This is a genomic window from Erwinia sp. HDF1-3R, assembly GCF_039621855.1.
Classification (GTDB): Bacteria; Pseudomonadota; Gammaproteobacteria; order Enterobacterales; family Enterobacteriaceae; genus Erwinia.
In genome coordinates this window covers 402,506-459,608 of record NZ_CP155071.1, presented here as the reverse complement: position 1 = coordinate 459,608, position 57,103 = coordinate 402,506, and the positions used below count along the sequence as shown (strand labels likewise).

Sequence of the window (57,103 nt, the reverse complement as noted above, 5' to 3'; positions counted from 1 at the left end):
GGCCGATAACGGGGGCGAGGATCACCGTCACCACGCCAGAAAGCATCATAACCAGACTTGCCACTACCCCCTCTTCCTGCCCAATCTCATAGGCCCGCGCCGTACCGGCACCGTGCGAGGCGGCACCGAAACCGGCCCCCTTCGCCATTCCCTGTTTTACCGCCAGTCGAATAAACAGCAGATCGCCCGTTGCCATACCAAACACGCCGGTAATCACCACAAACAGCGCCACCAAATCGGGCTGGCCACCAATCTGCTTAGCTGCCGCCAGCGCAAAGGGTGTGGTAATGGAACGCACGGCCAGGCTGCGCTGAATCGCCTCCGGCAGAGTCAGCAGCCGGGCCAGCCAGACTGAACTGCAAACGGCAACCAACGTTGCGGTAATGACACCCGCGCTGAGCGAGAGCCAGTGACGACGAATAATCGCCCTGTTTTCGTACACCGGCACGGCAAATGCCAGCGTTGCCGGTCCCAGCAACCAGAGTAGCCAGTGGCTCTCACCAATATAGTTCTGCCATGAGGTATGGGTGAGCAACAGCAGGGCGACCAAAACCATCGGCGTCATTACCAGCGGCATTAGTAACAGCCTGTGCCAGCGGCGATACAGGCGCTTATTGAGCAGGTATATGAGTACGGTTGCCACCAGACACAGCATGCTGATAAAAAAATCACTCATCGCCCTTCTCCCGCCTGCGCTGGGCAAGCCAGATCTCGAAACGGTACACGCGATCCACGACCAGCGCGGTAGCGCTCAATACCAGCAGCGTACTGATGCCTATCACCAGCATGATGCGCCAGCCCTCTACGCGCAGCAGCTGTGAATAGTTCACCACTGCCACCACGGCGGGTATAAAAAACAGCAGCATCTCGGCCAGCAGCCAGCGCGAGCCGGCCCTCACCCAGTTTAACGGCAGCACGCGCAGCATAATCAACGCCAGCAGCAGCAGCATACCGACGATATTCGCCGGTAAGGGGAGATGCAGACGGTCCACCAGCTGTTCGGCCAGTAGAAAAAAAACGACATAAAGCGCGACCTGAAGCGGAACCTGCACCCACTGCCATCTGCCGGATATCGACGGGCGCGAGACCAACGCCATAATAATTTCTCCTTTACGGTGTAGAGAAATAGTATAAAGCGGTATCAAACTGTGAAAAAAATGACTTAATATTATTCAAACTATGCCTTACAGGAATGTTTATGGACGTTCGGGCCCTGCGTTATTTTGTGGAAGTGGTGCGCCAGCAAAGCTTTACCCGTGCGGCTGAGCAGCTTTTTGTTACCCAGCCCACCATCAGTAAAATGCTGCGTCAGCTCGAGGATGAGCTGGGCTGTACGCTGCTGATCCGCGAGGGCCGCAAGCTGCATTTAACCGATACCGGTCAGGCGGTTTATCAGCGCGGTGTCACTATCCTTCAGGAGTTTAAGCAGCTGGAGGCAGAAATTAGCGACATCAACGATCTGAAAACCGGCGAACTGCGGCTGGGCATTCCTCCGATGGTCGGCATGCAGATTGCGGGTTCAATTTCTGCGTTTCGCCAGCGCTACCCCGGCGTGGAGCTGAAGATTTCTGAATTTGGCGGCCTGACCGTACAGCAGGCCGTTCTGTCGGGCACGCTGGATATTGCCCTGACCGCGCTGCCGGTCGCCGACGATTTACCGCTCAACGCCCTGCCGCTGATGAGCCATCCACTTTGCGTCCTTGTACCGCGGACCCAGGCCTGGCTGCGGCGGACGCATATGCCCATTGCCGAACTGGCCGGACATCCGATCCTGATTTATAACGAGGAGTTTTCGCTTAACCGTCAGCTAATGCGCGCCTTTCAGGCCAGCGGTTTTACACCGCAGATTGCGGTGCGCAGCGGTCAGTGGGATTTTCTGGCAGCAATGGTGCAGGCAGGAATGGGCGTGGCGATTTTACCGGAGCCTATCTGCCAGCGGCTGGATAAAACCCACCTGCTGTGGCTGCCTCTGGAGTCGGAGCTGGTCTGGAAGCTGGGGCTGATCTGGCGGGAAGGGAGCTATCTGTCAAAAAGCGCTCAGGCATGGATAGCTTGCTGCCGGGAGTTTTGGCCGGGTGAAGCGCCCACGCTATCGGTTTAAGCCGGTTCATTTGCAGTGAAGGCCACCCAAACGACGTTTAGTGGCGGATCTGCGCCAGGACTTCTTCTGAAAGGCCGGTCATTTTAACGATAGTAGGGCGATCGATACCATTCTGCAGCATGGTGCGGGCGATTTTAAGGGTGGCTTCACGTTCACCTTTCTCAATACCGCGTTGCTCACCGAGCTGAATACCCTTTTCGATGCCCTTCTCAATGCCCTTTTGTTCAAGCTGTTGTGCGATGGTCATCAGTTTCTCCTCATGTTGCGGCACCCGCTGTGCCAGTTCGCGTACAAAGGCCTCTGCATCTGAAGTCTCACCCGCCTGTAACAGATAGTTTATCAGCGAAACCAGCTGCTGTCCTGTCATGTGCTCCTTCAGCAAAACGGTAGCCAGCCTGTCAAGCAGGCAGGTCAGATCACGCTGGTGAATATGCTTTTGTAGCAGAGTCAGGGCCGCCATACTACGGTGATTCATGATGTCGTCATCAGCGATAATTGTCACATCGACCAGTGGGAAATTCCCGCTGTAGAGAATCTGCGCCAGCGCAGGATTGTCAAAGTCGTCCAGCCATCTGGTGGAGTAAGGATAGGGGCTCCGCCTGCCGGTATAGAACAGCACCGGAATAACCAGCGGCAGCTTCTTATTGCCGGCATCAAGATGGCGCTGCATGGCTGCCACAGCATAGCGGAGTAGCCGAAAGGCCATATGCTTATCAGGCGTGGACTGGTGTTCAATCAGAACGTGGATCCAGGCATCCCCGGTGCTGGCTTTCAGGCTGTAAAGGACGTCACTGAAATAGGGGCGCAGGCTCTCCTCAACAAAGCTTCCTGACTCCAGCTTAAGGGTACTGAAGTCGCAGAGCGCCTTTAGCTCCGTCGGCAAATGCAGCTGCATAAAATCCCGCACGGTGTCGGGATGAGTAAGAAATTGCTTGAACACCAGATCGTGTGGCGTCTGGGTGACTCTCTTCCCGCCCTTCGAATTCCTTTCCGACACGTCATTACCCTCTTTTTTTATATGGTCATCCCGACCGCCAGGATTATAGAGCGTTTAAGGCGAAGGGGCGAGGCGAAATGAGGATATCACTACCGGCAGCGTACTAAAATGAAACAGGCCACGGTTAAGCTCACGGCTAAACAAACGCGGATAAATGGATGCAGGATGAATGGATATGGATATGGATATGGATATGGATATGGGTGAATGGATGGATGAATGGATGAATGGATGAACGGTACGGAGAATGGATAACTGGACGAACGAATATAGAATACCCCCGCGAATCCTGATAGTTCGCGGGGGCGATGACTACTCTTCTTTCTCGATAAGGAGCGTTTCCAGCAGGTCAAGATCGTGCAGCAGTTTCTGCATGGTCTCGTTGCTGATTTTTTGCGTCGCACGCAGATGATAAAGCTCCCCGCGCTCCGCACGAAGCGCAGTCAGGCGGAAGCGGCGTTCAAGATTTTCGGCAAACAACGCACGCTCTAAATCCTCTTTACCATCCACCCGGCGGCGCATATTGCCAATCACCCGCGAACTCACCTCTTTCAGCAGTTCAACGTCAATGTTCTCTTCGGTGTCGGCAATCAGACGCTCCTCCATTTTATGCAGGCTTTCAATCGCCGTACCCGCCATAACCGCGCGCGCCATTTGCACTTCATGTCGATGCGCCGTTTTGTCCATGCCGGGAATGCCACGCAGCAGCAGGGGCAGCAGCACTACACCCACCAGCAGGGACAGCAGGATCACGCCGGTCGCGAGGAATATCAACTCATAACGAGCGGGATAGGCATCCCCATTGGTCAGATAGAGCGGAATGGAGAGTACACCGGCCAGCGTAATGGCACCGCGTACGCCCGCAAATGAGGCAATTAACAGCTCACGCAGCGAATAGCTGCTGAATTCCATCGGGCTCTTTTTAAGCACGCGCTTACTGATTAACTGCATCATCCACAGCCAGCTAAAACGCACTATCATCAGTGCGCCATAAATCATCACTACTGAGGCAAACAGCATCCACAACTCGACGTTAGGATCAGCCTTCGCCTGGCTTACCGAGGTATCAAGGATACCCGGCAGTTGCAGACCCAGCATCAGGAAGACCATGCCGTTAAAGACAAATTCCAGCATCTGCCAGACGCTGTTAGCACGCAGACGCATAGCAAGCGGGGCCTGACGGATAATGCCAGAGCGGGTGATTGTCATACCCGCCGCGACGGCGGCCAGGATACCGGATACGCCAATATGTTCCGCAATCAGGTAAGAGGCAAAGGGAAGCAGCAGCAGCAGCACGGTCTGGGTTGCCGGGTCGTCCCCGCTCCAGCGGCTGAACAGGCGCAGCGACTTACCATACAGCCAGCAGATTGCGATCCCGGCCAGCAGACCACCAATCGCGACCTTGCAGAACTCAAGGGTGGCGCCCGACACGGTAAACACCATCGTTCCCATCGCGACCGCAACGGCAAACTTCAGTGACACCAGGCCAGACGCGTCGTTCATCAGCGCCTCACCCTGCAGGATTGACATAATTTTTTTCGGGATGCGCCCTTCTCCGACAATGCCGGATAATGCCACGGCATCGGTGGGCGAAAGTACTGCCGCCAGGGCAAAGGCACCCAGCAGGGGAATACCCGGCACCAGCCAGTAAATCAGATAGCCAATACCCACCACGGTGATCAGCACCAGCACCAGCGCCAGACCGATAATTTCGCGTCCGTGATGCAGGAACTCGCTGGTTGGCGTCTTCCAACCGTCGGCAAAGAGCAGCGGCGGGATAAACAGCACCAAAAAAAGTTCGGGGTCGAAGTCTACATGCAGCCCGAACGTAGGCCAGGCAAGCAGCGCCCCCATCGCTATCTGTACCAGCGGCAGCGGAATTTGAAAGGGAATGATGCGGGCAGCGACGCCAGACAGCGACACCACCAGCGTTAATATGAGGATAGTAAAAAAGATTTCCATGCTTTCCTTAAACGGCTTCCTGGGTTTTACACGTGATCCAATCGATTAAATCAGCTTGTTCGCTGCAATAGTAAAACAAAAAAATAGATGGTTTAAAAACAGGATGTGCGCTATCGACGCAGAATAGCCTGAAAAGTTAACGGGCCGTATTAACGGCCCCGCGAGGCATCAGATGGCCCAGCCGCCCGCATAGAAGGCCACCAGCGCGATGGCAATAATCACCGTACCTGGGTTCAACCTGCGCCACTCACCGGCAAAAATCCGACCGACAACCAGCGAACCAAAGCCGAGCATAATACCGGTAACGATGTTACAGGTCAGAACGATAAATACCGCAGCCAGCAGCCCGGACATCGCATCAACAAAGTCTTCAAAATCAATTTTTGAAACGTTGCTAAGCATCAGCAGGCCAACATACATCAGTGCCGGCGCCGTGGCATAACCAGGCACCAGATACGCCAGGGGAGAAAGGAACAGGATCAGCAGAAACAGGATGCCCACCACGATTGCCGTCAGGCCCGTTTTGCCACCCGCCGCCGTACCCGCCGCCGATTCAATATAGACAGCCGCTGGAGAAGCGCCCACCAGACCCGCAAAAATACTGCTGACGGAATCCGTGGTCAGCGCTTTGCCGCCGCTGATAATCTGATTATCTTTATCCAGCAGGTTAGCCTGTCCGGCTACGGCACGGATGGTGCCGGTGGCGTCAAATACGGCCGTCATGACCAGCGCCAGTACGCTTGGCAGCACCGCAGGTTTGAGCGCCCCCAGAATATCCAGGCTGAAAACCAGCGAATTTCCCTGTGCATCGTGCAGGCTGGGTAGTGCAAACAGCCCCTGGTATTTCACTGCCGGATCGAAAATTAGCCCGATAACGGAAATACCAATGATGGTCAGCAGAATACCGCCCGGCACGCGCAGCTTCTCCAGCCCAAAAATGACTGCAAGCCCCAGTAACGACATAATCACCGGAAAAGAGGCGAAATCACCCAGCGCCACCGGTAAGCCCGGTGCGGGGTTCTTCACGACCAGGCCTACGCCGTCGGCCGCGATCAGCAGAAGGAAAAGCCCAATGCCGACGCCTGTCCCATGTGCCACACCCATCGGCAGGTTACGCAGGATCCAGGCCCGAATACCGGTCGCTGAAATGATGGTAAAGAGGATCCCCATCAGGAATACTGCCCCCAGCGCCACCGGCACGCTGATATGCTGACCCAGCACCAGGCTAAAAGCGGTAAAGGCCGTCAGTGAAATTGCGCAGCCAATAGCCATGGGCAGATTGGCCCACATTCCCATAATCAGCGAACCAAAACCGGCGACCAGACAGGTTGAAACAAATACCGCCGCGGGTGGGAAACCGGCCTTGCCCAGCATAGACGGAACCACAATCACCGAATAGACCATTGCCAGGAAGGTGGTCAGGCCCGCCAGAATCTCCTGACGAACGGAGCTTCCTCGCGCTGAGATCTTAAACCAGGCATCTAACGTTCCGCGCGCCGGTTGTGAAGGAGTCGACATAGTGAAAATCCCCTGAAAATTTTTATGATTTATCAATGCGTGGTGCAGGAAGCACAACCGGGTTCAACGTTTACATCCTGGCCCGCTATGTTCACAGATCGCAAAAGCCCCCTCGGAGGCGACGATCGGAAAAAAGGGAAACGTTAACTACGCCACGCAAAAAAGCCGCATTGTTTAAAGCCGCATTGTTTTAAAAGGCAAACGATTATCCAGCCTTTAATGCCGCAGATTCAACTCCGATCGCGCATATATTTACGCCGACAGGGTCGTCAGGGCGGTCACCCTGCTCAGTTAGCCACCAGGGTGACTCTACCCACCCGGCATAACGCGCTCTAATAGCACTTTCTTATGATACGGTGACGCAGGAAGCCACCTGCGCCGCTCATGCTAATTTCAGGGGAAGATTTAGCCAGGGTTGACTTCGCCGCCCTGTTGCAGGGCGCGCTGCCAGGCGCTTCGGGCCTGCACTTTGCTTAACCATGCCTGAATAGCCGGTGAGTTTTCCGCCCCGCCACGCGCCGAAAACGCCTGTAGCGGAAAGCTCATTTGCACATCGGCAATACTTATCTGCGTGCCGGCAAACCATGTATTACGGCTCAGGTGCTGCTCAATGAATTCCCGATGCGTGGTCAGCTGTTTGTCGAGATACGCCTTTTGCACCCCCTTCCCGAATGCGCCACCAATCGGGCGTAATAGCCAGGGCACCGGCGGTTTCCCCATCCGGCCAAAGATCAGCTTCATTACCAGCAGCGGCATCAGCGATCCTTCGGCGTAGTGCAGCCAGTAACGAGCCTGAAGACGCGCGTCGTCGTCAACAGGTTTTAGTCGGTTTTCGCTATCATAGCGTTCCGCAAGGTACTCAAGGATCGCGCCGGATTCCGCAATAACCCGATCGCCATCGGTAATAACCGGAGATTTGCCCAGCGGATGCACTTTTTTTAGCGCCTCGGGTGCCAACATCGACGCTTCTCGCTGATAGCGTTTGATTTCATACGCAACGTCAAGCTCCTCCAGCATCCAGAGTACGCGCTGTGAGCGGGAGTTATTCAGATGGTGAACGGTAATCATGGGCTGGCCTTATAATGATTGCGAAGCGTTGAGTATAGACCTTATGGCTCGTTCGTCGGCTCCAGCAGGATCGCACCGGTCCCCCGTTCGCCAAGACGGTCATCAGGGTTGCGCAACGGGCAGTCGGCCATAGACAGGCAGCCGCAGCCGATGCAGCCATCCAGGTCGTCGCGCAGTCGGGTCAGCGTCGCGATACGTCGATCCAGCTCTTGCCGCCAGCGTTCGGTCAGGCCTCGCCAGTCCTTAGGCGACATCCTTTTTCCCGGTGGAAATTGCAGCAGATGCTCACCAATGGTTGCCAGAGGTATACCGATGCGCTGGGCAATTTTAACAATTGCGACCCGTCGCAGTACGTCGCGGTTATAGCGCCGCTGATTTCCCGGATTGCGAAAGCTGCTGATTAATCCTTTACTTTCATAGAAATGGAGCGCTGATACGGCGACGCCACAGCGCTGTGCCACATCGCCTGGTGTCAGTTCACGCTTGTTCGCGCCGTGGAGATTTTTTTTCATTTTGCCCTTTACCTCAAGTTAACTTGAGGAATTATACTCAGCAGCCATTGAGAAGGCGACATCGTTTCTGGCGCAATTTACCCATCCGGGGCTGACAGCGCAGCTGAACCAGGGAGAAAAGACGTATGCATGACAACATCATCCACACACTGACCGACTGGATTGAGAATAATCTCGACAAAACCCTGTCAATTGATGACGTCGCCGCTAAATCGGGCTATTCAAAATGGCATCTGCAGCGGATGTTTCGCGCCGTGACCAAACAGACGCTGGGGGGATATATTCGTGAGCGCAGGTTAACGCTGGCCGCTGAAGCGCTTCGTAAGACGCAGCGGCCGGTTTTTGATATTGCGATGCAGTATGGCTATGATTCGCAGCAGACATTTTCCCGCGTCTTCCGCCGCCAGTTTTCCCTGACGCCTACCGCTTACCGCCATAGCATGCGCCGCCAGTCGCTGACCCGTCAGACCAGCTATGCCTTTGACTGCAGTGCTGGCATGGGATATCACAGCAATAGCCTGCTTTAATGCCTAAAAATTATTCAAATTTTAAAAACGAGTGATATAATGTGACCGTCGTCACACTTATATGACCTCTGGGTCAGCTTCGACTAAGGGCTTATCCTGGCAACCCTTCGTCCAAATCGCGTGATGCCACTACCTATTGTCAGGGCAGTTATTCGCGGAGTTTGAACGAGATATGGGAACCTTAACCACAAGCCTGATATTGATGAGATGGGAACTGGTGAGTGCTGTGATGATGTTTCTGGCCAGCACATTTAACGTCAGGTGCCGCAAAAGCAGCCATAACGCAATGGCCTTTATCTTTACCGGCATCGGGATTGGCATGTCCTGCTGGTTTGTAACCGGCCTGCTGGGCATGACGCTAAGCATGAGCAATCTACAAAATTTTTGGCACGTCACTAAAGATGTCTTCATCGACGTAATGAGCCACACGCCCGCCGATTACCCCATGCCTTAACCGCCCCCGTGAGCCGCAAATTCTGAGTAACAGGCGGCTCACCGTTTACCTTAACCACATCATCAGATCTTCTTAAATACAGCAGGTAGAGGCGCGGTCTCTTCCGGGCGATGCGCCCGCGGCAGCGCGGCAGATTTACGCTCCTGGAGCCACATATCACCCATCATTTTATCCAGCCCCTGTTCCAGTCCGGTGACCATCCCCGCGCCCGGCGTGAAAGTCAGCTCGCCAAAGTAGATCTGGCCCTCACTGATGTACCAGTCAACGCGAACATAATCGAAGTCACTCGCCAGCTTCTTACTTAACTCCAGAGCCTTCTCGAGCGTCTCCCGATCGCCGCTGATATCGAGACCCGTATCGCGGATCTTGTAGAAGCAGTGGCTGAGATTGTTGACGTAAAAGTTCATAGAGAGCGGCGAGTTGCCGCTGCGGTTGTAAATCACCTGCAGCACGTACTCATAATTGCCGTCTTTTTTATTGAACATATGAAACTTGTAGTCAATAGCAGCGAACTTGCCGTCGCCCACATACTTCTCCACCAGAATCCTGGGCTTGATGTAACGATAGTGGATCTCGCGAGCTTCATGCGAAAAATCACGACTCAACCACTCTTCACAGCGTTTAATCAACAGCTGTTTCTGGATGCAGTCCGGCTCATCCAGGAAGATTTCTACCATACCGGAGCCGTGGTTCGGTTTGATAACGGTATTTTTTAATGATTTAAGTCCCAGCAGCGTAATGGGATCGGCCGTTTCATACAGCAGCGGAATGAGATACTCTTCGCCGATGGTTTTTGAAATATAGTCTCTCACAAGAATTTTATCCGATAGGATCCCATAACGAACGTAGTCTCCGGTGATAAATTTACGATATAAAACCTTCTCATTAAATAACTTCGGCTGGCGAATGTTAGGTAACTTTCTAAATTTATGGAAATAATAAATTCTGTCCTGGTAGGACCATGGCATCTTTTTTAACAGATATAAGACGCCTTTTCTCAGTTCAGTTTTGAGCTTGAACATTTTTCACCTCATTTGTAGGTTTTGTAGTTAAGTGAGGAAAGCTGTATTTTAAGAATGACGGCATTCTTAAAGAAATAGTTCATTACGGTCAGGGATAAGAGTTCCGTCACAAGAACACTCCAGGCTGCGCCTGTTAACCCCCAGGAACGGATGAAAAACCAGTTGGTTGCCACGCTAATTACCACCAGTAAAATAATCTTTACCAACAGATAATTAAAACCACCCTCTTTCACCATATAGCGATAAGCTACTGTCCCCATTGCCGAAAAGCAGGTTGCTAACGACAATAACGTAACGAGATTTCCAGATTGTGTGTAGTCGTGCCCAAAGAGGACACTGATAATTCTGTCGCCAAACAGCGCAATGAAAATAAGCATCAAAAATGAGACTGCCATAACATAGCCGTAGAGCCTTGAGGCCAGCTGGATTGCAACATCTGACCGCGCCCTGAATATCTCTGTAAAGCAGGACGTAATGATCGCCACCGGGATAAAAATCCACGAGGCCGATATCGTATTCGCGGCAGTAAACAGCCCCAGCTCATGCGCTGAACCCACCCCAACCAAAAAAAACTGCGCGAGCTTCACCTGAATCGAGATAAACACGCTGGATATGGCCAGCGGCAGGCCCGCATGCAGCAGGTAGCGCAGATAGGTTTTATGTTTACGCCTGGGTGGCGGAGTAATGCTCTGTGCCTGATAAAACATGCCGCGTTTAATCAGATAGGGCACCAGCGTGACGGCAACAATCGACAGCGATAACAGTAACGGGCTGAGCTTCATCCAGGCGATGGTAAAACTGATGGCGAAACTCAGTATCATTCCTGTGGCATTGGCGACGGTATTCATTCTCGACGCCAGCCGCGCATTATTGTAAACGCTGAAAATATCCTGTGTAACAAACATGGCTGACAGAAAAGAGGCGATCGCAAATACCATAAAGTTTTCGCGCATGGTCAGCCAAACGTAAAGTAATACCGGTAAAGAAAGTATGAGCAAAAGCGCCATCCGCAGCTGCTTCGCTACTGCCATCAGGCGCATCCCCTTTGGCACGCTTTTGCTAATACTCTTAAATAAAATGGTCTCTGTGCCAAAAATGGCGACCGTCTGAACAATTGAAAAAAGTGAAGCAGAAAATGCTATTTGTCCAAAGACAGTAGGACCAAATGATTTCGCGACATAAGACGTCACAAATATCACGCCGAAGACGGAAACGATTTTTTCCGACATCATCCAGGCGGCGTTTGACATAACACTGTGTTTCATTAAAGCATCCTTTTGACACGAACTACTTACTGCAAAAAACGGTACATCCTTGTTTACAACAAAAGAAATTTGCTGAATTTCCCCTGGCTAAAAAAGACGCCTGAATATTTTTAATCATACAGCAGGATAGCTTTCGCTCTTAACGAAAAGCGTTATTTTAAAATACTACCTTACGGCAATAACTTTTTCTGTCTTTACCTGGTCTTGAAACCCTCGGTCTTCGTCTGAAAGTGCTGCCTGACAGTAAACAGATTCGCACAGAAACCCCCGTTCGCCTGCTGGAGAATTCTGAATTAGACACTGGTCTTGTTGTCGGCATGAAACGAATTTATAACAAAAACCCAAATATCGAAAGCTAACTCCGGCCTTTAGAAATAAAATCGGAGAAATCCCATGATGATATTTATCCATAATCCCTTAACTTAATGACTGTCATAAAAATCGCGCACTTAATGTCATTGCCCTTATTGGTTCATTAATCAGATCCATTAAATAGTGCAGTTACTCTCATCACATTATAGTTAAGAAAGGTAATAGCATTTATGAGAAAGTCACGATATAGCGAAGAGCAAATCACCAATGCCATTAAAGCATCTGATAGTGGTGTAAAGGTTAAAGAGATTTGTGAAGAACTGGGGATTTCTGAGGCCACCTTCTATAGCTGGAAGAAGAAATATGCCGGATTATCCTCAGAGGAAGGAAGAAAAATCAAGGAGTTGGAAGATAAAGTGCACCACTTTGAACGTGAGCTGCAGATACTCTCTTCGGATAAGGAGATGCTGCAAAGCGTTTTAAAGAACTTCTTTACCACCCACGATAAGCGGCAGGCGGTGAATTACCTTCAGGATACGTTTGAAATCGGAACCCGCCGAAGCTGCCGCCTGCTTGATATTAGCCGTAGTGTTTACCACTATCCTTACAATTGTGAAAATCACTAGGGCTTACGCAATATTCTTAAAACCCGTGACTGCTGATGCCAATTTTAAATATCTTTAATGCTAATTGAAATCTATAAATAGTTTCCGTGGAGTCGTTTTTAGTTGATGTGTTAGCTGTATCCAATTTCACCAGTTTAGCTGTGATCGCTTTTCAGGCCAGATAAATACCCTTCTTTTTCATGTAGTTAAATGCGCATTTATCTTTGTTTTCAAAGATAAATGCGCACTCTATGACATTAAGCCTTCTTACTGATTGTTCAACCATCCCCTCTTAGACGTGAAAAATCATAATAATTCCCCGGTCTTAAATGATTCATAACTTTGATCCATATCAAGAGATAACCCGCGTCATAAAACTGCCATCCCGACCCCCAACCCTTACCAAACCGCACATCATGACGCCGTAGCGTAATGCGCACCCAGGAAAACAATAAAGGTAAACTTAAGGATAACGCCTTTTCTGCTCATTTATTAATCATAGAGGCGTCCTGAGACTGCCGTTTCCTTATGTATCGCCTCTTAACATTGACGTCCTGTCGCACTCATTAAGGGTAAAATTTGACTTAATACTGGATTGATAAATTTTCAGTAGTCTCAGATTCAGGCGAAACGGCATTAAGTAGCTCACATTTACTGTCCATAAATATAGATGAATGCCATTAGCGATTATTCTTATAGCGGAACAATTCTGAGCTGTGCCAGGCACCTGAGAAAATAAACGGCGGGTATGGGGGCAGGAACACTCCTAAAAAAGTGTCTTACATCACAGATATGATACAAAACCAGACACATTACGGCCAGTCTGAAGAAGATTTTTAGGGTTAATTGCGTACTGGTGCAGGTTAATCAATGTACCAGGCGCCTCGGGATCGCTCTTATCCTGGTACCAAAAAAATATGTACTACCGGACGGTTTATGCCTCCTGATTGTCTGCTGAGCCACCCGCCAGGCCACGTTCCACGGTGGGTAATGTAGATTAGCGCCCACATCCATTAGGAATTTCCTCAACAAACCCTAAACAAACATCAACCTTAAAAACGCATTTACTCTGTGTTGATAGTGACATCTTTATAATGCCGTTTTACCCCTCCCCTCCTGGAATGCAGAACATGTCTGATACTGCGGTTGCACCTCGTCAGGATACTTCCCTGACCTTTTTCCTGTCCCTGGTTACTGGCAAGCTAACGCCAGGAAGATTGTGGTTCGATCGCGACTACCGTATTAAGTATCTGTTCCGCTCGCTGGCCTACCCGATAGCCACTCAAAGGCTTGTTAGCGCCATCTCAGAGAGTCCGGTAATGCGTGATATTCTGCCGATCCAGCACACGCTACCAAGCAAAATCCATCGCCCCTACCTTTATGGTGGCATGCCGATGGTTAAACGCGCTCAGGCGATAATTGATCACTACCGCTTCGCTCAGGACCTCAGCGCGGTACGTTTACGTCAGGCGATGCTGACCAAAGAGGGCGTTGCGCTGGTTGAATTTGCGGGAAAGAACGGTGAAGCCTTCAGTATCACCCTTGCCTGTACCGGCAGCTGTGAAAGAGAGGGAGAGGTGAACCTGTTTGTGACCTGTGATGGCGTTAAACTGGCCATGCTGACCTTTGCAGTGACGGAACAGCAGGGCATAAAGGTGCTGATTATAGGTGGTATTCAGGGAGCCCATCGCGATACGCCACATGAGTTGATCCGTGAGGCGACAAAAGCCTGCTACGGCCTGTTCCCTAAAAGATTGCTGCTGGAGACGCTGATGCTGTTTGCTGCTGCGACGGGAATTACTCAGATACAGGCGGTCAGCGACAGCGGGCATATTTTCCGCAGCCTGCGTTATCGCCTGAAGAAGAAGAGCCTCTTCCATGCGAACTATAACGAATTCTGGGAAACGCTGAACGCGCAGCCGCTGTCTGAGAATCTTTATACGCTGCCGATGCCCATCGCGCGCAAGCCGCTTGAAGACATCGCCAGTAAAAAGCGCGCTGAAGCGCGCAGGCGTTATGAACTGCTGGATACCATGGCTGAACGGTTCGCCGATCAGTGCCGCTAAGTTTTACCGGTTTACAGCCCTGTTAACCCAGGGCTACGGATTCTCTTTTGCCACATCATCGATCTTCCATCCATCGCGATCCCGATGCAGCGTTATCAGCAGCAGCTGCCTGTCGTTGACATCGCTGCCCAGCGTCACATCCCCTGAGGCCGTTTCACCGTTAATGGTGAATTTCCCAGCGCTAACGTGATCGACCCAGCCATCGCTATAATCCTGATCCTGCAGAAAATAGTCATCATCCATGCCGTCCGGGCTTTTTATCAGAACGTAGATTTTCTGTAACAGCTGCGGGGTGACGTACTCTTTCAGTAGCGGATCGCGTTCGTCAATTGGGCTTTCATCCTTACTTAACGCCGTCAGATACCAGCTGTAAAAATCTCTGCTGAGTGACTGGGGATCGGCGCTGTTTTCCTTCGCCGCAGCGTGCAGTGCAAAAAGCGCTATACCCAGCGCCAGTAACCATCTCTTCATGAAGTGCCGTCTCTGCCTGTTCATCGCTCCCTCTCACGCTTTGCTGATGTCCCTGCCCGCTGCGTCGTAAAATGCTCAGCTAATTTACTCTTTAACCTGTGAAGTCGAGCGATTTTCTGCGTTATTTTTAGTAACCGTTTATACCGGGAGGGCAACACGCCAGCGCCGCCTTATCTCTACCCGCTCACTGAGGATACCAATTTCACTCTTCCTGGTCATCCCGCAACACATTGTCATAACGTCCCCGAGCCTGACGAAACTGTGCGGCGGAGTCAATCACCCAGCGCCACAGGGGTAACATATGGACCAGCAGCCCCTTTCCCAGGGGAGTGATAGCGTACTCCACCCGCGGGCGCTTTTCCCGATAGTCGTGCCGGGAGATCAAACCATCACGTTCCAGCTGCCGCAGGGTGCGGGTGAGCATCCGCTGGGTCACACCGTCCAGACGACGGCTGATTTCTGCATGCCGCATTGGCCCCTCGGTACCCAACAGATGCACGACGCCAAGTGACCAGCGATTACCCGCATGGGTAAGAATATCCCGCTTCAGGCCATCGTCGTCATCGCTCAGCCCTTCACATACGATTTTGGAAAACTGCAGCACGGCCTCGCTGTCCCACTCCATTTCGCCCCCGGTATCACTCATGTACCTAATTGTGCGTCAAACGACTGCATGTCACCCTGGTCCGACTCAACAGGAGAACAGTATGATCGATGCAACGCAACATTCATCAACGTCTATTTTAGTATTGGGTGTCGGAGAACTTGGGCTCGCGGTGCTGCGTGCGCTGAGTCAGCAGCGCCAGAGCCATACCCACATCACCATATTACTCAGGCCTGAAGCCGCTCATGCTGCCGCCGGGAAGGGGAAAGACCGCCTGGATGCCCTGGCCAGGCTGGGGATTAGCGTGCTGGCGGGCGATTTGCAGCAATCCACATCCGACCTGGCTGCGCTGTTCCGCCCTTTTAATGCAGTGATTAACTGTAGCGGTTTTGTCGGGGGGCCTGGAACACAGTTAAGGGTAACCCAGGCAGTCCTTGATGCAGGTATTAAACGCTATTTCCCGTGGCAGTTCGGCGTGGATTACGATGTGGTCGGAAAAGGCAGCGGTCAGCAGGTGTGGGATGAGCAGCTCGACGTCCGTCACCTGCTGCGAAAGCAAACGGCCACCGACTGGGTGATTGTCTCTACCGGCATCTTCACCAGCTATCTCTTTGAACCCTCCTTTGGCGTGGTTGAGGCCAGTACCCGGACGGTATATGCCTTAGGTGACTGGGAGTATGCTGTAACGCTGACCACGCCGGAGGATATCGGCAGACTGACCGCCGCCCTCTTCTTTTACCAACCCGTGATACGTAATCAGGTCATTTTCATTGCCGGTGACACGCTGACCTATGCTGAGCTGGCTGATCTGATGGGAAAGGTCTGGAATAGCCGCGTCAACCGCGTACTGCTGGATAAGGAAAAACTCAATGCCGACATACGTGCGCGCCCCGATGACGTCGCGGCGAAGTATCGTCTGGCATTTGCCCGCAAAGACGGCGTGGCCTGGCGTAAAAGCGACACCTTTAATGCACAACGGGGCATTGCGACGGTGACGGCAGAGCAGTGGCTGGCAGATAATGACAGGGCAGTCGCTGGTTGATAACGGCGGGGCAGAGGCCAGGAAGGACGGGTTTTATTCTTCCATAAACCAGTAAGGCCCCGCGTTGACGGAGCCTTACCTGCTAAGACAACCAGAGAATTTCTGGCTGCCCTAAAACGGACTCTTGCCCGCTAACGACATATTCTCAGACGAGAATCAAAATGGGATATCGTCATCAAAATCCATCGGAGGTTCGCTGCTGGCCGGTGCGTTGTTCTGCTGAGGCTGCGGGCGGGATGGCTGTGAACCGCCGCTAAACTGGTTACCGCCGCCCTGCTGTGGCTGCTGTGGCTGGCCCCAACCGTTGTTATTGTTGCTGCCGCCCTGACCGCCGCCAGCTGGCGCGCCTGCACCGCCGTTCTGACGGCCACCGAGCATTTGCATGGTGCCACCAACGTTAACCACGACCTCGGTGGTGTATTTTTCCACGCCCGCCTGATCGGTCCATTTACGCGTCTGCAGTGCACCCTCGATATAAACCTGAGAGCCTTTACGCAGGTACTCACCGGCAACTTCTGCCAGCTTGCCGAACAGCACGACGCGGTGCCATTCCGTCTTCTCTTTGGTTTCGCCGGTCTGCTTGTCACGCCAGCTTTCGGACGTGGCGAGGGTAATGTTGGCAACGGCGCCGCCATTCGGCATGTAGCGGACTTCCGGGTCCTGACCCAGATTTCCGACCAGAATCACTTTGTTTACGCCTCTGCTGGCCATGTACGTCTCTCCGATAATTGTTCTGCTTTAAGTCTAAGCCGAAAATTCTAACATGGCGTACCTTTATATCCTACTTTCAGATGTGGGTCTCAGAGGCTTTATACGGCTTGCCGCATTGCAGCGAGCGGCCTGCGCGGGATCGTAAATTTTTAAGTCGGGGGCATGATAGCCGTTGGGATCCTGTCCCCCGGGCTGCGCCAGAACACTGTATATCCAATCAGGTTTTTTTGTGCCATACTTACAGGCTTCATTCTGGCCGTGCCGGACCGGCATGGCGAGGTCTGTGTTAATCCGGGAATTGTGAATGGATAAGATCGAAGTACGGGGTGCACGCACCCATAATTTGAAAAATATTAACCTGATCATCCCTCGCGACAAACTGATCGTTGTCACAGGCCTGTCAGGCTCCGGTAAGTCTTCGCTGGCGTTCGATACGCTGTACGCCGAAGGACAGCGCCGCTACGTTGAGTCCCTCTCTGCTTATGCCCGGCAGTTTCTCTCTTTAATGGAGAAGCCGGATGTCGATCATATTGAAGGGCTGTCGCCAGCCATTTCCATTGAGCAGAAGTCTACCTCGCATAACCCGCGCTCCACCGTCGGTACGATCACTGAAATTCATGACTACCTGCGCCTGCTGTTTGCCCGCGTGGGTGAGCCGCGCTGCCCCGATCACGACGTGACGCTGGCCGCGCAGACCGTCAGCCAGATGGTTGATAACGTGCTGGCGCTGCCGGAAGGCCGCCGGCTGATGCTGCTGGCCCCGATTGTGAAAGAGCGTAAGGGTGAGCATACCAAGACGCTGGAAAACCTTGCATCGCAGGGCTATATCCGCGCCCGCATTGATGGCGAGGTCTGCGATCTCTCCGATCCGCCCAAGCTGGAGTTGCAGAAGAAGCACACCATCGAAGTCGTCGTGGATCGTTTCAAGGTGCGCGACGATCTGCAGCAGCGCCTTGCTGAATCCTTTGAAACCGCGCTCGAGCTCTCCGGCGGTACGGTGGTGGTTGCCGATATGGACGACCCTGAAGTGGAAGAGCTGGTGTTCTCCGCCAACTTCGCCTGCCCCGTCTGTGGCTATAGCATGAGCGAGCTGGAACCGCGCCTGTTCTCATTTAACAATCCGGCCGGTGCCTGTCCGACCTGCGACGGTCTCGGTGTACAGCAGTATTTTGATCCGGATCGTGTGGTACAGAATCCTGAGCTGTCGCTGGCAGGCGGTGCGATCCGCGGCTGGGATCGCCGTAATTTCTACTACTTCCAGATGCTGCGTTCGCTGGCCGAGCACCTGAACTTCGATATTGAAGCTTCATTTGGCTCGCTAAGTGAGAAAGCCCGTCAGGTGATCCTCTACGGATCCGGCAAAGAGACTATTGAGTTTAAATATATTAACGACCGCGGTGACACCTCGGTACGCCGCCACGCCTTTGAAGGCGTGCTGCATAATATGGAGCGCCGTTATAAAGAGACGGAATCTTCCGCCGTGCGTGAGGATCTGGCTAAGTTTATCAGCAACCGCTCCTGCGCCAGCTGTCACGGTACCCGTCTGCGTCGTGAAGCGCGGCACGTCTACGTTGAGAACACCACGCTGCCGACAATCTCTGATATGAGCATCGGCCATGCGATGGATTTCTTCCTGAATATGCAGCTCAGCGGTCAGCGCGCGAAAATCGCCGAAAAGGTGCTCAAGGAGATTGGCGACCGGCTGAAGTTCCTGGTCAACGTCGGACTGAACTACCTCTCTCTCTCCCGCTCTGCCGAAACCCTTTCCGGCGGTGAGGCGCAGCGTATCCGCCTCGCCAGCCAGATTGGTGCCGGGCTGGTCGGCGTGATGTACGTGCTGGATGAGCCGTCAATCGGTCTTCATCAGCGCGACAACGAACGCCTGCTGGAGACGCTGGTTCACCTGCGGAACCTGGGGAATACGGTCATTGTGGTCGAGCATGATGAAGACGCGATCCGCGCCGCTGACCACGTTATTGATATCGGGCCAGGCGCTGGTGTCCACGGCGGTCAGGTGGTGGCAGAAGGAACGGTAGACGATATCATGGCGGTCGAAGCCTCTCTCACCGGTCAGTACCTTAGCGGCAAGCGCGAGATCGCCATACCCAAAGAGCGGGTTAAAGCCGATCCTGCGAAGGTATTAAAGCTGACCGGGGCCAAAGGCAACAACCTGAAAGACGTGACCCTCACGCTGCCGGTAGGCCTGTTTAGCTGCATCACCGGCGTATCCGGGTCGGGTAAATCGACCCTGATCAACGATACCCTGTTCCCTATCGCTCAGCGTCAGCTGAATGGTGCAACGCTTGCTGAACCGGCGCCGTACCGCGATATCAGCGGGATGGAACACTTCGATAAGGTTATCGACATTGACCAGAGCCCGATTGGCCGCACGCCGCGATCGAATCCGGCAACCTATACGGGAATATTCACCCCGGTACGCGAGCTGTTCGCCGGCGTTCCCGAGTCGCGTACGCGCGGCTATACGCCGGGTCGCTTCAGCTTTAACGTCCGTGGTGGGCGCTGCGAGGCCTGCCAGGGCGATGGCGTCATTAAGGTAGAGATGCACTTCCTGCCGGATATCTACGTGCCGTGCGACCAGTGCAAGGGCAAGCGCTATAACCGCGAAACGCTGGAGGTCAAATATAAAGGCCGAAGCATCCATGAAGTGCTGGAAATGACCATTGAAGAGGCGCGTGAATTCTTCGATGCCGTACCGGCGCTGGCGCGTAAGCTGCAAACGCTGATCGACGTAGGTCTTTCCTATATCCGCCTTGGCCAGTCAGCCACCACGCTTTCCGGCGGGGAGGCGCAGCGCGTGAAGCTGGCGCGCGAGCTGTCCAAGCGCGGCACCGGCCAGACGCTCTATATCCTTGACGAACCGACTACCGGCCTGCACTTTGCCGATATTCAACAGCTGCTGGAGGTGCTGCATCAGCTGCGCGATCAGGGCAATACCATTGTGGTGATTGAGCACAATCTGGACGTGATTAAAACCGCAGACTGGATTGTCGACCTGGGTCCTGAGGGCGGCAGCGGCGGCGGTGAAATACTGGTTTCCGGCACCCCGGAAACGGTCGCGAAATGCAAAGCGTCGCACACGGCCCGCTTCCTCAAGCCTTTATTAAAAATGAAATAATATGGAGCCGGGGCGGTACTTTCCGCCCCATTCTTCACCCACTTCCCCACAATCTTGCAGGATCAGGCAAGATTTAAACAGGTTCAGACATACCCGCTTTCACCTGCACTGACTATCCTTAACGTTCAGATTTCTGCGTTACGTTCACGACACTTTTCATTAGCTGGAGATACCATGAATATTACGCATGCCTGGGCAGCACAGGACGCTAAATCCAAACTGGCTCCCTTTGAGTATCAGCCGCGCGAGCTGCGCGATCACGATGTACAGATCGAAGTTTTATTCTGTGGCGTTTGCCACTCAGACCTCCATCAGGCCCGCAACGAGTGGAAAAACACCGTTTTTCCCGTCGTCCCAGGCCATGAAATTGTCGGTCGTGTCACCGCCGTCGGCGGCCACGCGAAAAAATATAAAGTGGGCGATTTGGTCGGCGTAGGCTGTCTGGTCGACTCCTGTCGCACCTGCGACAGCTGTAAAGAAGATTTGGAGCAGTTTTGCGAAAACGGCTTTACCGGCACCTATAACGGTAAAGATCGCGTTACCGGCGACATCACCTACGGCGGCTACTCTACGCAGGTTGTGGTAACCGAAGACTTCGTGCTGCGCATCCCGGAAAACCTTGATCCGGCTGCCGCCGCACCGCTGCTGTGCGCCGGTATCACCACCTTCTCCCCGCTTAACCACTGGGGCGTGGGCCCGGGCAAAAAGGTCGGGATTGTCGGTCTGGGTGGTTTAGGCCATATGGGTGTGAAAATTGCCCATGCGATGGGCGCACACGTCGTACTGTTCACCACCTCCCCTTCTAAAATTGAAGACGGTAAGCGCCTGGGCGCGGATGAAGTGGTTATCTCTAAAGATCCCGAGCAGATGGCAGCACAGGCCAACAGCTTTGACTTTATCCTGAACACCGTAGCGGCTCAGCACGATCTGAACCCGTTTATTAACCTGCTGCGCCGTGACGGTACCATGACGCTGGTTGGTGTACCGGAGCATGACCACCCGGCACCTCAGGTGGTTAACCTGGTGTTCAAACGTCGTAGCGTTGCTGGTTCACTGATTGGCGGGATTAAAGAAACCCAGGAAATGCTGGATTTCTGTGGTAAGCACAATATCACTTCCGATATTGAGATGATTAAAATTGATGAGATCAACGAAGCCTACGAACGTATGCTGAAAAGCGATGTTAAATATCGCTTTGTGATCGACATTGATTCACTGCGCAGCTAACAGGCCGCGCGAAACCTGAAACGGGGCGAAGCGATTCGCCCCGTTTTTCAATTTCATCTACCGCTGATTTAAACTGCTTAGTGCGCCGTTCTACTGTTAAGCGCCTGCTGCCATGAGGCATCCACCAGGTAGTAGATCTGCGAATCCTTCAGCGTTCCGTCCAGCAGCACCGTGCTCCAGTGCGACTTGTTCAAATGTTCACTGGGCCGTACGTCACTGTGTGAGTCCCGCAACAGCTCAGCCAGCGCGGGTGTGGACTTCAGCGCTACCGCTGGACGTCCCTCAACTTCATGCACCAAAGCGAACAACACATCATCGAGTTTAATTTGCGTCGCTTTCCAGCCGCTGTGCACGCTCTGTTCCGCGCCCGGCTTATCCATACAGTAAGTAAGAAGATCCGAAACAGTCATACTCTCTTATTCTCCTTGCAGCGTGGCAACGATGCGCCGGGCACCACCCTGTATTCGGTGTTCCCCCAGCCAGATCCCCTGCCAGGTGCCGAGTACCAGCTGCCCCCGGGCAACGGGCAGCGTCAGTGACACCCCCAGCAGCGATGATTTTATATGCGCTGGCATATCGTCTGCTCCCTCATAGTCATGCTGGTAGGGGGCGTTATCCGGCACCGCGCGCAGGAAATGCTGCTCCATATCGCTTCTTACCGTAGGGTCACAGTTTTCATTCAGCGTCAGGGATGCCGAGGTATGTTGTAGCAGCAAATGCAGCATCCCTACCTGTACGTCTTTCAGGCGACGCAGCTCACCCAGCACTTCATCAGTGACCAGGTGAAATCCGCGCGGTTTTGCGCTTAACGTTAGCGTTTGCTGATACCACATCATACGGCTCCTTCAGGAAATATAGGCATTACATCACAGCGGCAAAAGCTTCAGCCACCAGATGAACGTTTTTATCGTTCAGGCCTGCGACACACATACGTCCGCTGGTAAGCAGATAGATGCCGAACTCATTACGCAGCCGGTCAACCTGTGCAGCGCTCAGGCCAGTGTAGCTAAACATGCCGCGCTGTTTCACAAGGTAGTCGAAGTTTTTACCGGGCACGGCGGTGGAGAGCACGTCGACCAGCGTCTGGCGCATAGCCAGAATCCGCAGGCGCATGGCTTCTACCTCTTTCAGCCAGCTCGCCTTAAGCTGTGCATCATTCAGCACGCATGACACCACCTGCGCGCCGAAGTTAGGCGGGCTGGAGTAGTTGCGCCTGACGGTCGCTTTCAGCTGGCCCAGCACGCGCGAGGCCTCTTCCGCATCGTTACAGACCACGGAGAGGGCGCCCACACGCTCACCATACAGCGAGAATATTTTGGAGAAAGAGTTGCTGACCAGGGCGGGCAATCCGGCGGAGGCAATGGCGCGAATGGCGTAGGCATCGTCCTCCATTCCGGCCCCAAACCCCTGGTAGGCAATATCCAGGAAGGGGATCAGGTCGCGTCCTTTCAGTACGCCGGTCACCACGTCCCACTGATCGTTAGTCAGATCGGCACCGGTGGGGTTATGACAGCACGGGTGCAGCAACACGATACTTTTCGGCGGCAGGGTTTTCAGTGTGGCAACCAGCTCGTCAAACTTCACGCCGTTGGTGGTGTCGTCATACCACGGATAGGTATTGACCTCAAAACCGGCACCGGAGAAGATCGCCACGTGGTTTTCCCAGGTAGGATCGCTGACCCACACCTGTGACTGTGGAAAATAGGCCTTCAGAAAATCGGCACCAATTTTGAGTGCGCCGGAGCCGCCAACGGTCTGGATAGTGGCAATACGCCCCGCTGTCAGCGCCGGGTGATCCTGACCAAACAGCAGCGGTGCAACAGCGCTTCGGTACGCAGGCAGGCCATCCATAGGCAGATACTGAGAGGCACCAGATGCCTGAGCGGTCAGACGGGCCTCAGCCTCGGCAACCGCATTCAGCTGTGGAACCGCACCCTGTGCGTCATAGTACAGCCCGATGCTCAGGTTCACCTTGTGGGGTCGCGAATCCTGCTTAAATGTCTCCATCAGGGAGAGAATTGGATCGCCGGCATAGGCATCAACGTTTTGAAACACGGTGCAGATCTCCATTTAATGATTGGGCAGTTCAGGTGCTCCAACGGGAAGCCCCTCAAATCTCGACGTTCTGCTATGGCAGGGCGGGGCTCAACCGATTAGGGCTTCATCGCCTGGTTCAGCGTAAGAATCATCCCCAGCCCGGCCATATAGCGAAACTACACTATAAACCTAATTTTCCTTATCAGGTTACTGCACAGTGTGGCAGAAAAGGAATTAAGCGTGGGAATATGGATGAAAAGCGGATGTAAAACGCGGATAGCCTTCGTCCCCCGTCGAAGAAAGCTGTCACCAGGCAAGGCTTCACGCAACAGAGAATCGTGGTGATAGTGTCGGGTTTATCCGTGAGGCTGGAGGGAGGAAGAGATCATAATGCCCAACCCGTTCGCTCAGCTCCTGATGAGTCAGACGTCCGTTAACTTCACGTCAGGTCAGTCATTTAAGGTCGTAGTCATCAATCTGAGTCAGATTCAATCCGCAGGCTGTTCCAGTACACCACCTGGTCCGGTAACCGCATTCTTCGCCGCCCTGTCCAACACTATTTTCTGATGGCCGACGAAAAATGCAGGGATGCAGAATGAGGATCAGTCGTCGTCGTACTGGGGTCCGGCGTAGTTATCGAACCGCGACCACTGGCCATTGAAGGTGAGTCGTACTGAGCCAATCGGACCATTACGCTGCTTACCGAGAATAATCTCCGCAATCCCTTTCTGATCGCTGTTCTCGTGATACACCTCATCACGGTAGATAAACATAATCAGGTCGGCATCCTGCTCGATGGAGCCAGACTCACGCAGATCCGAGTTGACCGGACGCTTATCGGCACGCTGCTCCAGCGAGCGGTTAAGCTGCGACAGCGCCACCACCGGCACCTGTAGCTCTTTCGCCAGCGCCTTCAGCGAGCGGGAGATTTCAGCGATCTCCAGCGTACGGTTATCGGACAGCGCCGGCACGCGCATCAGCTGAAGATAGTCGATCATAATCATACTCAGGCCGCCATGTTCACGGAAAACGCGGCGCGCGCGCGAACGCACTTCCGTTGGGGTCAGCCCTGAGGAGTCATCAATAAACATATTCTTCTTCTCCAGCAAAATACCCATAGTGCTGGAGATCCTCGCCCAATCTTCATCATCGAGCTGGCCGGTACGAATGCGGGTCTGATCGACGCGGGAAAGGGAGGCCAGCATACGCATCATTAGCTGCTCGCCGGGCATTTCAAGACTAAAAATCAGTACCGGCTTCTCCTGCAACATCGCAGCATTTTCGCAGAGGTTCATGGCGAACGTGGTTTTACCCATCGACGGACGCGCGGCAACGATGATCAGGTCTGAACGCTGCAAACCGGCGGTCTTCTTATTCAGATCCTGGTAACCCGTATCCACTCCGGTCACGCCATCGTGCGGGGTCTGGTACAGCGATTCGATCCTGGCGATGGTCGCCTCAAGGATCTGATCGACGCTTTTCGGTCCCTCATCCTTATTGGCGCGATTTTCGGCAATTTGGAAAACGCGGGATTCTGCCAGATCGAGCAGATCTTCACTGGTTCGCCCCTGGGGATCGTAACCGGCGTCGGCAATCTCATTGGCAACGGCGATCATCTCTCTGACGACCGCACGTTCGCGGACGATATCCGCATAGGCGCCAATGTTTGCCGCGCTGGGGGTATTCTTCGACAGCTCCGCAAGGTAGGCGAAGCCGCCAACCATGCTCAATTCACCCTTGGTTTCCAGCGATTCGGACAGGGTTATCAGGTCAATCGGCTTACCCAGCTCTAACAGGCGCTGCATTTCGCTGAAGATCATTCGATGCGGGCGGCTGAAGAAATCTTTCGCCACCACGCGCTCTGACACATTGTCCCAGCGCTCGTTGTCCAGCATCAGCCCGCCCAACACGGATTGCTCTGCCTCCAGAGAATGAGGCGGTAACTTGAGCCCTTCCATTTGACGATCCCGTGGCTCACGGTTCTCAACGGATTTGTTGGTGGGTTTATTTCCTGCCATAGTGATGCAATACCAAAAATCTGAGTGGGGGACGCGCAAGTATACCCGTTTGGTGACTCGTCGTCCTCTTTCAATGACGCTGAATCAGCAGGAGTGACCATGGCAAAACGTATACAAATCAGCCAGCACGGTGGGCCGGAAGTGATGCAGTGGGTAGAGGTCGATGTGCCTGAACCGCAGGCGGGTGAAGTGGTGGTGGAAAACAAAGCCATCGGGATCAACTACATCGACACCTACGTACGCAGCGGGCTTTATCCCGCTTCATTGCCCAGCGGTCTGGGAACGGAAGCGGCGGGCGTCGTCAAAAGCATTGGCGCGGGGGTCACGGCGGTAAAACCGGGCGATCGCGTGGTCTACGCCCAGTCAGCGCTGGGTGCCTACAGCGAATTTCACGCCGTACAGGCCGACAAGCTGGCGATCCTGCCGGACAGCATCTCCTTCGAGCTGGCCGCGGCCTCCTTTCTGAAAGGACTGACCGTACATTATCTGCTGCGTCAGACCTATGTTATCCAGCCTGATGAGATTTTCCTGTTTCAGGCTGCCGCTGGCGGCGTCGGCCTGATAGCCTGCCAGTGGGCAAAAGCGCTCGGCGCGCACCTGATTGGCACGGTAGGGTCAGCAGAAAAAGCGGAGCGAGCCAAAAAAGCGGGAGCCTGGGCAACCATTAATTATCGTGAGGAAGATGTCGCCAAACGCGTGAGTGAGCTGACCAACGGTAAAAAAGTGCGGGTGGTTTACGATTCCGTTGGTAAGGATACCTGGGAGTCCTCGCTGGACTGTCTGCAACGACGTGGCCTGATGGTCAGCTTTGGCAACTCGTCAGGGCCGGTGAGCGGCGTTAACCTCGGCATACTCAACCAGAAAGGCTCGCTTTACGTCACGCGTCCCTCGCTGAATGGCTACGTGACCACGCGTGAAGCGCTGATCTGGGCCAGCAATGAGCTGTTTTCGATGATTGGCAGCGGCGCGATAAAGGTTGACGTTCCCGAGCAGCAGAAGTTTGCGCTGAAGGATGCGCAACAGGCGCATAAAACGCTGGAGAGCCGTGGAACCCAGGGCTCAAGCCTGCTGATCCCGTAGGCTGGCTCCACGCTTACCCACGCGCAGATGTGAGCAGGGCTTCCCGTGGGAAGCCCTTTTGTCTTTTTTTAGTTCGCGCTGAATGTAGGGTACAGCGGCGAATGAATATTTTTCAATTCAGTCGCCTATGGTTGCAGAAATCATAAGAAAAAAGAATGGCTGAATGCCAAAGTAGCGGGTCAAAGTCCAGGAATGTGACCAGCGCCACATTGCGGGCTAAATGTGCCAGGGCGATGTTTCACGCCTCTTTACCACTGGCTCACTACCATCGGCTCACCTTTGGCGTTGATTTTTTATTCGCCCGATAAATCCATACCACGACCACCGCCAGAGCCAGCCACGGCAGCATTTTTATGACAACCGCGAGCATTCCGCCAAAAAACATTACCCCGGTCGCCACGACCAGCGCAGCAAGGATACCGAGCACCGAGATACCGGTGAGCAGCAGCATAAAGAAAAAGCCCAGCACAAATAAAATTTCCATCAGATGGCTCCTGTTAACAATCGCTACAGGGGTATTACAAGAATCATGCCAGAAGAGGGAAAACGCTAACCTGTTGAAATTATTCAGTCAGGTTAAAAACCCCGCAGGCGGGGTTAGTCAATTTGATTATTTAGTGGTGAACAATTCACGCCGTTGGGATTTTATCTGCAACCAGGCACAGCGCCTGCTCAACCGTTTCAATATTGGCTCCCGCCTTGTGCGCATTTTCACTGAGGTGACGACGCCACTGCCGCGCGCCGGGAATGCCCTGAAAAAGGCCCAGCATATGGCGGGTGATATGACCCAGCCAGGTGCCATTCGCCAGCTCACGCTCAATATAGGGATACATTGAACGCACAACAGCCACCGGATCAACGGCAGGACCTTCAGCGCCAAACAGCTCGCGGTCAACCTGAGCCAGCAGGCCGGGGTTCTGATAAGCTTCACGGCCCATCATCACGCCATCCAGATGCTGCAAATGGGCCTTCGCTTCTTCCAGCGTTTTCACGCCACCGTTAATAGCCATGGTCAGATGCGGAAAATCACGCTTTAGCTGATAGACACGCTGGTAGTCCAGCGGTGGGATTTCGCGGTTCTCTTTCGGACTCAGGCCGGAGAGCCAGGCTTTACGCGCATGGATAATAAACATCTCGCAGCCGCCCTGCTCTGAAACCTGGCGAATGAAATCGCAGAGGAATTCGTAGCTGTCCAGTTCGTCAATACCGATGCGCGTTTTTACCGTCACCGGAATTGAAACGCGATCGCGCATGGCTTTAATGCCCTCGGCAACCAGCCCGGCTTCCCCCATCAGACAGGCACCGAAGCGGCCATTTTGTACGCGATCGGAGGGACAGCCGACGTTCAGGTTCACTTCGTTATAGCCACGCGCTTCGGCCTGACTGGCGCACTCGGCCAGCGCAGCGGGATCGCTGCCTCCCAGTTGAAGGGCAACGGGCTGCTCCTCCTGACTCCAGGCAAGATAGTCCCCCTTGCCGTGAATAATGGCGCCGGTGGTAACCATCTCGGTGTAGAGCAGTGCCTGACGCGTCAGCTGGCGGTGGAAATAGCGGCAGTGGCGATCGGTCCAGTCGAGCATCGGCGCGACAGAAAAGCGGTGTGCAGGTAGGTTCTGGGTCATAAAGCGCGCAAACTCGGTATATTTAATAAACGATGATAATGTGTGCAATGGTATCACGGCTTGATGCCGCAATCATTAACACCGCGCGTTGAGTGTGTCGCCTCAGGAAGTGATGGGGGGCAGGCGTGGCGGGATGCATAACGTGATGGCAGGAACGCACAGCACGTGCGCCCTGCCGCCACCGTTAGAAAGTGAAGTTTAGCTGAGCAACGGCACCCCAGGTATGGTCGTCGCCTTTCATACCCGCCAGATCCAGATGGACGCGGTTATAGGGAGAGATGCCAAAACCGGCGGTGACCACGTTTGTATCGTTGGATTTCATATCGGCACGGTAGCCGGCACGCAGCTGCAACCAGCTCAGCAGACGGTACTCGGCACCGACACCCGCATACTGGCTCTCATCCTGCGATTTAAATCGCTTAGTGGGCGTCGCGTCAACATCCAGAGCGGTGGTCAGACGATCGATATGGTAAGAGATCCCCGGCGTCACGATGGGGCGGATCTGATAGGTATCCTTATAGCCGTTAACCTCTTTCGTCTCCAGATCGCGCGAAATCAGGTTCTGCGCGCTCAGGCCCAGCGTCCAGTTTTCGCCCAGATCGGTCGCGGCACCGGCATCAATGTTAAAGCCGGTATCAGAGTTTTTATAACGCCCTTTAGTAAAGTCGGACTTGTTGTAGTTATAAACCGAGGCGCTGTAGTTATACAGGTAGGTTCTCTGCAACTTCGGCGTCACGCCGAACGACACCGGATGCCCGGCGATACTGAATTCATGAGCAACGGCGATGCCGTAGTCATAGACAATAGCCCCGCGCCCCAGTCCTGCTGATGTCAGTTTACTCTGGTCGCCCGGCAGCGGAAAAATCGTGCCATCGGCCACGCCCTGCAGGTAATCAATATCGCTCTGGCTGACGGCAGCAGTAATGTGTGCCGTGCCGTAGGCTTTGGTCACAAAGGCAAACGGTAGCTGTTCATTCGGGATGGTGACGGCAAAGGCGGCGCCTGCGGTGCCGGAGGCTTCATTGCCCTTTATGTGACGCAGCTGGCTGGCAAGATCGCCCGCGGCACTCTGGATTTTCGGGTAGTCGGCAAAGTTGAAGGCGCCACTGCTGGCAATATCCTTATAACGATCGACGCTGTCGGTCAGGTCATCGACTTTATCAATCAGCTTATTTTTGTCCGTTACCTGTAATCCGGCAGCGGGCAGAATGATACTGACGTCATCATCGGGCTGAGCTTTTGTCATCAGCGCCGGGTTAGCCAGCACCGCCGTGCCGTAGGTGGAAGAGGCGACGCCCGTTCCCCCCATTGCATCATTACGCGCATCATAATAATTACCGGCAGCAAGAGCGCTCAGAGGAGCAAGGAACAATACGGGGAAAACCGCAGGCCGGGACAGCCTGTTCAACTTACCGATCAATTTAATCATTTTACCGTAGACCCATCCAGAAAAGGAAAAAGCGCTTAACGTAAGCGAGAAGAGTGCGACTGCCTGCATAATGGACACAGAGGCAGCTATTCATTGCCGTGAAGTAAATAACAATGCGTGGGCTTATCAGCTCATTGCCGATTTATTTATCTGTTATCACACTAATCGTTTAGCCCGGTATCTCAATCCTTTACGCTTAAAATGCCGCTATTCCTTATCTCAAGGTAGTCAGTAACGTTTGTGGCTGCAAATTACATAAACGATGTTTTATAGACCTTTTACGTCATATCCCCAAATGCTCTGACAGATTAAGAGTGCTTAATGATAGCCACTTTAGTCAAATACCAATCATTTCTGGAATTTTTTCAGCGGCTTACCCTTGACGGTTAATCAACAAAAGAGGGGCGCGAGGAGATTCGGCGTTTTGTGGCGGGCGTGATAACATAACAATTCGATCTGGCGTGAGGGGGAAGAAAAATGACCATTAGCAGTGCTGAAAAAATCCTGTCACAGGCGGAATCACTTTGTCAGCAGCGTAATGTAAGACTGACGCCTCAGCGTCTGGAAGTGTTGCGGCTAATGAGCGGACAGCACGGGGCCATTAGCGCCTACGATTTGCTTGATCTGCTGCGCACCACGGAACCTCAGGCTAAGCCCCCTACCGTCTATCGCGCGCTGGATTTTCTGCTGGAACAGGGATTTGTTCATCGCGTTGAGTCGACCAACAGCTACGTTGTCTGCCATCATTTTGAGCAACCCTCCCACACCTCTGCCATGCTGATCTGCGATCGCTGCGGGTCTGTCGCCGAGAAGCACGCGGAAGGGGTGGAAAATATCCTGAATACGCTGGCCCTTAACTCAGGCTTTACCCTGTCCCATAGCATCATCGAAACGCATGGATTATGTCGGGACTGTAGCGAGGTTGAGGCCTGTACCCATCAGGACAATTGCCACCACGATCACACCCAGACTGCCGGTAAAAAGCGCGGACGCTAACCGGAATGAGAGAAACGCTCCCAAAAATATAATCAGGCCAGTGACGAGGTACAGATTGCAGGTCGCTGCTCAGGTGAGGTGTTGGTAAAGGTTCAAAAGGGATTGCGGAGTTTAAGCGGCACAGTCCATGTGCCTGGGTAGGAGTATCTTCCTGAAACGCTTTAATGCTGTCAGAGAAAAGAACTTACTTATCAGAAGCGGTGATTATTGTGGCTTTCCCAGTCGCTGACTTCTTTCTCAGCCTGGTCTTTTGCGTAGCCATAGCGCTCCTGAATTTTACCGACCAGCTGATCGCGTTTACCTTCTACGACGGTCATGTCGTCATCGGTCAGCTTGCCCCATTTTTCTTTCACTTTACCCTTCAACTGTTTCCAGTTACCGCCGGCTTCATCTTTATTCATCTTGTGTCTCCTGACTTTGAGTGTAAAGAGCGTTAGGTGTAATAGATTTAGTACAATCGTCTAAGCATAACGCCTGGCAGCAATATAAAACGCTGCTCAACTGCTTAACCTAACGATAATTGTAGTAGAAGATGAGGGGATTGCACGGAACGACACGATAATAAGCGGCAGATTAAGACTATTCCTGACCCGGCAGGTAAAAAACTCTTTTTTATCAAAGATTAACCAGGAAATGCAAGATACATGTCACTGACCCGGAGGCAAAAACCACGTTCCGTTGCGCTGGTGCCGCCGCCATATCGCGCCCAGCGTTAGCCCTCTTAACAGCAGAAAAACCGTCATCGCCAGCCACAGACCGTGATTCCCCAGCACCGGAACGCTAATCAGGGTCAGGCCATAACCCAGCGCCGCCAGTGCCATGCTGTTACGCATCTCTGCGGCGCGGGTTGCACCGATAAACATGCCATCCAGCAGGTAACACCAGACGCCGCATACCGGCAGAAGGACCTGCCAAATCAGGTAGCGATCCGCCTGGTGCTGTAAAGCAGGGATCGAGGTAAGCAATGCGACAATATAAGGCCCGGCAAAGGCATAGAGCAGTGAGAAAAACAGCGCGACCCATCCCGCCTGACGGCATGCAGCGTGCCATACCAGCAGCAGCCTCTGCCTGTCGCGCGCGCCAAAGGCCTCGCCCGAGCAGGCTTCAACGGCATAAGCAAACCCATCCAGCGCGTAAGCCGTAAAGGTCAGGAACATCAGCAGTACGGCATTGACCGCGACGATGTCGCCCCCCAGCCGTGCGCCCAGTACTGTTAACGAAAGGAAGCAGAGTTGAAGCAGCAGAGAACGCAGCATGATATCCCGGCTAAGCCTGAACAAACGTCCAGGCCCGCCCCGCCATGCGCTTTTTAGCAGCGCCGTCGGAATGCCACGCATCTTCATTACGCGCCAGACGAGCAGCAACCCGACGGCCAGCGAACAGTATTCCGCGATAACCGTAGCCGTAGCCGCCCCCTGGACACCCCACTTCAGCCCGATCACCAGCCAGAGATCGAGCAAAATATTCACCAGATTGCCCACAACCAGCAGGATGACGGGCGCGCGGGCATACTGAACGCCAAGCAGCCACCCCAGCAGCACGAGGTTCGCCAGCGTGGCAGGCGCGCTGAGCCAGCGGATATGCATAAACAGTGATGCCTGGTACTGCACGTCAGGATCGCCGCCGACCAGCGTCAGCGCCAGATGCGTAAGAGGGGATTGCAACGCGATAAAAGCCAGTCCGGCCGCCAGCGCAATGCAGAGAGGCTGCATAAGCGCGCGTGCAAGCTCGGCGTTGTCGCCGGCACCGAAAGCCTGAGCGGTCAGTCCGGTGGTGCTCATACGCAGAAAAAGCAGCAGCATAAACAGGAAGCTGGTGATGGTGGTGCCGATCGCGACGCCCGCAAGATAGACAGGCTTATCGAGGTGGCCAATGACAGCGGTATCGACCAGCCCCAGCAGCGGCACGGTAATATTTGAGAGGATCATCGGCAGCGCAAGCCGCCAGAGGCTTTTGTCAGCAGCGTTTAAAAATCGCATCGGTATCCACTGCGCGACGGGTGTCTGCGCAAGTCACTGTCATACACATCGTCTGCTGAGTGGTAGCCAACGATAAACTGACGCGCTGGCGAGGCGGCGCGTCAGTTAACAGTCAGTTAGAACGGATAAAACGGTTATCAAACCCAGTTACCGTTACGGATCACACCCACGGCAAGACCTTCAATCGACAGGGTCTGCTGGCGAAGATCGACGACGATCGGCTCGAAATCGCTGTTTTCAGGCAGAAGATGGACCGTATTGCCCTGCTTTTTCAGCCGTTTGACGGTAACTTCATCATCAATACGTGCAACCACAACCTGGCCGTTACGCACTTCCTGGGTTTTGTGAACCGCCAGAAGATCGCCATCCATAATGCCAATATCTTTCATCGACATGCCGCTCACGCGCAGCAGGAAGTCGGCGCTGGGTTTAAACAAACCTGGGTCAACCTTGTAGTGGCCTTCGATATGTTCCTGGGCCAGCAGCGGCTCACCGGCGGCGACGCGGCCAATCAGCGGCAGGCCTTCTTCGTCTTCCATCATCAGTCGAATGCCGCGCGAGGCACCGGACACAATCTCAATTACGCCTTTACGTGCCAGTGCCTTGAGATGTTCTTCCGCCGCATTTGGCGAGCGGAAGCCAAGCTGAGCGGCAATTTCTGCCCGCGTTGGCGGCATGCCGGTCTGGTTAATATGGGCGCGTATCAGGTCATAAACCTGTTGCTGTCTTACCGTTAGTGCTTTCATCCCGCCCCCTGGTTGTTTATACAGTCGACTGTGAGTATATACAGGTATTTGCGCGTTGAAAACCTAAAGATGGACAAAAAACAGCAGTTTGTCTGATTCTGGAACGTCTATCGCATATGTGGCACTAACAACATCAGCCAGGTGGTCATCGCCATAAGAATAGTCAGCAGCACTGCCGCTGAACCCATATCCTTTGCGCGGCCTGCCAGCGGGTGCCGCTCACTGCCGATGCGGTCCACTATCGCTTCTATGGCGCTGTTAAGCAGTTCAACCACGACTACCAGCACCACCGAACCGATCAGCAGCACCCGGGTTATCGGCGTCACGTCCAGCCAGCAGGCCAGCACGATGGCGACAAGCGCCACAATGGCTTCCTGACGAAAAGCCGCCTCGTTCTGCCATGCCGCACGCAGTCCCTGCCACGAATAACCTGCGGCCTTGATAATTCTGGTCAATCCGGTGACGTTATTTGTCATAATGAGGGAACCCTTTGAACTGTTTAACGTCAATGTCTGAGTGGCGCACATTTTGCAACACCACAGATCTCACTGGCGCTTTCTGGTATGCTTGCCGCGCTTTGCTAACAAGAGGCTTCATGTTGTCTATGTCAGGTTGGCGTAATTTATATTATAACCTATTGAATTTACCGGTTAAATTCTTACTAAAGAGTAAGGCGATCCCCGCCGAGCCGGTCGCTGAACTGGGGCTTGATACGTCGCGCCCTATTATGTATGTGCTGCCTTACGATTCAAAGGCCGATCTGCTCGCGCTACGTGAACAGTGTCGCAAACAGGATCTCCCCGATCCCTTAGATCCGCTGGAAATCGATGGGACAGTGCTGCCCCGCCATGTCTTTATTCATGACGGTCCGCGCGTATTCCCCTATTTTGTGCCGAATATTGAATCGGTGAAGCTGTTTCACGAATATCTGGATCTGCACCGCAGCAACCCGCTGCTGGACGTGCAGATGGTCCCGGTATCGGTGATGTTTGGCCGCGCCCCTGGCCGTGAGGTTCAGGGCGAGAGTCAGCCCCATCTTCGCGTGCTTAACGGCATTCAAAAGTTCTTCGCCGTACTGTGGCTGGGCCGTGACAGCTTCGTGCGCTTTTCGCCGATGCTCTCTCTGCGGCGCATGGCAACGGAGCACGGCACCGATAAAACCATTGCTCAGAAGCTGGCTCGCGTGGCGCGCATGCATTTCGCCCGCCAGCGCCTGGCCGCCGTTGGGCCGCGCCTGCCCGTTCGCCAGGACCTGTTCAACAGGCTTCTGCAGTCCAGGGCGATTGCTAAAGCAGTAGAGGACGAAGCGCGCAGCAAAAAAATCCCCTTTGAAAAGGCTCAGCAGAATGCCGTTGAGCTGATGGAGGAGATTGCCGCCGACTTCTCTTATGAAGCGATACGCCTGACCGACCGCATTATGGGCTGGACGTGGAGCAAGCTTTATCAGGGTATTAACGTTAACGGCGGCGAGCGCGTACGCCAGCTGGCACAGGATGGACACGAGATAGTCTATGTTCCCTGCCATCGCAGCCATATGGACTATCTGCTGCTCTCCTACGTGCTCTATCATCAGGGGCTGGTACCGCCGCACATTGCTGCCGGGATCAATCTGAACTTCTGGCCTGCCGGGCCGATATTCCGCCGCCTGGGCGCGTTCTTTATCCGCCGTACCTTTAAGGGCAACAAACTCTACTCCACGGTATTCCGCGAGTATCTGGGCGAGCTGTTCACCCGCGGCTACTCGGTCGAGTATTTCGTTGAGGGCGGACGTTCGCGTACTGGTCGCCTTCTTGATCCGAAAACCGGCACGCTGTCGATGACCATTCAGGCCATGCTGCGCGGCGGCAACCGTCCAATAACGCTGGTGCCGATCTATATCGGCTATGAACACGTTATGGAGGTGGGCACCTATGCGAAGGAACTGCGTGGCGCGACCAAAGAGAAAGAGGGCTTTTTACAGATGGTGCGCGGGTTACGCAAGCTGCGCAACCTGGGCCAGGGTTACGTCAACTTTGGCGAGCCGCTGCCGCTGGTCACTTATCTGAATCAGCGCGTCCCGGAATGGCGCGACGCCATCGATCCTATCGAAGCGCAGCGTCCCGCCTGGCTCACTCCCGCGGTTAACGACATCGCCTCGCAGGTGATGATGCGTATAAACAACGCCGGAGCGGCTAACGCCATGAACCTCTGCGTCACCGCCCTGCTGGCCTCGCGCCAGCGCTCGATGACGCGTGAACAGCTGATTGCACAGCTCGAGTGCTACGTACAGCTACTGCGCAACGTGCCCTACTCACCCGATGCCACGGTGCCGGATATGACCCCGGAAGCGCTGCTTGATCATGCGCTGGGCATGAACAAGTTTGAAATCGAGCAGGATAATATTGGCGAGATCATCATTCTGCCGCGCGAGCAGGCGGTGCTGATGACCTATTACCGCAACAATATTCACCATATGCTGGTCATGCCGTCGCTTATCGCCGTCCTGGTCATGCAGCATCGCGAGCTTACCCGAGCCGAACTGCTGCGCCAGATAAGCGTTATCTATCCGATGCTTAAAAGCGAGCTGTTCCTGCACTGGAATAAGGAAGATCTGCCGACGGTGCTTAATGGACTGGTCAGCGAAATGGCCCGCCAGGGCCTGCTCACCGCTGATGAAGAGAGTCTGCGCCTCAGCCCGGCCCGCTTCCGCACCCTGCAGCTGCTGGCGGCGGGCGTTCGCGAAACGCTACAGCGCTACGCCATCACCTTCTCCATCCTCAGCGCCAACCCGTCAATCAACCGGGGTACGCTGGAGAAAGAGAGCCGGACCATGGCTCAGCGCCTGTCTGTACTGCACGGCATTAACGCGCCGGAGTTTTTTGATAAGGCGGTCTTCTCCACGCTGGTGCTGACGTTACGTGATCAAGGCTATATCAGCGATACCGGCGATGCCCATGTAGAGCAGACGCAGCGGGTCTATCATCTGCTGGCCGAGCTGATTACGCAGGAAGTGAGAATGACCATCGAGAGCGCGGCGGTACACGAGTAACCTGTCGCATAACTGATAATCAGGGCGATGAGGGATCATCGCCCTGAGCAGGCTCTGGTTCTGGCTCAATAATCCCGTGAGCTATCATCGCCTGCGCGATGGTACCCTGCCAGTGCCGGGCCGTTTCCTGAGGGGGCGTATTTCGCAGCCTGCCGGCCAGCTCCATCGCGCACGCCTCGGTAAACTGGCTGCACGCTACCCGCTCTTTGTTGCTGTGCAGAAACTCCAGCTGGCTGTTAACATCCAGCCTGCTAAAGATGGCATTCATCAGCCTGTCTTTGTGCGCCTGCGACAACTCCTGCCAGGCCTGATTCGGGAGCGACTCATCAACGATCCCCACGCTACGGCTGAGATGACTTTTCTCGAGGGTAGTAACCAGATTGTTAGCGCCAAAGCGCCGCATCTCCGGCTCGCTATTCCACATATCCTCCAGGCTTAGCTGACACTGCAGCATCACCGCCTGTTCCTGCCCCGTACGGGACACGCCGGGCATACCTGATTCCGTCAGCCCAAGGATCAAATCGTGCAGCGCCTGACGATCGTCCGAGTCGGCCATCTCTGTCATCACGTCCCGGCTGCTTAGCAGGAAGTTAAGGTACCCGACAATCGACGCGACTTTATTGAGCGTATACCCATGAGAAACGGCGGCGTTTGCCCGCAGCTCACTCACCCCGGCGGTATTTCGCTGGCTGTCGCTTAACGGCGTGGCTTCGTTTTTCCCCACCTGGCGTAGCCTCTCGCTCAGAGGCTTATGTAAAAGCTTCTGCTGCTGCTCCGGCGTCAGAGCATCATTCACCAGCTTATTGGCCAGATCCCGCGCGGCCTGCGCGGTGAAGGGGGGCCTGTCGAGCTGCATCTCTCTGCTCAGCATCCAGAACCGCTCGATCAGCTCGGGCTTGTTCTCCTGACCAAAGGATAAACGCATCATCTTGCCGTCATAGCCAGGCAGAGTGCCAATTCCCCCCATATTGCTTTCGGTAAAACCAAAAGAGCCCCTGGCGCGGATTAGATTACCATCAACCATGTCAACCGAATTAAGGGTCAGCGTTTCGTCGCTATCACCGCGTATCAGGAGTTTAGGTAAACGCTCATCGGGCTGGTGAGTAAAACTATCAAACATCGCGAAGGGTTTATCGGGGCGGTGTCCGGCGAAGCGGGTATGACCGTTTTCTCCGTTAAAGCAGTGCTTAACGACAAAATTGGCATTATCAATGGCGGTTTTTAACATCTCGGGTTCAGATTTTATGGCTGCGCCGGTGAGATGCGTCAGCAGCTGGCTTTCATCATTGCCAAACCAGTTCTGGCTCGCTTCGTAGCGTCTGAAATCCGCCTGCGCGCTTTCATTTTCCGGGGTCTTCGCGCCAACCAGGATTATGCTTCCTCCCAGCACTTTTGATGCCCCCAGATTGGCAAACTTTTGATGGCTCTTACAAAGCAGCAAACGAAGCTGGTTGTCGGCTAGCGCGGGAGCAAACTTGTCCATTAGCGCTTTCATCTCACCCCCTTTTTCAATCGTGGTGTCGATGACAACGTTCAGCGGCGCATTTTTGTTTTTACGCGCCTCAATCTGCTGCCCGATACCCTCAATAATGTCATTCAGTGCCCAGCTGTGCTCGGGCTGGCTACTGTGAGGAACAAAGCTGTCGCTCAGGGAAGTATAAAATGCGGCATCGTGGGGATCTGAATCGGGAGGCGTATCGAAGCTGTCGGCATACTCCTGAGCTTCATAGTAAAACTGAGAACTTTTGCTGCCATTCATCAGGGGTGCCAGACGGCCACCTGTCGCCATCGTTGCGGTGTCGATGCCTTCCGTGAGCGCCTGCATGCCGGAAGAGAGTAAAAAGGCTTCAGGCGGCGCTAATTTTGCTGCCTGCTGCTGTGAGAGCGATTCGCGGATGCGGTGTGATGCAAAGGATTTGAACGCCCCCGGAGCATAAGGACGTACCGCGCTTAAAACAACCTGCAGCTCTTCCATCAGTGCGCGATGCGCATTACCAAAACGGGTACTGTCCGTTGCCAGCGCGGGCATGGAATCAGCGATATGCCGTATCCCCTGTAATCCCTGCGCCACCAGCGGGTTGTGCTGATGCCTCTGTGCCAGGTGCGGAACCGTCAGCGTATGCAGCAATGTAAGAATCATATCGGCATCGGCGTGCGCTAATGTCGCCGTGCTAAGGATATCGGGAACCTGGCGGAGCTGCGCGAGGGTACCTTGTGGATCGGGTGAGCCCAGCGCCCTGATCATCTGAAGATTTTGCACCCGGGGATCGCTGATCTGTGGACTGGGTTTACCCTGTGGCACAGCGGCATGGCGTGCGACCTGGTACGCTGACGGACGTGCACCAAATTTATCGATTAAAATATCTATCGCCTGCCAGTCCTTATTGCTGGTACAGCCGATCGCAACAATACCGGGCGCAACCTGTTCCGCTTTTATCGGACCATGATTGTGTCCCCGCGCGTGAAACTCTTTAAGAATTTTATCCGCCATAAACTCGCTGTTAACGAAGTGCTGATCCTGCTGCTTAGCCTGGGGATATCGCCGCTTATAAAGATGCTCACAGAGGAGGGTCGTATCCCCGGAGGGAGCCATACGCTGATAGTACCCGTTCATATCATGTGCTAAGTCCAGCTTACTAAAAGGCGCTTTGCCACCGTTATCGTCGTGAGCAAACCCCAGACCATACTGGGCGGCAGCCACCTCGCCACCTGGCGTGCTCTGCAACTGCGCACAGCGCATACGTTTCCAGGGTTGCGACCCGAGCAGATCGGCCGTGGCGGCTTTTTCATAGCGGTGCTGCGTCACCAGATGCTTATATAAATCCAGACTGAGCGCACCCGGAACGCCGTCCAGGTCGTCTTTCGCACGCGCCGCGTTTATCTGCTTCTCAACATCGGCAATCTGCTGCTGGAGGTGCAAAGGGGGAGAGCCATTGTCCAGGCTCTGACGGCGGGCGATCGGGCGACCACCCTGATGCGCCTCGCCGGTGCATAAGCGGGCGGTAATACGGTCGCGCTCCGTGGGAGCCAGCTGCGCAGGTTGTTGGGCTGGCGCAGAGTTTGCGCCAGGCGACAGAGGTTGTAGGGGTGGCGCAGGATTTGCGCCAGCCGAAAGTGATTTCATGGCTTCACACCTTTTCTTATAAAAGAAACTGTGTGGTTTTTAATCAGGACGGGTTCCCTAAAATGCTCTGCCCGCCCTCTCCCAACCCTTTTTGTTAGCCGTCTACGCTCTCTCCGGCCCCTTCTGTTAGCCGCCAGCCAGCGGCGCAGTGCTGAGAACGATGCCGGCAAACAGCAGCAGGCCCACGTAGTTATTATTCAGAAAGGCCTGAAAGCATGCCTTTCTCTCCCGGTCGACAATCAGCTTTTGCTGGTAGATAAACAGCGCGCCCGCCAGCAGAACAGAGAGGTAAAACAGGCTACCCAGCTGCAGCATCCAGCCGGTAATGACCATCAGCACCAGCGTGGCCAGCTGTAGCAGCCCGATAATCAGTCGGTCAAAGCGACCAAACAGGATTGCCGTAGACTTCACGCCGATTTTTAGATCGTCGTCGCGGTCAACCATCGCATACTGCGTATCGTAGGCCACCGTCCAGCAAACGTTCGCCAGAAACACCAGCCAGCAGGCTGGCGGCACCGTTTCGCTCACCGCAGCCCAGCCCATGGGAATGGCCCAGCCAAACGCAGCGCCCAGCACCACCTGCGGCAGATGCGTGTAGCGCTTCATAAACGGATAGACCCAGGCCAGTGCCAGGCCGCCCAGTGAGAGCCAGATGGTCATGGTATTCATCGTCAGCACCAGGCAAAACGACACCAGTACCAGTCCGGCAAACAGCAGTTTCGCCTCCCTGGAGGTGACTGCGCCGCTGGGGAGCGGTCGCCCCTCGGTACGCTTAACGTGGCCGTCAATTTTGCGGTCGGCAAAATCGTTTACCACACAGCCCGCCGCACGCATAAAAAATACGCCCAGCACAAAGACCAGCAGCACCTTCATCGGGGGCAGGCTCATGCCCGCCAGCCACAGCGCCCACAGCGTTGGCCACAGCAACAGCAGCGACCCGATGGGCTTATCAATACGCATCAGTCGGCTGTAGGCCTGGAGTTTACCCGCGGGGAACGTTCTCTCCATGCTACAGGCTCCTGTCCATTGGGTGGGATGAGTAAAGGGGGGCAGCGGGTAGAAACAGCTCGGTCAGCAGCAGCGGCTTGTCGGAGAGGCGCAGGCGTGAGCGACGCCCCCACAGCCCATCAACCTGCCCTGGCTCAATAAAGTCACGCGTCAGCGTGGAAGAGGCAAACAGGTAGCGTCCCAGCGGGCGCGTACCCAGCTGCTGTAACATCTGCTCCGGGCCATTCAGCGTTGACGCTGGTACCAGGGTACGGCCAGCCAGCCAGGGTACGCCGTCGCCGCATAGCAGGATCTCACGCAGCCAGTAGCGGGTCTCTGCGGGCAGCAGGGCGACCTCGTCGCCCGCCTCCCCGGCGCGAATAAACCCTTCCTGCTGGACCTCCACGGTCACCTGGCTGCAGTGCCGCTCCAGGCGCCGGGTCATTGAGTCTTCTTCCATCAGCCAGTCAAGCAGAGGGGGCGTGAGCAGCGACGAAGTCACAGGCAGCCATGCCATGGCGCGCAGTTGTGCCAGCGCGTTATCAGCCATACGGCGTCCTCGGATAAAAATTTCGGTGCCATAGTGTAGCGCAGTCGCCGATCGGGTACACCGCTGCGGGTGCCATTATCGGAAATTTTGACTACTCACGCTTCAGACGATTGCTGTTCGCCAGCCACAGGGTGATCACCAGGATCAGGATCGCCACGGCGTAGGCCAGCGTGTCTAACGGGTTTTCATGGTCGACAATAATCAGCCGGATAATGGCGGTAATGCCGATATAGACGAAGTAGCGCAGCGGGAAGTGGTAGCCGGACTGGAAATACTTCACGATAAGCGCGATAAACTCGAAATAGAGGAAATAGATAACAATGCCGTCGATCAGCAGATAGGAGGAGGTCTGCTCCCCGGTATTCAGTAGCACATTGGCCAGATGAAACGTTTCCCTGCCTAAAAAAACCACCAGAATACAGGCCAGCATAATCAGGCCAATATTCAGCACCATCTGTAAAATCCAGGCAATACGCGAAGCGGTAATCATGCAAACTTCCTCAAAAAAACACGTTATTCGTCAGGAAAGTCCTGGCACGGATAATATGCTTTAGTGTGATGAAGTTCACAAGTTTAGTTGCAGGCCGCGTAGGGACGCGGCCTGCGGCAGGTTAGCGGAAATCGATATCGCGATCGGAGGTCATATCATAAAGCTGGTATTTACGACCGAGCATCTGGCCACCGTCGCGCGTCAGCGGCGTCCAGTTAACCTGAGCGCGTCCTCGCGTTGGTGAGGCGGTAAACAGATCCATCGGAATCGAGATGTAGAAGCCTTTGGTGAAGTCCCCTTCGCCGTAATCTTCCGCCGACACGTTGGTTTTGGTGGCGTAAGCGCCGACTATCACACCGCTGTCAAACTGACGTGAGACATCGATCGTCGCGCCTTTATCCTCGGCCAGATACTGCCCGACGCTCGCCTTCACCAACACCTGATTGTTGAAGAAAGAGGGACGCCAGTAGGCGGTCAGATTACCGGTTTTGGCGTGGTAGCTGGTAAACTGCATCATGTTGTCCCAGTCACGCTGCTTAACGTAGTTGGCATCAATACCAAACGCCCAGTCAGAGTCCAGCGGACGGTAGAGCACTTCGCCCCCCACGCCGCCGTACATCGTTTCCAGATAGCCGCCATACATCTGCCCGTAGAAGCCATTCCCCAGGGCGTGCATGTAGTTAGCCTGCAGGTTATTCACATAGACGTTATTTTCGACGTAATCACGAATATGGGTACGCACGCGCGGCAGCGTGGAGTCGGTCGGTGCGCCGTTGTAGTTAAATTTGTCATAGTTATTCGCCAGGTTGGCAAATACGCTGCCGTCCAGCAGCAGGTGGTCGGTGAGCCAGTAGTTGGCATTGGCCATCACCCCAACCTGATAGAGATAGAAGCTCTCCGGGCCGCCGACCGACTGATTCAGTACCGGCGCCAGACTGTAGTCCAGCCGGTCTGCATCAATATGGTAGCCCTGCTCGGTATGGCCCGGATCGACCGGCTCCACCCGCTGCTGATCGAGGGTTTTCTCTTTACCCAGCGGATAGCCTTCCAGCTGCTGGCGCAGGCTGTCAACGCGGGTTACGGTGGTCACCTGCGGCATATTGCTACGGGTTTCCGTCACGTTCAGCGTATCAACGTTGGCAGGCAGGTTGTTCATCATGATCACGTTGGCGCGATCGACCCCTTCCTGCGTGTTGCGGTACTTACTCTGCTGGCCGGTGGCATACAGGGTATTGCCCTTCACCTGTAAATTCGGACCGTTCAGCCCGGCATTATATTTCAGATCCGTCAGCTGGCTGGCGACGACGGTTGGCTCCAGGAACCTGCTCTGCGGCTGAGGCTTATAAGCCGGTTTCGGCACGTCAGCGGCGGCAGAGTGCAGATCGTTAAAGTTGGTGCGCAGCGTGAATCCGGCCATAAAGGTGTTGCCGCGCTCGTAGCTGACGTTGACATCGGCCCAGTCGCTGAGGCGATAGATTGCGCCCACGTTAACTTTACTTTTCTGCTCCAGGCGGCCCGCAAAATCATCCTGATAATCGTTGCCTTCGTACTCTGCTTTAAGGCGCAGCGGCTGCCACGGCGTCTGATACTCCACGCCGCCAAAGATCGCGGCCGGACCTTTAAACAGGTCCTTACCGTTAACCGATCCTGCCGTGCCGTTGCCGTTCGAGCGATTACAGAAACTGCTGTCGGCCTGGCAGAACGGATTTTTTACCGTGCCGCTGTTGCCAAGGTAGCCGGTGCCCATCCCCAGGGTGAAGTCGAACGGTCCCCAGGCCTTGGTCGCCACGACATATTCGCTGTCGAACAGGCCGGTACCGCCCAGGTCACGCGCCCCGACTGAGACTTCCGGCAGCCAGTAGCCCTCCTGCCACAGCCGCGCTTTAAGATCGAACGCCTTATCTTTATAGCTCTGATTGCCACTGAAGCTGTCCACGGCGCTGTAGCGGCGGGTTTTTACGTCGGTATAGCGGATGGTGGCTTCCAGCCACGGAAACAGCTGCACCGATGAGGAATAGAAGCGGTACTGGTCGTTATAGCGGTAGTTGAGGCTAAATTCGCCATCTTTTGCCATACGCGCGGTCGGCACCTGCATCAGGCCAACCCCGCCGAAGTCAGACTGCGATGGCCCAACCGGATCGGCAAAGGTCGCGGCCTGCGCCTGGCAGGCACAGGCAACGGAGACAGCCAGCAGGCTGAGAAGACAGGTTTTTTTCATCAGTCAGGGATCCGGTGCGTCAGTACAGAAACAATCTGCTGGTTGAGATCGTCATAATCGCCGGGCAGCGACCATGAGGAGAAGCCAACGTAAATAGTGCTACCCGCTTCGGGTTCAGCGTGACGCCGGTTCCAGTAGGCGACTGGCACCTCCGTTACCCTGCCCTCGGGTGAAATCAGCACGGCGGTATTACGTTCGGCACCGGAAAGGCGGTCGTGCGCATCAAGGTAGTCAACCACGCTGCGGCCAGGCTGCCATGAGGTTTTGCCGCTGTCGGTGATAAGCCCCGCAAGGGTCAGCGTGACAGGCTTGTGCAGCGTATAGACGCTGTAGTCACCCTCAAGACGGCGATTCTCCGCCGGGCGCATACGCACCCAGTCAGGATCGAGGTTAACAATCTGCCGCCCGGTGACCCTCACCGCCGCAATCTGCTGGCGCAGGTTATCGACCACTGCCGCCTTGTCGCCGTCATCATCCGCACGCAGCCGGGCGCTCCAGCCCTGCAGGCGCGCCAGCAGCTGTTGCTGCTGCTGAATGGCCGCCGCCGTTGCCAGCTTTTCGGCGATCACCGTCCCGGGCCACCAGGTTTTTCCCATCAGCGCCGGGCTGGAAACCAGCTGCGCGAGGTTTTGTGCATGGTCAACCGTGGAAGTTTGCGTCTGGCCGGGGGAGTACACCGTAACCTGACTTTCTGCATAAGCACTTAGCGAGACGCCAAGTGAGATCCCTGCGAGGAGTAGCGTTATTTTTTTCATGATTTCGCGGGCTTCAGGATTGTGGTTTCAACGAGGAAGTCATCGCCGGTGGGCTTCTGCTGTGTCTGACGAACCTGTCCGGTGGTGGTGTCGATCCAGAAGGTGTTGGTCCATGCGCTGCCGTCTGCAGCGATGGAGACCTTCTCCTGCCATACCCGGCAGGCCACGCGGCGACCGGCGATATCAAGTATCCGATCGTTCAGGCGGCTGAAGTGGGAAACGGCCGTCCCGGCACGGAATTTACCGCTCTCTGTCCAGCTTATCAGGCGCGTCCAGCTTGCTCCCTCGGTCAGATGCAGCGGATCGGCCAGCGGATCCTGCTGGAGGTTTGTCACCTCAGTCAGGTTGTCTCTCAGCCCCAGCGTTTTGACCACGCGGCCGTGCTGCGTGACCACCATTGAGCGGTCGCGGGTGATCCATTTTTGCTGGCCGTTTTCGTCAAAGCCCAGCACCACAAAGATGCGCTGCCCGCCGTCGACGCGCAGATACATGCTGGCATAGGGAAGGCTTTCAACCTGTTCATCGGAGACCTGAACATCATCCGGCCCAAGCAGGGCGAGTTTAACCGTCTCTCCCAGCCCTTTTTGCGTTTGGGTACAGGCCTGGAGAAACAGGCACAGAAACAACAGTGGTATGTAGCGCAACGGTGTGAGTCCCTGAAAAGTCTGACAATGTCGAAAAATAACCACACGGGCGTGTGGTTATGATTAATTTTGAGTACTTAACGCGTGGTGCTTGTGGTTGTGGTGGTCGTGGTACCCGTATTGGAACCATTACCGCCACTACTCGCCGCCAGCGCAACGCCGACCAGTGCGCCAAGCGCACCCACACCTACTGCGGTCGCGGTTCCCGTGGAAAGCGTTCCCGCGGTCGCACCGGCTGCGGTGCCGGTCTCTTCTGGTGCAGCAAACGCAGCAGAAGCACCCGCTAAGTACACTATGGCTGCAGCAGCACATAAGACTTTTTTCATAGCATTTCCCTTCATTGAATGAATGGATATCGCCTGAAGAGTTTCAGGCGCGTTCAGTATAAGGCAATAAATTACCAGAAATCATGAAGCGCCCCTGGCTGGCAAGGGGGAGTCTTCGCGCGCGGAAAATCGAGATTATTCAGCTTAATATGGTGATGTTTATCGAAATGATGCGATATATTGAAATTTATGACTGAATTAATGGCTTTAATTAGTACCATTCGCCATTAATGACTTTTTCAGGGGAAGCTATCGCTTAACGGGCTTTGTGAGGAGGGGTGAAGCTTAATAAGAGTTATTTTTCAACGAATTAGATATTAACTTTGCGCCAGATCGCAGAAATCCCGGCACAAACGTTTCAGAATTATCCTGCCAGAAAACACCCTTTATGGGTCAGTTTTAAGAATATCCTCATCCTCGTACAGGCGACTTGAGTAAATATTGGGGGTAATTATGCGCGGCATAAGGCTTTTCCTAACGCCGGGGAGTGATTTAGCGGGCGGGATGGGCTAATACGGATCTGTCAACCAGGACCACCGCAGAATATGCTGGCGCTGATGCTATAAAGGGGTGCAGCCACAGACCTCGGTGCAAACCGCATGGCGCGGCCGCTGTAGACCTGATAACAGAGCCGGAAGCGGATCCTCCCCGGCCCTGTAGACCTGATAGCAGAGCCGGAAGCGGATCCCCCCGGCCCTGTAGACCCGCTTAGCGCGCTGCGCGAGCGAGGTTAATTAACCGCGCCAGTTTTTATAGCGGTTAATCAGCCCGTTAGTGGAGCTGTCGTGGCTGCTGATCTGCTCGCTGCCGGAAAGCTCGGGCAGAATACGGTTAGCCAGCTGTTTGCCCAGCTCAACGCCCCACTGATCGAAAGTGAAGATGTTAAGGATTGCGCCCTGGGTGAAGATTTTGTGCTCATAGAGCGCAATCAGCGCGCCCAGGCTGAACGGGGTGATATCGCGCAGCAGAATGGAGTTGGTGGGTCGGTTACCTTCAAACACCTTGAACGGCACCACGTGTTCAACTTCGCTGGCCGATTTGCCCGCATCGGTAAACTCTTTCTCCACCACCTCGCGCGACTTCCCAAATGCCAGTGCTTCGGTCTGCGCAAAGAAGTTTGACAGCAGCTTGGCGTGGTGATCGCCCAGCTTGTTATGCGTCACGGCCGGGGCAATAAAGTCACAGGGGACCATCTTGGTGCCCTGGTGAATCAGCTGATAAAACGCGTGCTGGCCGTTAGTACCCGGCTCACCCCAGATAATAGGGCCAGTTTCATAGGTAACCGGCGTACCGTTGCGATCAACGTACTTGCCGTTGGACTCCATATTGCCCTGCTGGAAGTAGGCCGCAAAGCGGTGCATATACTGATCGTAAGGCAGAATCGCTTCGGTTTCGGCACCGAAGAAATTGTTATACCAGATACCGATCAGCGCCAGGATCACCGGCAGGTTCTTCTCGGCTGGCGTGGTGGAGAAATGCCTGTCCATCGCGTGTGCGCCGCTGAGCAGTTTCTCAAAATTATCAAAGCCCACCGACAGAATGATTGACAGGCCAATCGCTGACCACAGCGAGTAGCGTCCGCCGACCCAGTCCCAGAACTCGAACATATTGGCGGTATCAATACCGAATTCGCCCACCGCTTTAGCGTTAGTAGAGAGCGCGGCAAAGTGCTTCGCAACGTGCTTCTCATCGCCCGCTGTTTTCAAAAACCAGTCGCGCGCGCTGTGGGCGTTAGTCATGGTTTCCTGGGTGGTGAATGTTTTTGACGCCACCAGGAACAGCGTGGTTTCCGGGCTGAGATCCTTGACCGTTTCGGCAATATGCGTGCCGTCAACGTTGGAGACGAAATGCATATTCAGGTGGTTTTTATACGGGCGTAGCGCCTCGGTGACCATAAACGGACCGAGATCGGAGCCGCCGATACCGATATTCACCACGTCGGTGATCGCTTTGCCGGTATAGCCTTTCCACTCACCGCTGATGATGCGCTCAGAGAATGACTTCATCTTCTCCAGCACCGCATTCACTTCCGGCATCACATCTTTGCCGTCAACCACAATCGGGGTATTGCTGCGGTTACGCAACGCTACGTGCAGTACCGCCCGGTCTTCGGTGCGGTTGATCTTCTCACCGGAGAACATCGATTTAATGGCGTCCTGCAGGTCGGTCTCTTTTGCCAGCGCCTGGAGCTTCTCAAGCGTTTCGGTAGTAATGCGGTTTTTCGAGAAATCCACCAGCATCCGATCGTCAAAAGTGGCAGAAAATTTGGCAAAGCGGTCGCCATCTTTGGCAAACAGGTCCGCGATGCTGATATCTTTCATTTCTTCATAATGCTGCTGCAGAGCCTGCCAGGCAGCGGTTTGTGTCGGATTGATATTTTTCATAGCAACACACTCTTTTTATTTAAGAACCGTAAATCAGACCGGACGCCATGTTAGCGGAAGCGTCTTCTGCAACACCTCTTTTGCTGCAACAGGCTAAAACTATCAGGGGCAGGATTTTCCCACCCTTTTGTCCGGGGTTATTTATAATTCATGCGACGGGGATTAACGCCGTTCAGCTTTTCAGTATGACTATTCTTACCGTCGAAAGGAAAAATTTTATGGAGTTATCCGCCCCACTGCTGTTGGTTATCATCGGACTAAGTTCACTGGTAGCCCAGTGGGTAGCCTGGCTGCTGCGATTGCCTGCTATTCTGCCCCTGCTCATTTTCGGCATTGTCCTGGGGCCTTTTTGCCACGTTTTGCAGCCGGATGCGCTGTTTGGCAGCCTGCTCTTCCCCTTAGTCTCACTTTCTGTGGCCATCATCCTCTTTGAAGGCGCGCTGACTCTGCGCTTTGATGAAATTGACGGCCTCGGCAGCGTGGTACGTAATCTGGTTAGCATTGGCATGCTGCTCACCTTCCTGGTCATTAGCGTGGCCTGCTGGGGGCTGCTGAACTTCCCCCCGGAGCTGGCAGCGCTGGTCGGTGCGGTTACCGTGGTGACCGGCCCGACGGTGATTGCGCCCCTGATGCGCGTAGTGCGGCCTAATAAAGCCATCAATCAGATCCTGCGCTGGGAAGGCATTCTTATCGATCCCATTGGCGCTATTTTTACCCTGATGGTGTTTGAATTCATTGTCCTGCGTCAGAAAGCTGAATCCTTAACGCATCTGTTCTGGACGCTGGGCTTTACCGCCGCCGTCGGCCTGATTGCCGGGGCGCTCTTTGGCTGGCTGCTGGGCATCGCGCTGAAGCGCGTCTGGCTGCCGGGATACCTGCAAAACTTTGCGGTGCTGGCCGTGATGCTGACCGCCTTTGGCCTCTCCAACGCCATTGCAGATGAGTCCGGGCTGCTGACGGTGACGGTGATGGGCGTCTGGCTGGCCAATATGCGCGATGTCGATCTCACGGACATTATCGCGTTCAAAGAGGAGCTGTCGGCGCTGCTGATCTCCGCGCTGTTCATTATTCTGGCCGCCCGGCTGGACGTCAGCGCGCTGGTGGCGATGGGCTGGCCGCTGATTGGCCTGCTGCTGGTGGTGCAGTTTATCGCCCGCCCGCTCTGTATTGCCGCCTCGACCCTGGGGTCAAGCCTGCACTGGCGTGAAAAGCTGATGCTCAGCTGGATCTCACCGCGCGGGATTGTTGCCGCTGCCGTGAGCTCGCTGTTTGCGCTGACGCTGGAAAAAATCGGCTATCAGGGCGCGGACAGGCTGGTGACGGTGGTTTTTGCGGTAATTATTGGCACCGTGGTGCTACAGAGCCTCACCAGCGCCGTACTGGCGCGGGGGCTGCGCGTCAGGCAGCGCGAGCCACACGGCGTGCTGATTATCGGGGCGAACAGCGTGGCTCGTGCGCTGGCCCTGGCCCTCAAAAAGCTGGATATTCCGGTTCGGGTCACCGACAGCAGCTGGGAATACTATCGTCAGGCGCGCATGGAGGGGATCCCGGCGTGGTATGGCAACGCCTGGTCCGAGTATGCAGAAAACTTCCTCGACCTCAGCGACACCGCGCAGGTGCTGGCCCTGTCCCCTAATCGCCATCAGAACGCGCTGGCGGTCTATCACTTCAGCCATATTTTTGGTGCCGATAAAGTGGCCGCCATTCGCTCGGGGGCCACGCTGAAGGGGCGACGGGACAGTGAAAGCCCGCGCTTCCGCCGGCATGAAGTGTTGTTTGGCCCGCAGCAGACCTATGCCCGGCTGAGCAGCCTGCTGGCGAAGGGGGCGACGCTCAAAGCCACGCGGCTGAATGAAAACTTTGGCTGGCTGGAGTACCTGGAGAAAAACCAGGGGGTGATCCCGCTGTTTGTTTATAACGAGCAGGGAAAGCTGAGTGCGGTTAAGGGTGAACAGACGCCGCCGCTCCCCTGCACGCTGATTGCGCTGGTGCAAAATGAGATCCCCTCAACCGGCAGGGATTGACAGCGAACGCATAACCCGATATTTGTAGTCGGCTACTTGCGCATCTGATGCGCAAGCCAGAAGAGGCGCGTCGCCCAGGCAGTGTGTTTGAGGAGCCGAATCCATCGAAAACACATCAGGGGGAGCGACGCCGAGGTGCGAACCCTGCGGCGTGGGGAGCATCGACTACAGGGGCTGAATCCCCTGGGTTGTCACCGGGCGCGTGCGACGATATCCCGCGCCCTATCCTGATTAGTTGACGTTGCGGCAGGCAAATGCGTTCCGATAAACTGTTAAAAGTGAACCGGTAAGTTAGCGCAGAGAGCATAGCCGCCGCGTCAGGTAAGCGGGTAAACAAGGTGGGGCGCTTCTGGGTGACGCGTAGTTAAACGCTTTTCTACGTCTTCCCCCTTTCTGCTCCTCCCTTGTGCCAACGCTGATGGAAACTAACCTGACACGAGGTATGTCAACACATGTCCCAAACACTGATAGTGGCTAAATTTGGCGGAACCAGCGTGGCCGATTTCGCCGCCATGAACCGCAGCGCCGACGTGGTGCTTGCTAATCCGGGTACGCGTTTGGTGGTGCTTTCCGCCTCGGCGGGCGTGACCAATCTGCTGGTCACGCTGGCTGAAGGCCAGGAGCAGATGCAGCGCGCCCGGCTGCTGGACGAGATCCGCCGTATTCAGTATGCCATCATCGACCAGCTCACCCAGCCTGAGATTATCCGTGACGAAATTGATCGCGTGCTGGAAAACATTACCATGCTCTCCGAAGCGGCGGCGCTGGCAACCTCAACCGCCCTGACCGACGAACTGGTCAGCCACGGTGAACTGATGTCCAGCCTGCTGTTCGTCGAAGTGCTGCGCCAGCGCAACGCCCCCTCTCTGTGGTTTGACGTGCGCAAAGTGATGCGCACCGACGATCACTTTGGCCGCGCCGAGCCTGACGTTGCGCTGCTTGCTGACCTTGTGCAGACCCAGCTTGCCCCCCGTATGGCAGAAGCGCTGATCGTTACCCAGGGCTTTATCGGCAGCGAAGCCAAAGGCCGCACCACTACGCTGGGCCGGGGCGGCAGCGACTATACCGCCGCGCTGCTGGGCGAAGCGCTGCACGCAAGCCGCATTGATATCTGGACCGACGTGCCGGGCATCTACACCACCGATCCACGCGTGGTGCCCTCAGCGAAACGCATTGACGAAATCACCTTCGAAGAAGCGGCGGAGATGGCGACCTTCGGTGCGAAAGTACTGCACCCCGCCACGCTGATGCCAGCGGTGCGCAGCGACATCCCGGTCTTTGTCGGCTCGAGCCGGGACCCGGAAGCGGGCGGCACCCGCGTGTGCAACCAGACGCGGAATCCCCCGCTGTTCCGCGCGCTGGCGCTGCGCCGCAAGCAAACCCTGTTGACGCTGCACAGCCTGAATATGCTGCACGCGCGCGGCTTCCTGGCCGAAGTGTTCAATATTCTGGCGCGTCACAGTATCTCAGTTGACCTGATAACCACCTCGGAAGTCAGCGTGGCGCTGACGCTGGATACCACCGGTTCCACCTCAACGGGCACCAGTCTGCTGACGCAGGCGCTGCTAACGGAGCTGTCGTCGCTGTGCCGGGTCGAGGTGGAAGAGAACCTGGCGCTGGTCGCGCTGATCGGCAATAAGCTCTCCCAGGCCGCGGGCGTAGGTAAAGAGGTGTTTGGCGTGCTGGAGGGGGTCAATCTGCGCCTGATTTGCTACGGTGCCAGCAGCTACAACCTCTGCTTCCTGGTCCCCGGCCAGGACGCTGAAAAAGTCATTCAGAAACTGCATCACAATTTGTTCGAGTAACGCTTCCGAATGCTGATGGCAAATCCTGCACACCACAATAACGACTGAAAAAAGGAAGTCTGGCTATGCTCGCCACCGTTACGCGACTGTTTCCACTCTGGGCAGTCCTGCTCTCCGCCGCCGCCTGGTACTCCCCTGCCCCCTTTCTGAGCATTGGGCCATGGGTTACCTCGCTGTTAATGCTGATTATGTTCGGCATGGGCGTGACGCTAAATATTAACGATTTCAAACGGGTGCTGACGCGCCCCGCGCCGGTTATCGCCGGGACCTTTCTGCACTATCTGGTAATGCCGCTTGCCGCCTGGGGCCTGGCTAAGCTCTTTCATATGCCGTCGGAACTGGCCGCCGGTATGATTCTGGTTGGCAGCGTCGCCAGCGGCACCGCGTCAAACGTAATGATCTATCTGGCAAAGGGTGACGTGGCCCTGTCGGTGACCATCTCTTCGGTGTCGGCGCTGGTCGGGGTGTTCGCTACGCCGCTGCTGACTAAGCTCTATGTAGACACCCACATTCAGGTTGATGTGGTCGGTATGCTGCTGAGTATTATCAAGATTGTGGTGGTGCCGATCGGCATTGGCCTGATTGTTCACCATACGCTCAACGGCGTGGTCAGGCGCGTGGAGCCGTATCTTCCCGCGTTTTCCATGGTCTGCATTCTGCTGATCATCAGCGCGGTGGTAGCGGGCAGCCAGGGCTTTATCGGTTCAGTGGGACTGATGGTGATCGCGGCGGTCATTCTGCATAACGCCATCGGGCTGCTGGGGGGATACTGGGGCGGCAAGCTGTTTGGCTTTGACGAGTCAACCTGTCGCACGCTGGCGCTGGAGGTCGGTATGCAGAACTCAGGGCTGGCCGCTACGCTGGGCAAGTTGTACTTCTCCCCGCTGGCGGCGCTGCCTGGCGCCCTCTTCTCCGTCTGGCATAACCTCTCCGGATCGCTGCTGGCAGGATACTGGTCGGGTAAACCCGTCAAAAAGAAATTTTGAGGGAAACGAGGGATAACGCAGACTCTGTTATCCCTCAACGCCCTTTACTGCGCGTTCTGCTGCTGTTGCTGCTGATTTTCGTCCGCTTTTTTGGCTTTCTTTTTCGCCATATGATGACCGACGGCACAACCCGCTGCCGCACCCGCTACACCGTGATGCTTGATATGACCCGCCACGCCGCCTACCGCAGCACCTTTGATACAGCCCGCCGCTTCAACCTGTGACGTTGCAGACATCAGCAGGCCAAGGGTCACAACAAATACTGGAAGTTTACGCATACCCATCTCATCCTCAAAAAAATCAAAAAATACACCATCGTCAGACAGGAGAGCATAGCGCTCTTTATCAGAAAGAACAGGTGACAGAGAGAGATTCCAGAACAGTCTGGATTTGCGGTGAAGGCGCAGGCACTTTCCCGAATACCGTCGTGGCTGACCCGGCCCTACTCCTCATCCCTTTCATCATCCGGCTGCTCCAGCACGCTGTAGGCCACCGCGCAAAACAGCGAGTTAAGACGCTTCATATCGCCCAGCAGGCCCAGATGCAGCGAGCTGGTTTCAATACTCTGCACGTTTTGCTGGTGCAGGCGATCGACATGCTTATGCGAGTAGCGCCGGTTGGTGATTCGGAAGCGGTGCTTGGCGCGGCGTAGCCGTTTTGCGCTGGTCATATCCTGCGATAAAAACACCGACAGGCTCAGGCGCAGATTACTGGTGAGCTGCTCCAGCAGCGCATCCAGCTCGTTCAGCCCGTCCACGGAGAAAGGCCGACCGGCGTTAAGGGATTTGTCCGCCACGTCTCCGCTCATCCGTTCCAGAATATCGCCCGCCATCTCCAGATTAAGCGCCATCTCAATAATCTCCGCCCAGCGGCGGGAGTCGTCCTCAGGCAGATCCTCCTTCGGCATCTGGGCGAGATAGAGCTTGATGGCGGTATAGAGAACGTCCACATCGTCGTCCAGCCGACGAATTTCGCGATCCTCCCGCACCTCGCCGTGAATGACCTTAGCGAAGGTCGCCAGCATCTGGTCCAGCACGTCGCCCATACGCAGCGTCTCGCGCGAGGCATTTGCCAGCGCCAGCGCGGGCGTATCCAGCGCGCTGGGATCGAGGTGGCGCGGTTTAAGCCGCAGATCGCTCTCAGGCTCCTCGCGGATCAGGCGGCGACACAGCCTGGCCATCGGCTCGGCAAAGGGCACCATAATCAGGCAGCGGATCAGGTTGTAGAAAACGTGGAAGAATATCACCAGCTCTTCGTCGTTTACCGGCAGCTTATGCAGCCAGACGGCCAGGATATCCACAAACGGCAGGACCACCAGCGAGCCGATAAATTTAAACAGCAGGCTGCCCAGCGCCACGCGCTTGCCCGCCGCGTTGGCGGTGCTGTTATTGAGCATCGCCAGCAGCCCGCTCCCGAGGTTAGCACCGATCACCAGGCACAGAGCCACTTTGAAGGAGATAACCCCTGTGGCCGTCAGCGTTGCGGTGATCAGCACGGCGGCCAGGCTGGAGTAGCTGATAATGGCAAACACCGCGCCAATCAGCGCATCCAGCATCACGTCCCCGGTCAGCGACGAGAAGATAACCTTCACCCCGGAGGCCTGAGTAATCGGCGTGGCGGCGGCGACGATCAGCTGTAGCGCCAGCAGGATCAGCCCCAGCCCGATGCTGGCGCGACCCAACTGTCCGGCGCGCGTCTGCTTACGGCCCAGAAAGAACACCACGCCGAAGAAGATAAACAGCGGGGAAAGCCAGGAAAGGTCAAAGGTCAGGATACGCGCCATCAGCGCGGTACCGACGTCGGCCCCCAGAATAATCACCAGCGCGGGCGTCAGTCCCACCAGCTCCTGCGCCACAAAGGACGTCACCAGCAGCGTGGTGGCATTACTGCTCTGTACCAGCGCGGTGACGCCAATACCCGCCATAAACGCCATCGGTTTTTTTGCCACGCTGCGGCTCAGCACGCGGCGTAAATCAGCACCGTAAACGCGCATAATCCCGGTACGCACAATATGCGTTCCCCAGATCAGCAGCGCCACGGCAGAAAGTAAATTAAGCAGGGTTAACACCGGTATCGACCTCGTTACATCACAAACATACCATCGGGGCGATTCTGTCCGCCCCGCTTACCGCCTTAAGCGTAGTCGATTTAGTGAAAAAATGTGTTTAATCAGCGTGATATCTGGTCACTATCAGGCAACTTCGCGCAGCGTGCCCGGCTCCAGCAGCAGACCGACCTGAAAGCCCGCCGGATGCAGGCTCTCTACCGAGCGGTTCAGCACGTCGACCCACAGCTCGACCTCTTTTGCCTTAACCCGGTAGCGAATAACGTTCCCCAACAGGCTGTGGCCGAGTATCTGCGCCGGAATGCCCTGCCCGGATGGACAGAAAACCACGGATTCAGGCCGCAGCGCCACCTGGCGGTGGAAGGTCTCGCCGGTCAGCTGCGCTGCCTGCTCTGCCGTCAGCAGGTTGTAGTGGCCGATAAAACCGGCGGCAAACAGATTGACGGGCTGGGTATAGAGCGCCTCGGCATTACCGGTCTGCACAATTCTGCCCTGATCCATCAGCACGATGCGATCGGAAAGCACCAGCGCCTCCTCCTGATCGTGCGTGACGAACAGCGTGGTCAGGTTGAGCTCCTTCTGAATGCTGCGAATACGATCGCGAAGGTGGCGACGAATACGCGCATCCAGCGCCGAAAGCGGCTCATCCAGCAGCAGCAGACGTGGCCGCGTCACCAGCGATCGCGCCAGCGCCACGCGCTGGCACTGCCCACCGGAAAGCTGATGCGGGTAGCGGCGGGCGTAGTCGTTCATCTCCACCAGCTCCAGCACCTCCGCGACGCGCTGCGAAATCGCGGATGCCGGAAGTTTCTGCATCTTCAGGCCGAAGGCGACGTTGCGCTCCACGGTCATATTGGGAAACAGCGCGTAGCTTTGAAATACCATGCCAACGGCGCGATTCTGCGGCGTCAGCGGGGCAATGTCCTGCCCGTCCAGGAGGATCTGCCCGCCATCGACCGGGGTCAGGCCCGCGATACAGCGCAGCAGCGTGGATTTACCACAGCCGCTGGGACCAAGCAGGGTAACGAACTCCCCCTCGCTGGCAGAGAAATCAATATCCTGAAAAATCATCGTCGGGCCGTAGCTTTTACTCAGGCGGGTTACGTTCAGCCAGCTCATATTCAGCCTCTCTCGCGGTTCAGGGCGTTCGCCAGCCAGGTGATCAGCAGGACGACCAGGAAGTAGGAAATCACTAAGGCACTGCTGAAGTGACCGCTTTCATTGCGCACGTTATAGAGATAAACCTGTAGCGTTTCATAGCGGGTGCCGACCAGCAGGTTAGCAAGCACAAACTCACCTATCAGGAATGAGAAGGAGAGCAGCACGGCAATAAAGGCCCCTTTGCGCAGATTCGGCAGCACCACCAGCAGCGCGGCCTGCCAGGTACTGGCCCCCAGCAGATGCGCGGCATCTATCAGCTCGCGCATATTGATCGCCTGCATATTGTTGGCCAGCGCACGGTAGATAAAGGGCAGCGCCAGGGTGAAATAGCAGCCGATCAAAATCCAGGGCGTACCGGTTAGCATCAGCGGCGGGTCGGAGTAGAGCTGGAGCAGGCCCACCGAGGAGACCACCGGCGGCACGGCAAACGGCATCAGGATCAGCACGTTCATTACCGCGTCCAGCCGGGGAAAATAGTAAGCAATCACAAACATGGCAGGCAGCACCAGCACCAGCGAGAAGACAAGCGCACCCAGGCAAATCAGCAGGGAGTGGCCCAGCGCGGTCATAAAGCGCGGATCGCTCCACAGCTGCACCATCCACCTGAGGGTAAAGCCCCGCGGCAGAATGGTTGCTCCCCAGGTGGTGGAAAGCGCATAGAGCAGCGTCGCCAGCAGCGGCAGCGCCAGAATCAAAAACACCAGCCACACCACCACTTGATGATAGAGATATTCACGCCGTGACATCCGTCAGCTCCTCCGGCCTGCGTACTGGTAGCTGCGGCGCAGCAGCCACTGGTGCACCAGGGTGATCGCCACCATCAGCAGCACCAGCAGCATCGCCAGCGCGCTGCCCATATTGGGATCGAGAGAGATATCGCCCGAGACCAGCGCGGCAATCCGCACCGGGACCAGGTTGAAGTTACCGGTGGTCAGCGCATAAATGGTGGCGTAAGCCCCCAGCGCATTCGCCAGCAGAATCACAAAGGTGCCGAGCAGCGCGGGCGACAGGATCGGCAGACCAATATGCCGCCAGTAGTGCCAGCGTCC

At 55.2% G+C, this 57,103-nt stretch carries 51 protein-coding genes and 1 riboswitch (2 of these 52 cut by a window edge); of the genes, 14 read left to right on the top strand and 37 right to left on the bottom strand.

Annotated features, from left to right (window positions below; translation table 11 throughout):
• On the bottom strand, positions 1-676 hold the 5' portion of the coding sequence (locus tag AAGR22_RS02030) for an LrgB family protein (protein WP_067704410.1). It extends 23 nt beyond the left edge of the window; 676 of the gene's 699 nt are visible here — the first part of the coding sequence; it begins with the start codon at positions 674-676; the stop codon falls past the left edge of the window.
• Positions 669-1,097, bottom strand: coding sequence for a CidA/LrgA family protein (locus AAGR22_RS02025; protein WP_345829961.1), 429 nt, complete (start codon positions 1,095-1,097; stop codon positions 669-671). The genes AAGR22_RS02030 and AAGR22_RS02025 overlap by 8 nt, the downstream gene beginning before the upstream one ends.
• 101 nt (positions 1,098-1,198) lie before the next feature.
• Here AAGR22_RS02025 and AAGR22_RS02020 point away from each other — a divergent pair, with 101 nt between their 5' ends.
• A complete protein-coding gene (locus AAGR22_RS02020; protein ID WP_067704417.1) occupies positions 1,199-2,101 on the top strand; it encodes a LysR family transcriptional regulator in 903 nt (300 codons plus the stop codon).
• Between the two features lie 37 nt (positions 2,102-2,138).
• Here the strand turns inward: AAGR22_RS02020 and AAGR22_RS02015 are convergent, their stop codons facing one another.
• From AAGR22_RS02015 to soxR, 5 genes are all read right to left on the bottom strand, one after another.
• Positions 2,139-3,098: an Rpn family recombination-promoting nuclease/putative transposase gene (locus AAGR22_RS02015; protein WP_345829960.1), complete on the bottom strand. Its 960-nt coding sequence runs from the start codon at positions 3,096-3,098 to the stop codon at positions 2,139-2,141.
• A gap of 312 nt (positions 3,099-3,410) precedes the next feature.
• A complete protein-coding gene (locus tag AAGR22_RS02010) occupies positions 3,411-5,060 on the bottom strand; it encodes a Na+/H+ antiporter (protein WP_067704431.1) in 1,650 nt (549 codons plus the stop codon).
• 168 nt (positions 5,061-5,228) lie between these two features.
• Positions 5,229-6,578, bottom strand: coding sequence for an NCS2 family permease (locus AAGR22_RS02005; protein WP_345829959.1), 1,350 nt, complete (start codon positions 6,576-6,578; stop codon positions 5,229-5,231).
• Between the two features lie 405 nt (positions 6,579-6,983).
• A complete protein-coding gene (locus tag AAGR22_RS02000; RefSeq protein ID WP_345829958.1) occupies positions 6,984-7,646 on the bottom strand; it encodes a glutathione S-transferase in 663 nt (220 codons plus the stop codon).
• A 41-nt stretch (positions 7,647-7,687) separates the two neighbouring features.
• Positions 7,688-8,158 (bottom strand): redox-sensitive transcriptional activator SoxR, encoded by a 471-nt coding sequence (gene soxR, locus AAGR22_RS01995; protein ID WP_067704442.1) that lies wholly within the window; start codon positions 8,156-8,158, stop codon positions 7,688-7,690.
• Between the two features lie 125 nt (positions 8,159-8,283).
• Between soxR and soxS the strand changes: the two genes are divergently transcribed.
• Both soxS and AAGR22_RS01985 read left to right on the top strand, forming a co-directional pair.
• Positions 8,284-8,685: a superoxide response transcriptional regulator SoxS gene (gene soxS / locus AAGR22_RS01990; RefSeq protein WP_067704445.1), complete on the top strand. Its 402-nt coding sequence runs from the start codon at positions 8,284-8,286 to the stop codon at positions 8,683-8,685.
• 172 nt (positions 8,686-8,857) lie between these two features.
• Positions 8,858-9,139, top strand: coding sequence for a YjcB family protein (locus tag AAGR22_RS01985; RefSeq protein ID WP_067704448.1), 282 nt, complete (start codon positions 8,858-8,860; stop codon positions 9,137-9,139).
• Positions 9,140-9,201: 62 nt separating this feature from the next.
• Here the strand turns inward: AAGR22_RS01985 and AAGR22_RS01980 are convergent, their stop codons facing one another.
• Both AAGR22_RS01980 and AAGR22_RS01975 read right to left on the bottom strand, forming a co-directional pair.
• Positions 9,202-10,161 carry an ATP-grasp fold amidoligase family protein gene (locus AAGR22_RS01980; RefSeq protein WP_345829957.1) on the bottom strand — a complete coding sequence of 320 codons (960 nt, stop codon included), beginning with the start codon at positions 10,159-10,161 and terminating at the stop codon, positions 9,202-9,204.
• 8 nt (positions 10,162-10,169) lie between these two features.
• Complete coding sequence (locus AAGR22_RS01975; RefSeq protein ID WP_345829956.1) at positions 10,170-11,426, bottom strand: polysaccharide biosynthesis C-terminal domain-containing protein; 1,257 nt, start codon at positions 11,424-11,426, stop codon at positions 10,170-10,172.
• A gap of 542 nt (positions 11,427-11,968) precedes the next feature.
• Here AAGR22_RS01975 and AAGR22_RS01970 point away from each other — a divergent pair.
• Positions 11,969-12,364 carry a transposase gene (locus tag AAGR22_RS01970; RefSeq protein WP_067704458.1) on the top strand — a complete coding sequence of 132 codons (396 nt, stop codon included), beginning with the start codon at positions 11,969-11,971 and terminating at the stop codon, positions 12,362-12,364.
• A 1,109-nt stretch (positions 12,365-13,473) separates the two neighbouring features.
• Entirely contained in the window at positions 13,474-14,409 is a 936-nt protein-coding gene (locus tag AAGR22_RS01965; RefSeq protein ID WP_345829955.1) for a VirK/YbjX family protein, read from the top strand.
• 33 nt (positions 14,410-14,442) lie between these two features.
• Here AAGR22_RS01965 and AAGR22_RS01960 read toward each other — a convergent pair whose 3' ends face one another.
• Both AAGR22_RS01960 and AAGR22_RS01955 read right to left on the bottom strand, forming a co-directional pair.
• The gene (locus AAGR22_RS01960) at positions 14,443-14,880 is read right to left on the bottom strand and encodes a DUF3828 domain-containing protein (protein ID WP_345829954.1); all 438 of its coding nucleotides are present in this window, start codon (positions 14,878-14,880) and stop codon (positions 14,443-14,445) included.
• A gap of 202 nt (positions 14,881-15,082) precedes the next feature.
• Complete coding sequence (locus AAGR22_RS01955; protein WP_067704686.1) at positions 15,083-15,505, bottom strand: helix-turn-helix domain-containing protein; 423 nt, start codon at positions 15,503-15,505, stop codon at positions 15,083-15,085.
• An 82-nt stretch (positions 15,506-15,587) separates the two neighbouring features.
• On the opposite strand from AAGR22_RS01955, the gene AAGR22_RS01950 reads away from it, so the two are divergent.
• Positions 15,588-16,526 carry an aromatic alcohol reductase gene (locus AAGR22_RS01950; protein WP_345829953.1) on the top strand — a complete coding sequence of 313 codons (939 nt, stop codon included), beginning with the start codon at positions 15,588-15,590 and terminating at the stop codon, positions 16,524-16,526.
• Positions 16,527-16,682: 156 nt separating this feature from the next.
• Here AAGR22_RS01950 and AAGR22_RS01945 read toward each other — a convergent pair whose 3' ends face one another.
• Entirely contained in the window at positions 16,683-17,237 is a 555-nt protein-coding gene (locus tag AAGR22_RS01945; RefSeq protein WP_067704468.1) for a single-stranded DNA-binding protein, read from the bottom strand.
• A 304-nt stretch (positions 17,238-17,541) separates the two neighbouring features.
• Between AAGR22_RS01945 and uvrA the strand changes: the two genes are divergently transcribed.
• Both uvrA and AAGR22_RS01935 read left to right on the top strand, forming a co-directional pair.
• A complete protein-coding gene (gene uvrA / locus AAGR22_RS01940; protein ID WP_067704472.1) occupies positions 17,542-20,373 on the top strand; it encodes an excinuclease ABC subunit UvrA in 2,832 nt (943 codons plus the stop codon).
• A gap of 174 nt (positions 20,374-20,547) precedes the next feature.
• Positions 20,548-21,600: an NAD(P)-dependent alcohol dehydrogenase gene (locus tag AAGR22_RS01935; RefSeq protein WP_067704476.1), complete on the top strand. Its 1,053-nt coding sequence runs from the start codon at positions 20,548-20,550 to the stop codon at positions 21,598-21,600.
• Positions 21,601-21,677: 77 nt separating this feature from the next.
• Here AAGR22_RS01935 and AAGR22_RS01930 read toward each other — a convergent pair whose 3' ends face one another.
• From AAGR22_RS01930 to dnaB, 4 genes are all read right to left on the bottom strand, one after another.
• The gene (locus tag AAGR22_RS01930; protein WP_067704480.1) at positions 21,678-22,010 is read right to left on the bottom strand and encodes an MmcQ/YjbR family DNA-binding protein; all 333 of its coding nucleotides are present in this window, start codon (positions 22,008-22,010) and stop codon (positions 21,678-21,680) included.
• A 6-nt stretch (positions 22,011-22,016) separates the two neighbouring features.
• Positions 22,017-22,433, bottom strand: coding sequence for a secondary thiamine-phosphate synthase enzyme YjbQ (locus AAGR22_RS01925; protein WP_345831531.1), 417 nt, complete (start codon positions 22,431-22,433; stop codon positions 22,017-22,019).
• Between the two features lie 28 nt (positions 22,434-22,461).
• Positions 22,462-23,655, bottom strand: coding sequence for an amino acid aminotransferase (locus tag AAGR22_RS01920; RefSeq protein WP_345829952.1), 1,194 nt, complete (start codon positions 23,653-23,655; stop codon positions 22,462-22,464).
• 584 nt (positions 23,656-24,239) lie between these two features.
• Positions 24,240-25,655: a replicative DNA helicase gene (dnaB, locus tag AAGR22_RS01915; protein WP_067704489.1), complete on the bottom strand. Its 1,416-nt coding sequence runs from the start codon at positions 25,653-25,655 to the stop codon at positions 24,240-24,242.
• Between the two features lie 99 nt (positions 25,656-25,754).
• Between dnaB and AAGR22_RS01910 the strand changes: the two genes are divergently transcribed.
• On the top strand, positions 25,755-26,735 hold the full coding sequence (locus AAGR22_RS01910) for a quinone oxidoreductase (RefSeq protein WP_345829951.1): 981 nt from the start codon (positions 25,755-25,757) through the stop codon (positions 26,733-26,735).
• Between the two features lie 262 nt (positions 26,736-26,997).
• Here AAGR22_RS01910 and pspG read toward each other — a convergent pair whose 3' ends face one another.
• From pspG to AAGR22_RS01895, 3 genes are all read right to left on the bottom strand, one after another.
• Positions 26,998-27,219 carry an envelope stress response protein PspG gene (gene pspG / locus AAGR22_RS01905; protein ID WP_197473303.1) on the bottom strand — a complete coding sequence of 74 codons (222 nt, stop codon included), beginning with the start codon at positions 27,217-27,219 and terminating at the stop codon, positions 26,998-27,000.
• Between the two features lie 145 nt (positions 27,220-27,364).
• A complete protein-coding gene (gene dusA / locus AAGR22_RS01900) occupies positions 27,365-28,357 on the bottom strand; it encodes a tRNA dihydrouridine(20/20a) synthase DusA (protein WP_067704693.1) in 993 nt (330 codons plus the stop codon).
• A gap of 184 nt (positions 28,358-28,541) precedes the next feature.
• Positions 28,542-29,786: a conjugal transfer protein TraF gene (locus tag AAGR22_RS01895; protein ID WP_067704695.1), complete on the bottom strand. Its 1,245-nt coding sequence runs from the start codon at positions 29,784-29,786 to the stop codon at positions 28,542-28,544.
• A gap of 477 nt (positions 29,787-30,263) precedes the next feature.
• Here AAGR22_RS01895 and zur point away from each other — a divergent pair, with 477 nt between their 5' ends.
• Positions 30,264-30,782, top strand: a complete 519-nt coding sequence (gene zur / locus AAGR22_RS01890) for a zinc uptake transcriptional repressor Zur (protein WP_345829950.1) — start codon at positions 30,264-30,266, stop codon at positions 30,780-30,782.
• Between the two features lie 191 nt (positions 30,783-30,973).
• Here the strand turns inward: zur and AAGR22_RS01885 are convergent, their stop codons facing one another.
• The 4 genes from AAGR22_RS01885 to AAGR22_RS01870 form a co-directional block, all read right to left on the bottom strand.
• Positions 30,974-31,183, bottom strand: a complete 210-nt coding sequence (locus AAGR22_RS01885) for a CsbD family protein (RefSeq protein ID WP_067704503.1) — start codon at positions 31,181-31,183, stop codon at positions 30,974-30,976.
• A gap of 246 nt (positions 31,184-31,429) precedes the next feature.
• Positions 31,430-32,761 (bottom strand): MATE family efflux transporter DinF, encoded by a 1,332-nt coding sequence (gene dinF / locus AAGR22_RS01880; RefSeq protein ID WP_345829949.1) that lies wholly within the window; start codon positions 32,759-32,761, stop codon positions 31,430-31,432.
• A gap of 137 nt (positions 32,762-32,898) precedes the next feature.
• Complete coding sequence (gene lexA, locus AAGR22_RS01875) at positions 32,899-33,507, bottom strand: transcriptional repressor LexA (RefSeq protein ID WP_067704511.1); 609 nt, start codon at positions 33,505-33,507, stop codon at positions 32,899-32,901.
• Positions 33,508-33,614: 107 nt separating this feature from the next.
• Entirely contained in the window at positions 33,615-33,983 is a 369-nt protein-coding gene (locus AAGR22_RS01870) for a diacylglycerol kinase (RefSeq protein ID WP_067704514.1), read from the bottom strand.
• 128 nt (positions 33,984-34,111) lie between these two features.
• On the opposite strand from AAGR22_RS01870, the gene plsB reads away from it, so the two are divergent.
• Positions 34,112-36,535 carry a glycerol-3-phosphate 1-O-acyltransferase PlsB gene (gene plsB, locus AAGR22_RS01865; protein ID WP_067704517.1) on the top strand — a complete coding sequence of 808 codons (2,424 nt, stop codon included), beginning with the start codon at positions 34,112-34,114 and terminating at the stop codon, positions 36,533-36,535.
• Between the two features lie 19 nt (positions 36,536-36,554).
• Here plsB and AAGR22_RS01860 read toward each other — a convergent pair whose 3' ends face one another.
• From AAGR22_RS01860 to pgi, 9 genes are all read right to left on the bottom strand, one after another.
• On the bottom strand, positions 36,555-39,659 hold the full coding sequence (locus AAGR22_RS01860) for a hypothetical protein (RefSeq protein ID WP_345829947.1): 3,105 nt from the start codon (positions 39,657-39,659) through the stop codon (positions 36,555-36,557).
• Positions 39,660-39,785: 126 nt separating this feature from the next.
• A complete protein-coding gene (gene ubiA, locus AAGR22_RS01855) occupies positions 39,786-40,667 on the bottom strand; it encodes a 4-hydroxybenzoate octaprenyltransferase (RefSeq protein ID WP_345829945.1) in 882 nt (293 codons plus the stop codon).
• A 1-nt stretch (position 40,668) separates the two neighbouring features.
• Positions 40,669-41,196 (bottom strand): chorismate lyase, encoded by a 528-nt coding sequence (gene ubiC, locus AAGR22_RS01850; protein ID WP_067704529.1) that lies wholly within the window; start codon positions 41,194-41,196, stop codon positions 40,669-40,671.
• A 91-nt stretch (positions 41,197-41,287) separates the two neighbouring features.
• Positions 41,288-41,686 (bottom strand): phosphate-starvation-inducible protein PsiE, encoded by a 399-nt coding sequence (gene psiE, locus AAGR22_RS01845; protein ID WP_067704532.1) that lies wholly within the window; start codon positions 41,684-41,686, stop codon positions 41,288-41,290.
• A 121-nt stretch (positions 41,687-41,807) separates the two neighbouring features.
• Complete coding sequence (locus AAGR22_RS01840) at positions 41,808-43,904, bottom strand: YjbH domain-containing protein (RefSeq protein WP_345829942.1); 2,097 nt, start codon at positions 43,902-43,904, stop codon at positions 41,808-41,810.
• Positions 43,904-44,659, bottom strand: coding sequence for a capsule biosynthesis GfcC D2 domain-containing protein (locus AAGR22_RS01835; RefSeq protein ID WP_345829941.1), 756 nt, complete (start codon positions 44,657-44,659; stop codon positions 43,904-43,906). Before AAGR22_RS01835 ends, AAGR22_RS01840 begins: the two co-directional genes overlap by 1 nt.
• Positions 44,656-45,303 (bottom strand): YjbF family lipoprotein, encoded by a 648-nt coding sequence (locus tag AAGR22_RS01830; RefSeq protein ID WP_345829939.1) that lies wholly within the window; start codon positions 45,301-45,303, stop codon positions 44,656-44,658. The genes AAGR22_RS01835 and AAGR22_RS01830 overlap by 4 nt, the downstream gene beginning before the upstream one ends.
• Before the next feature lie 77 nt (positions 45,304-45,380).
• Entirely contained in the window at positions 45,381-45,629 is a 249-nt protein-coding gene (gene yjbE / locus AAGR22_RS01825) for an exopolysaccharide production protein YjbE (RefSeq protein WP_067704547.1), read from the bottom strand.
• A gap of 734 nt (positions 45,630-46,363) precedes the next feature.
• Positions 46,364-48,013: a glucose-6-phosphate isomerase gene (gene pgi / locus AAGR22_RS01820; RefSeq protein ID WP_345829937.1), complete on the bottom strand. Its 1,650-nt coding sequence runs from the start codon at positions 48,011-48,013 to the stop codon at positions 46,364-46,366.
• Between the two features lie 218 nt (positions 48,014-48,231).
• Between pgi and AAGR22_RS01815 the strand changes: the two genes are divergently transcribed.
• The 3 genes from AAGR22_RS01815 (at position 48,232) to AAGR22_RS01805 (ending at position 52,828) form a co-directional block, all read left to right on the top strand.
• The gene (locus AAGR22_RS01815; RefSeq protein WP_345829935.1) at positions 48,232-50,037 is read left to right on the top strand and encodes a sodium:proton antiporter; all 1,806 of its coding nucleotides are present in this window, start codon (positions 48,232-48,234) and stop codon (positions 50,035-50,037) included.
• Between the two features lie 52 nt (positions 50,038-50,089).
• Positions 50,090-50,394: riboswitch (Lysine riboswitch) on the top strand.
• A gap of 95 nt (positions 50,395-50,489) precedes the next feature.
• Complete coding sequence (lysC, locus tag AAGR22_RS01810; RefSeq protein ID WP_067704554.1) at positions 50,490-51,842, top strand: lysine-sensitive aspartokinase 3; 1,353 nt, start codon at positions 50,490-50,492, stop codon at positions 51,840-51,842.
• 65 nt (positions 51,843-51,907) lie between these two features.
• Positions 51,908-52,828 carry a bile acid:sodium symporter family protein gene (locus tag AAGR22_RS01805; RefSeq protein WP_067704557.1) on the top strand — a complete coding sequence of 307 codons (921 nt, stop codon included), beginning with the start codon at positions 51,908-51,910 and terminating at the stop codon, positions 52,826-52,828.
• 44 nt (positions 52,829-52,872) lie between these two features.
• On the opposite strand, the gene AAGR22_RS01800 is transcribed toward AAGR22_RS01805, so the two are convergent.
• From AAGR22_RS01800 to AAGR22_RS01780, 5 genes are all read right to left on the bottom strand, one after another.
• On the bottom strand, positions 52,873-53,106 hold the full coding sequence (locus AAGR22_RS01800) for a hypothetical protein (protein ID WP_345829934.1): 234 nt from the start codon (positions 53,104-53,106) through the stop codon (positions 52,873-52,875).
• A 164-nt stretch (positions 53,107-53,270) separates the two neighbouring features.
• Entirely contained in the window at positions 53,271-54,896 is a 1,626-nt protein-coding gene (locus tag AAGR22_RS01795; RefSeq protein ID WP_345829933.1) for a Na/Pi cotransporter family protein, read from the bottom strand.
• Positions 54,897-55,019: 123 nt separating this feature from the next.
• Positions 55,020-56,012, bottom strand: coding sequence for an ABC transporter ATP-binding protein (locus AAGR22_RS01790; protein ID WP_345829932.1), 993 nt, complete (start codon positions 56,010-56,012; stop codon positions 55,020-55,022).
• Between the two features lie 2 nt (positions 56,013-56,014).
• Complete coding sequence (locus tag AAGR22_RS01785) at positions 56,015-56,800, bottom strand: ABC transporter permease (RefSeq protein ID WP_067704567.1); 786 nt, start codon at positions 56,798-56,800, stop codon at positions 56,015-56,017.
• A gap of 3 nt (positions 56,801-56,803) precedes the next feature.
• Positions 56,804-57,103 carry the final stretch of an ABC transporter permease subunit gene (locus AAGR22_RS01780; RefSeq protein WP_345831530.1) on the bottom strand. Its footprint extends 549 nt past the window's final position, so the window shows 300 of its 849 coding nt (coding positions 550-849); its start codon lies off the right edge, out of view; the stop codon is at positions 56,804-56,806.

Bases quoted from the DNA above. Each gene is read 5' to 3' on its own strand.
- AAGR22_RS02005 (WP_345829959.1), bottom strand. From the start codon at position 6,578: ATGTCGACTCCTTCACAACCGGCGCGCGGAACGTTAGATGCCTGGTTT.
- AAGR22_RS02020 (WP_067704417.1), top strand. From the start codon at position 1,199: ATGGACGTTCGGGCCCTGCGTTATTTTGTGGAAGTGGTGCGCCAGCAA.
- AAGR22_RS01965 (WP_345829955.1), top strand. From the start codon at position 13,474: ATGTCTGATACTGCGGTTGCACCTCGTCAGGATACTTCCCTGACCTTT.
- plsB (WP_067704517.1), top strand. From the start codon at position 34,112: ATGTCAGGTTGGCGTAATTTATATTATAACCTATTGAATTTACCGGTT.
- pgi (WP_345829937.1), bottom strand. From the start codon at position 48,013: ATGAAAAATATCAATCCGACACAAACCGCTGCCTGGCAGGCTCTGCAG.
- soxR (WP_067704442.1), bottom strand. From the start codon at position 8,158: ATGAAAAAAAATCTCCACGGCGCGAACAAGCGTGAACTGACACCAGGC.
- AAGR22_RS01870 (WP_067704514.1), bottom strand. From the start codon at position 33,983: ATGACAAATAACGTCACCGGATTGACCAGAATTATCAAGGCCGCAGGT.
- AAGR22_RS01930 (WP_067704480.1), bottom strand. From the start codon at position 22,010: ATGACTGTTTCGGATCTTCTTACTTACTGTATGGATAAGCCGGGCGCG.
- AAGR22_RS01785 (WP_067704567.1), bottom strand. From the start codon at position 56,800: ATGTCACGGCGTGAATATCTCTATCATCAAGTGGTGGTGTGGCTGGTG.
- AAGR22_RS01925 (WP_345831531.1), bottom strand. From the start codon at position 22,433: ATGTGGTATCAGCAAACGCTAACGTTAAGCGCAAAACCGCGCGGATTT.
- ubiC (WP_067704529.1), bottom strand. From the start codon at position 41,196: ATGGCTGATAACGCGCTGGCACAACTGCGCGCCATGGCATGGCTGCCT.
- AAGR22_RS01815 (WP_345829935.1), top strand. From the start codon at position 48,232: ATGGAGTTATCCGCCCCACTGCTGTTGGTTATCATCGGACTAAGTTCA.
- AAGR22_RS01950 (WP_345829953.1), top strand. From the start codon at position 15,588: ATGATCGATGCAACGCAACATTCATCAACGTCTATTTTAGTATTGGGT.
- AAGR22_RS01935 (WP_067704476.1), top strand. From the start codon at position 20,548: ATGAATATTACGCATGCCTGGGCAGCACAGGACGCTAAATCCAAACTG.
- AAGR22_RS01980 (WP_345829957.1), bottom strand. From the start codon at position 10,161: ATGTTCAAGCTCAAAACTGAACTGAGAAAAGGCGTCTTATATCTGTTA.
- AAGR22_RS02000 (WP_345829958.1), bottom strand. From the start codon at position 7,646: ATGATTACCGTTCACCATCTGAATAACTCCCGCTCACAGCGCGTACTC.
- AAGR22_RS01805 (WP_067704557.1), top strand. From the start codon at position 51,908: ATGCTCGCCACCGTTACGCGACTGTTTCCACTCTGGGCAGTCCTGCTC.
- AAGR22_RS01885 (WP_067704503.1), bottom strand. From the start codon at position 31,183: ATGAATAAAGATGAAGCCGGCGGTAACTGGAAACAGTTGAAGGGTAAA.
- AAGR22_RS01895 (WP_067704695.1), bottom strand. From the start codon at position 29,786: ATGATTAAATTGATCGGTAAGTTGAACAGGCTGTCCCGGCCTGCGGTT.
- AAGR22_RS01860 (WP_345829947.1), bottom strand. From the start codon at position 39,659: ATGAAATCACTTTCGGCTGGCGCAAATCCTGCGCCACCCCTACAACCT.
- yjbE (WP_067704547.1), bottom strand. From the start codon at position 45,629: ATGAAAAAAGTCTTATGTGCTGCTGCAGCCATAGTGTACTTAGCGGGT.
- dinF (WP_345829949.1), bottom strand. From the start codon at position 32,761: ATGCGATTTTTAAACGCTGCTGACAAAAGCCTCTGGCGGCTTGCGCTG.
- AAGR22_RS01960 (WP_345829954.1), bottom strand. From the start codon at position 14,880: ATGAAGAGATGGTTACTGGCGCTGGGTATAGCGCTTTTTGCACTGCAC.
- AAGR22_RS01840 (WP_345829942.1), bottom strand. From the start codon at position 43,904: ATGAAAAAAACCTGTCTTCTCAGCCTGCTGGCTGTCTCCGTTGCCTGT.
- AAGR22_RS01970 (WP_067704458.1), top strand. From the start codon at position 11,969: ATGAGAAAGTCACGATATAGCGAAGAGCAAATCACCAATGCCATTAAA.
- lysC (WP_067704554.1), top strand. From the start codon at position 50,490: ATGTCCCAAACACTGATAGTGGCTAAATTTGGCGGAACCAGCGTGGCC.
- ubiA (WP_345829945.1), bottom strand. From the start codon at position 40,667: ATGGAGAGAACGTTCCCCGCGGGTAAACTCCAGGCCTACAGCCGACTG.
- AAGR22_RS01790 (WP_345829932.1), bottom strand. From the start codon at position 56,012: ATGAGCTGGCTGAACGTAACCCGCCTGAGTAAAAGCTACGGCCCGACG.
- AAGR22_RS01910 (WP_345829951.1), top strand. From the start codon at position 25,755: ATGGCAAAACGTATACAAATCAGCCAGCACGGTGGGCCGGAAGTGATG.
- soxS (WP_067704445.1), top strand. From the start codon at position 8,284: ATGCATGACAACATCATCCACACACTGACCGACTGGATTGAGAATAAT.
- pspG (WP_197473303.1), bottom strand. From the start codon at position 27,219: ATGGAAATTTTATTTGTGCTGGGCTTTTTCTTTATGCTGCTGCTCACC.
- psiE (WP_067704532.1), bottom strand. From the start codon at position 41,686: ATGATTACCGCTTCGCGTATTGCCTGGATTTTACAGATGGTGCTGAAT.
- AAGR22_RS01835 (WP_345829941.1), bottom strand. From the start codon at position 44,659: ATGAAAAAAATAACGCTACTCCTCGCAGGGATCTCACTTGGCGTCTCG.
- zur (WP_345829950.1), top strand. From the start codon at position 30,264: ATGACCATTAGCAGTGCTGAAAAAATCCTGTCACAGGCGGAATCACTT.
- AAGR22_RS01975 (WP_345829956.1), bottom strand. From the start codon at position 11,426: ATGAAACACAGTGTTATGTCAAACGCCGCCTGGATGATGTCGGAAAAA.
- lexA (WP_067704511.1), bottom strand. From the start codon at position 33,507: ATGAAAGCACTAACGGTAAGACAGCAACAGGTTTATGACCTGATACGC.
- AAGR22_RS01985 (WP_067704448.1), top strand. From the start codon at position 8,858: ATGGGAACCTTAACCACAAGCCTGATATTGATGAGATGGGAACTGGTG.
- dusA (WP_067704693.1), bottom strand. From the start codon at position 28,357: ATGACCCAGAACCTACCTGCACACCGCTTTTCTGTCGCGCCGATGCTC.
- AAGR22_RS01800 (WP_345829934.1), bottom strand. From the start codon at position 53,106: ATGCGTAAACTTCCAGTATTTGTTGTGACCCTTGGCCTGCTGATGTCT.
- AAGR22_RS01945 (WP_067704468.1), bottom strand. From the start codon at position 17,237: ATGGCCAGCAGAGGCGTAAACAAAGTGATTCTGGTCGGAAATCTGGGT.
- uvrA (WP_067704472.1), top strand. From the start codon at position 17,542: ATGGATAAGATCGAAGTACGGGGTGCACGCACCCATAATTTGAAAAAT.
- AAGR22_RS01955 (WP_067704686.1), bottom strand. From the start codon at position 15,505: ATGGAGTGGGACAGCGAGGCCGTGCTGCAGTTTTCCAAAATCGTATGT.
- AAGR22_RS02010 (WP_067704431.1), bottom strand. From the start codon at position 5,060: ATGGAAATCTTTTTTACTATCCTCATATTAACGCTGGTGGTGTCGCTG.
- AAGR22_RS02025 (WP_345829961.1), bottom strand. From the start codon at position 1,097: ATGGCGTTGGTCTCGCGCCCGTCGATATCCGGCAGATGGCAGTGGGTG.
- dnaB (WP_067704489.1), bottom strand. From the start codon at position 25,655: ATGGCAGGAAATAAACCCACCAACAAATCCGTTGAGAACCGTGAGCCA.